The sequence below is a fragment of the Stenotrophomonas maltophilia genome (assembly GCF_001676385.1).
In the GTDB taxonomy this organism is placed as follows: domain Bacteria; phylum Pseudomonadota; class Gammaproteobacteria; order Xanthomonadales; family Xanthomonadaceae; genus Stenotrophomonas; species Stenotrophomonas maltophilia_J.
In genome coordinates, this window is the sequence record NZ_LYVJ01000004.1 from 57231 (window position 1) to 113722 (window position 56492).

Consider the following 56492-nt stretch of genomic DNA (forward strand, 5'->3'; position numbering starts at 1 on the left):
GAAAATTGCCTCGCACCAGGCGCATGTGGCCGAGGTCTTCGGCCTGCCGGCGGACAAGGCGCGCTGGTTGCTGGCGACGATCGCGTTCTACTGCATCGCGGGTGCGGACACGATCTACGCGATTGCGGACGACGAAGAAGGGCAGGTGATCACCGAGTTCAAACAGGGCATGCGGGCGCTGGTGATCGGTTCGTTGCAGATGTTGGATGCGGACGACGCGGACGGATTGCCGTGACCCCATCCACGCATGGCGTGGCTCTACAATGCGGCCATGCCTGCCACGCCAACCCTTGAAGATCTGCGCCGCTACGCGGTGGCGCGCACCCTGTTCAAACCGACTACGTTGATGTCCGCGATCCGGCGGCTGGGCTTCGTGCAGGCCGACCCGATCCGCGCGCCGGCACGGGCGCAGGACCTGACCCTGCGGCACCGGGTAAAGGACTACCGCGCAGGCGATCTTGAGCGCCGCTACGCGCGCCTGCCGGTGGAAGAAGATTGCCTGGTGAACTACGGCTTCCTGCCACGCGAGCATCTGTCACTGATGCACCCGCGGGTGGCCAAGCGCGTATGGGACGCCGAGACCCATCGCCGCGCCGCCGACGTGCTGGCCTTCGTGCGCGAGCGCGGCAGCGTGCACCCGCGCGAGGTTGACCAGGCCTTCGCGCATGGGCGGGTGACCAACTACTGGGGCGGCACCAGCAGCGCCAGCACGCATCTACTGGATGGCATGCACTACCGCGGCATGCTGCGCGTGGCGCGGCGTGACAACGGCACGCGCATCTACGCCGTGGCCGAGCATGCCGAGGCGGATGCCAGCGAGCAGGCGCAGGTTGAACGCGCGGCCGCCCTGATCGATCTGGTGGTGCGCAAGTACGCGCCGCTGCCGTCGGCCAGCCTGACCTACCTGGTGCGGCTGCTGGGCTACGGCGCACCGCATCTGGCCGAGCAGACCCGCAAGGCATTGGCACTGGCCAAGCAGCAGCTGGCCAGCTGCACCCTGGACGGCACCCGCTGGTACTGGCCAGCCGAAGAGAACCCGCGCTCGCGCCGGCATGCACCGGACGAGCAGGTGCGCCTGCTGGCGCCCTTCGACCCGATGGTGTGGGACCGCCGCCGCTTCGAACTACTGTGGGGCTGGGTCTACAAGTTCGAGGCGTATACGCCTGCGCCGAAGCGCCAGTACGGGTACTACGCATTGCCGGTGCTGTGGCATGACCAGGTGGTGGGCTGGGCCAATCTGAGCGTGCGCGATGGCGAACTGGCGTCGAACGTGGGCTATGCCGGCAGGTCACTGGCCCGCGACAAGGTGTTTCGTGGTGCATTGGACGATGAGCTGCAGCGCATGGCCGCGTTCCTGTAGCGCCAAGCGGCGCATGGGTACCTATCCGGTGCTGGCCGCGTTGGTGTGTTCGTCTGTGATCGCGCTGGGCTTCGGCTGCTTCCCGGCACACAGTGCTGCACAGCTGGACCCTACCCAGGCATTGACGGCGGAATAGGGCCGCTCGCTATGGCACCTGTAGAGCCGAGCCCGCGCTCGGCTGCACTCCGTTCAGGTCGCGCTGCAAGCCGAGCATGGGCTCGGCTCTACAGCTGCTCAGCGCACCTTGCCTTTGCTTGGCACGCTTCCCGGCAGCTGGGAGTTCCCGCCGTCACCCCAGTGGCGGGTGATGCGCTGGAAGAACAGCGAGTTGGGCACGCGCAGCAGGCAGCCGCGGGCACCTTCGCCGCGGTCACTGAGCGTGGTGTAGATCAGGTTGATGTCTACCACCCGGCCACACAGGCCTGGCTTGTCGACGCTTTCCAGCACCTCGATGGTGTCGTTGATGCGGAACGGGCGCGTGGCCACGATCAGGAACGAACAGAACAGGTTGGACAGCACGCTCCAGGCTGCAAAGAACGCCACCGCACCGACGGCCATGAACCCGGTCAGCGCGGTCCACAGCACCGAGCGCGAAACGCCCAGCCGCTCCAGTATCAGCAACGCGGCCGCCAGATACAGCAACAGTGCGCCGCCCCGGCGCAGGCCCGCGTGCAGCTCGGGCGCCAGCCGGCCACGCTGCCGCGCCTGCACCAGCAGCCATGCCAGTGCGCGAACCATCACCCATGCGACGCCGAGGATGGCCAGCACCTCGGCCACCGGCACAACCACGGTCAGCCAGTCCTCGATCCAGGCAGGCAATCCGGTCATGGAGGCTACAGCGTCGCCGCGCCGCCCGAGATGGTCAGCAGTGCACCGGACGTATAGCTGGCGCTGTCCGAGGCGAGCATCACGTAGGCCGAGGCCAGTTCGGCCGGTTGCCCGGGGCGGCCGAACGGCGTCTGCGCGCCGAACTGCTCGACCTCTTCGGCGGCCATGCCTGCGGGAATGAAGGGCGTCCAGATCGGGCCGGGCAGCACGGCGTTGACGCGGATCTGGTGCTCGGCCAGCAGGCCGGCCAGGCCCAGTGTCAGGTTGGCGACGGCGCCCTTGGTCGCAGAGTAGGGCAGGATGTTCGGCGTCGGCCGCTTCGAATTGACCGACGCGGTATTGATGATCGCGCCACCCCCGCGCAGGTGCGGTACGCACAGGCGGGTCAGGTTGAACACCGCATGCACGTTGGTATCGAAGGTGCGCTTCCAGTCATCCAGGGTGATGTCGTCAAAGCTGTCGTAGTAGCGCTGGTAAGCTGCGTTGTTGACCAGGATATCGAGGCCGTCCAGCTCGCTGGCGACGCGGTCCACGAGCGAGCGCGCCTGTGCCGGGTCGCTGATGTCGCACGCCACCAGCACGGCCTTGCGCCCGGCCTGTTCGATCTGTTGCTGGACGTGGCGGGCATCCTCCTGTTCGCCGTCGAGGAAGGCGATGGCCACATCCGCACCTTCGCGCGCGAAGGCAATGGCCACGGCCGCACCGATGCCGCTGTCGCCGCCGGTGATCAGCGCTTTCCTGCCCTGCAGCAGGCCATGGCCGCGGTAGCTGTCTTCGCCGTGGTCCGGGCGGGGCTGCATCGGCGCGGTCTTGCCGGGAAACGACTGCTGCTGGGCCGGGAACGGCGGGCGTGGATAATCGGCGACGGCCATCGGGGCTCTCCTGCGGGAAACAGGCATCCAGTCTGTGCGGTGGTGGGTAAACGAGCCGGCGGTGCGACGTGGTGATGGTGTGCACGGTCCCGCAGCAGGCTTCACAGCGGATGGGCGATGGTGGTCATGATGCTGTTGGCCGGTTGCCGCGAATCCAGCCGCGTGTGCTGCACGATGACCGGCTGGTCGGATTCGATGAGGGTGGCAAAACCGGTGCCGCGCGGCACGGGTTCGGGATCGTCCAGATCGTTGAAGCGCAGGTGCCGCGTGCGCCGGGCGCGCACTGTGATCCGGTAGGGGCCGACCGGATCGCGATCCTCGAAATACAGCGTGAGCGTGACTTGCGCGTCGGTGCTGCCGGCGTTGAGCACGCAGCAGGTTTCGTGACTCTGCATTTCCGGCGAAGGGCCGTTGCTCCATGCCGGAATGTAGCCCTCGGCGATGGCCCAGCGTCGATGCCCGATGCAGGAAGTGTTCGTTTCCATGACATGGTTTTAGCTGGCGGGGTGTTGCCATCGTGTCCAGTTCCTGCCCGGAAACCGTGATGACCATTGGATACCATGCCTCGCATGAGCAGTTTCCCCCGGCAACGCTGCTGGGCCTGGCGCTGCGCGCCGAACAGGCCGGGTTCGAGGCGCTGATGTGCTCGGACCACTTCCATCCCTGGACGACGGCGCAGGGGCAGTCCGGCCATAGCTGGGTGTGGGCCGGCGCGCTGGCCGTGCAGAGTGCGCTGACGCTGGGCATGGTGACCTGCCCGATGCTGCGCCAGCACCCCGCATTGGTGGCACAGGCGGCCGCGACGCTGGAGCAGTTGGCGCCAGGCCGCATCTGGCTGGCCTTGGGCACGGGCGAGGCCTTGAACGAGCGCGTTACCGGGCAGGACTGGCCGCCGAAGCCGGAACGGCAGAAGGCGTTGCGCGAGGCGGCGGAAGTGATGCGGCGGCTATGGAGCGGCGAACAGGTGGACCACCGCGGCGCCTTCGCGGTCCGGCAGGCGCGCCTGTACAGCCGCCCGGCGCTGCCACTGCCGTTGCTGGGTGCGGCCGTGACCGAGGACACAGCGCGCTGGATGGGCAGTTGGGCCGATGGCCTGATCACCATCAGCCAGCCACTGGCGCAGCTGCGCCGCGTGGTCTCCGCGTTCGAAGCGGGCGGCGGCAGGGGCAAGCCGATGTACCTGCAGGCCAAGCTGTCCTATGCGCGCGCCGAACAGGCGGCGCTGGAGGGCGCACTGGAGCAATGGAATGCCAATGTGCTGCCGCCGGCGCTGGCCGAAGGCCTGGACCAGCCCGAACAGTTCGAGGCCCAGGCGCGATCCATCGGCGCCGACGTGCTGCGCCGGCACGTGCATGTCTCGGCCGACCTCGGCCGGCATCGCGGCTGGCTGCAGGAGCTCCAGGCGCTGGGCTTCGATCGCATCTACCTGCACAACGTGAACCGCGAGCAGGACCGTTTCATCGATGACTTTGCCGAGCACGTGTTGCCGGCACTGCGTACTCAGGCGCCTTCGGCGGCCAGCCACGCGTAGCCATGCCCCTGCAGGTGGCAGCTGTTGCGATCCAGCCGCGCACGGTGCGCCACCAGCACGCGCCGTGCCGGCAGCGGCAGGGGAACATCGACCGGGGCGGTGCCGAAGTTGACCAGCGCCAGTGCCTGCGCGGGTGATTGCCCATAGCGCAGCAGCAGGACCGCAGGCGAGGGCGGGTCGAGCGTGTGCGGCCCCTGCTGCATGACCGGGTGCGCATTGCGTTGCTGCAGCAGTTCGCGCACGCGTTGCAGCAGCGAGTCCGGCTTCGCGCGTTGCGCCTCGACATTCACCCTGCGGTAGCCGTAGGGGCCGTCTGCCGGTGGCGCGCGCCAGGCATGCCGCGGTTGATCCGTGAATCCTGCCCCTGGGCGGTCGTGCCACTGCATGGGCATCCGAACGGCGTTGCGCTCGGGCAGCTCCAGGCAGTCGCCCAGGCCGATTTCCTCGCCATAGCGGATCACCGGTACCTGTCCCAGCGACAGCAGTGCGGCCCAGGCCATCGCCTGCCAATCGGCGTCACCCGACAGCATCGGTGCCAGCCGGCGACGGATGCCGCGGCCATAGATGCGCATGCCGGGCTCGGGTGCGAAGCGCTGCATGACCTCATCGCGTTCACCGGGCTCCAGTTGTTCCAGGTCCAGTTCATCGTTGTTGCGCAACCAGGCGATGCGGGTGTGTGGCGGTGCGTGCGGGCCGTACTCGGCCATGACCCGGGCCACTTCGCTGGCATCGCCACGTGCCAGTGCAAGGAAGAAGTGATTGTTGAGATGGAAGTCGAGCAGGTGCGACAGGCGCCGGCCCTGGCAGAGGAAGTCGCCATACCGCGCGGCACTGACATCGGCCTCGCCGATGAGTGGCAGGCCCGGCTGCTGCGCGTCGGCGGCGGCGCGCATCACCTCCAGCAGCCACAGGCCGTCGTCGCGCGGATCGGCGTGGCGGGCGCGCTCGGCCATGTAGGGCACGGCATCGACGCGGAACCCGGCCACGCCACGCTGCAACCAATGCGCCATCACCCGCAGCAGTTCGTCGCGTACCGGTGCATGGGCCAGCTCCAGGTCCGGCTCGTGCCGGTAGAACATGTGGCGATTGAAGGCGGCGGCCTCGGCGTCCCAGGTCCAGGTGGCGGCCTCGATCGGTGGAAACATCGGTTGCAGGCCATCGTCGGGCACGTGGTCACACCACAGGTACCACGGCCGCCACTGCGGGTCGCCCCGTTGCGCCGCGACGAACCAGGGGTGCGCGCTGGCGGTGTGCTGCATCACCAGTTCGACGATGATGCCGATGCCACGCGCGTCGGCGGCGGCCACCAGCCGCCGGAACGCGGCGTCATCGCCCAGCCGTGGGTCGATGCGGTAGTGGTCGGTGACGTCATAACCGCCATCGCGGCCGGCGTTGCAGTAGAACGGCAACAGCCAGATGTGGCTGATACCGAGCCAGTGCAGGTAGTCGAGCTTCTCGGTGACACCGTCCAGGGTGCCCCAGCCGCGACCGTTGCTGTCCCGGAACAGGTGAGGGTCGACCTGGTAGATCGCGCGCAGCGGACGCACGGTCATGGGCATGGCCTCCGCAATCGTTCGTCGGCATCCAGACTGCGGCGTGCCCCGGCAGGGGACCGTGAACCGCGTGCATGTGCACGATGACGGCGCCTGCACGGATCATGCATGGAGGGGGGCGCACAGTGGAGCGCCCGCCGGCCGGCTACCGGAGCTCGCGCATGACCCGCCGCAGGACGCTTCGCATCGCTACGTTCAATGTCAACGGCATCGGCACGCGCCTGCCCCATCTGCTGGACTGGCTGGGCAGGGAGGCGCCGGACGTGGTGGCCCTGCAGGAGCTGAAGGCCACCGATGCTGCCTTTCCCGCTGCCGCCCTGGAGGCGGCGGGCTACGGCGCACTGTGGCAGGGCGAGGCGCGCTGGAACGGCGTGGCCATACTGGCGCGCGGCACGCTGCCCGTGGAGAGCCGGCGGCGGCTGCCGGGCGAGCCGGAGGATACGCAGAGCCGCTACCTGGAGGCCGCAGTGCATGGCGTCGTGGTGGGCGCGCTGTACCTGCCCAATGGCAACCCGCAGCCCGGCCCGAAGTTCGACTACAAGCGGCGCTGGATGGAGCGCCTGATCCGGCACGCGCACAGCCTGGTCGAGCTGCCGCATCCGGCGCTGCTGCTGGGCGATTTCAACGTGATCCCCACCGAGGCCGACGTGTACGACCCGAAGGCCTGGCGCCGCGATGCGCTGTTCCAGCCGGAGATCCGCGACGCCTTCGAACGCCTGCTGGCGCAGGGCTGGACCGATGCACTGCGAACGGTGCATGGCGACGCGACGATCTACACCTTCTGGGATTACTTCCGCCAGCATGCCGAGCGCGACCGCGGGCTGCGCATCGATCATCTTCTGCTGAATCCGGTATTGGCCAAGCGCCTGCAGGATGCGGGGGTCGACCGTTGGGTGCGCCTGCAGGAGAAGGCCAGCGACCATGCGCCGGCCTGGGTGACGGTGCGGGCGTGATCAATGGCTGCTGGGGTCCGCGCGTGGTTCGCGGCGTACCCGCGCGCGGGTGCGGTACAGGCGGCTGTCCGCCTTCTGGATGGTATCGGCGACCGGCTCGCCGGGAATGTTGATGGCCGTGCCCATCGAGAACACGACCGGCGACAACGCGGCCTGGTCGTGGTACCAGTGTTCCAGTTCGCTCAGGCGGCCCTGCGCGGGCGAGATCAGCACCACCATGAACTCGTCACCGCCCAGGCGCACGACGGTCTCGTCCTGGCCAAGCGGTGAACGCAGGAAGGCGGCGAATTCCACCAGCACCGCATCGCCACGGCGATGGCCCTGGGTATCGTTGATCTGCTTGAAGTGGTCCAGGTCGAACATCATGCAGGCCCAGTGCTCGTTGGCCAGCTCATCCAGCCGGTTGAGGTAGCGGCGGTTGTAGCACTGGGTGAGCGGGTCCTTGAAGGACATCTCGCGCAGTTGCTGTTCCTGCAGCCGCAGCGCGGTGACGTCCTGCGCATGGCCCAGCACGTAGGCCGGGCTGGCCTCGCTGTCGAGTACGTTGTGGTAGGCCCAGTAGTGGCGGCTGCCATCGGCCGCGATCAGCTCGATCACGCCCGCATCGGTGTGGTTGGCTTCGATCCGCTTCAGGTAGGCCTTGAATCCCTCCCGCCTTTCCGGCGGCATCAGGTCGCTCAGGCTGCGGCCGACCATCTGGCTCTCGTCATAGCCCAGCGAGTGCACCGCCGCCGGATTCACCGAGGTCAACACACCCTCCAGCGTATGCGTGCAGATCAGCCCGAGGCTGTAGTGGAACAGCCGGCGGTAACGTGTTTCGCTTGCTTCCAGCGCATCCAGTGCGGCGCGCTCTTCGGTGATGTCCTGGATGGCCCCGACCAGCCGCGGATGGCCATCGACCTGCTGGCGTCCGCCGACCACCCGGGTCCAGACGTCGCGCCCGTCCGCAGTGACCATCGGCAGCTGCATGTCCCAGGGCGTGCCTTCGTCGATGCAGCGCTGAACCGCCATGCGAACGATGTTGCGGCAGTCTTCCCGGTAAAACGACAGGGCCGCCTCCAGGGTGGGCCGGTAGTTGCCGCGCACGCCATGGATCTGCTTGGTTTCGCGGGTCCAGCGCACTTCCTGGGTGACCAGGTCCATCTCCCACCCGCCGACCCGCGCGGCGCGGTTGGTGCGCTCCAGGAAATCCTCGCTGCGCTTCAGTTCGCGGTGCAGTGCCCTGGCCTGGCCGACCTGCGCCATCAGCGCGCTGCGCTGTTCCAGCACCTGGGTGGTGACCCGCGCCAGGTGCACCATCAGCTCCCGCTGCGATGAGGACAGTACCCCCGGCATCGGATCGAGCAGGCACAGCGTGCCGATGCGTGCACCGTGCGCCGAGCCAAGGGCAACGCCGGCATAGTGGCGGATGCGCGGCCCGCCGGTCACCACGGGATTGGTGGCGAAGCGTGGATCCTGGCGTGCGTCGGGAACCTCGAACAGCCCGTCCTTCTGGATGGCGTGGGTGCAGAAGGAAATGTCGCGCGAGGTTTCGCTGACGCCTTCGAGCCCGATGTTGGCCTTGAACCACTGCCGCTGCTCGGCCACCACCGAGATCAGCCCCATGGTCATGCCGGTGGCGGCGCGTGCGGCGGCGACGATGGCGTCGAACACCGGCTCAGGGGGCGTGTCAAGCAGCTGCAGGCGATCGATTTCGAGCAGTCGTTCGGCTTCGTCCATGGCGCTTTCGAGGCTGGGTGACGAGGACGGTTGCGGCGGTAGCCAAGCGTTACGCTAGAGCGCGCGGTGTTATGTAACGCCACGACCGGGTGACGCCGACGTGAGGCGGACGGCCAGGTCAGCGGTCCTGCAGCGAGGCCTGCAGCGCCGTGGCGAGGGCCGCATCACCGGATACCAGCTCGCTCCAGCGCAGCGTGATGCCTTTGCGCCGGCCCTTCTCGGCCAGCTTCAGTCCCTGCCGGTCGACGGTCAGGGTGTAGGGCCGTCCGTCGATGTCCAGTTCGCGGCGCAGCGGCTTGTCGAGAGGCGTCATCAGCCTTTCCTCGCGGGAGAAGCAGGGCGGCGTGGCCGCACCGAGACGTGACGGTGGTCACGTACGTGCCAACGCCAGGGAAAATCGACGGCGCGCGTGATGCCGATGCGTGGACCCACCACTGGATCGGGCGGGGGCGGGGTGCCATCGCTGGCGATCACGATGCCATGGCTGCCGGTCACCAGGTCGGCGCCGTCGAAGCTGCGATCCAGGCTGAAGGCCTGCGAGAGCCTGCCGGGCCCGCTGGCGAGGTCGTGATCGCGACGGGCCGCCGGGCGCAGCCGCCGCATCTGCTCCAGGCCCGCCAGTGGCTCGGCGGCGCGCAGCAGCACGGCCACGCCTTCACCGGTCTCGCCGCAGACCACGTTGCTGCCCCAATGCATGCCGTAGCTGAAGTACACGTACAGGTGGCCGGCTTCGCCGAACATGCTGGCGGTACGCGGGGTCGGTCCCCGGTAGGAGTGCGCCGCAGGATCCGCGCTGCCGGCATAGGCCTCGACTTCGATGATGCGCGCCACGCGGCCGTCGCTGCGCACCAGCAGCTTGTTCAACAGTTCGGGCGCGACCTCGGTGGGCGGGCGCTGGTAGAAACTGCGCGCAAGGATCCGCAGGGAGGCGGGCAACCAGTCCGGCACGGCAGTGAGAGGCTCCAGCGAGAGACCCAGGCACTGTGGCACCCGGCAGGTGAAACGGACGCACACGCAGCGTCATTCCGGCGCAGGCGGCGCGGCCAGTGCCGCGCGCCGGGTGGCGTAGACCTCGGGCGTCTGCGGCTTGATGAACAGCGCGACCAGTTCCGGATACTCGCGCTTCACCGCCGTCTCGATGCGGGTGATGCAGGCTTCGATCTGCGGGGTGTGCCGATCATCCTCGAACTCGGCGCTGAGCATGGCCACGACCTGTTCCGGGCCCATCTGCATGGTGGTCACGCCATTGGCGCGGCGCAGGTCCGGATCGGTTTCGGCCACTCCCATGATCCGCTCGGCCACTGCGGGATGGGCAGGCTCTCCAACCAGCAGGCCCTTGGTCTCACGGGCCAGAAGGAAGGCGGTTGCGGCCAGCACTGCGGCGATGCACAGGGATGCCACGCCGTCGAGTACCGGCATCTGCAGCCACTGCGCGGCCAGCAGCCCGGCCAGGGCGAAGCCAAGGCCGAGCAGGGCGGCGCTGTCTTCCAGCAGCACCGTGAAGGTGGAAGGATCCTTGCTGCGCCGGAATGCTTCGAAGTAGCCCATCTTTCCCTTGCTGCGTCGGAACTCGCGCAGCGCCACCCACCATGAAGCTCCCTCGAACAGGATGGAAATGCCCAGCACGCTGTAGCTCAACGCGTGGTTGCTGGCCGGTTCCGGCCGGCGGATGTGCTGGATGCCTTCGTAGGCGGAGACGCCGGCACCTGCGGCGAACACCAGCAGCGCGACGATGAAGCTCCAGAAGTACAGTTCGCGGCCATAGCCGAAGGGATGCACCGGGTCCGGCGCCTTGGCGGCCCGTCGCAGGCCGTACAGCAGTAGCAGCTCATTCAACGTGTCGACCAGCGAATGCACGCCTTCGCTGAGCATGGCCGAGCTGCCGGAGACGCCGGCGGCGATGAACTTGGCGATTGCGATGGCCAGGTTGCCGGCGAGTGCGGCATGGATGACGAGACGGGAACCGGTGGGGGCGGACATGTCAGCTGCGGGGCACGGTGGACGGCTGATCTTCGCGGTCGGCCCGTGCCCATCGCGTGCACGTCGCGGTCAACGCCCCCTGGGATTGAGATACAGCCGCGCCCCATCCGGCTCGCGGAACCCCGACCAGCGCCCGCCGCCCGACGCGCGGAAACGCCCGAAGACGGTATTGCTGGTATCGGTCAGCAGCAGCTGGTTGCCCGACAGGACCCAGCGGTTGGCCGAGAAGAACCCGTCCGGGCAGCCGGCAGGCACGTAGGCACTGTAGCCACCGAACCACTCGCTGTTCTTCAGCTCGATGGTGCAGGTGCTGCCGTTTTCCTGGCCCAGCGTCCAGCTGCCGAACAGATCGCTGTCGCGCACATCGCGGTCGCCGCGGTGGCGGTCATGGCTCCAGTCGTCGTTGTTGTCGTGGAAACCGAAGCCCATGTCGATCTCCTTGCTTTCGGTGCGCGACTCGGACTGGGAGCTGCCGCTGGTGGTGGTCTGGGTGGTCATCGAACCACTGTTCTGGGTCTCGGTGCTGCTGGATTGCGTGGTCTGCTCGGTGCGGGTGGCCTGTTCGCCGAAGCCGAACGAGGCGTCCTGGGCCAGGACGGGCAGGGCAACGCAGCACAGCGCAGACAGGCAGGTGTGGGCAAGAACGGCGGCCATGGCAGGATCCTCGGCAGGCGGGAGTGGCCGAGTATCCAGCCGCACGGGTGGGAGGGCGCGTGATGAGACACGGCGGCCAGCCGGCACGGGCCGGCGCCGGCCAGGACGCAGCGCTCACCCCGCCAGCCAGGCACGGCCTGGCTCTACGATCCGGGCTTCACCCGGGCTACCCGCTTGCGGTATTCGTACACGTTGTCACCGCGGATGCGCTTCTCCTCGGTGCCGGTGACCCGGCCTACCTGCTGGTCCGAGCCGGTGACCGGCTTGGCCTGGATCTCGGTCTCGTGCTCGAAGGCGTGCGATTTGTCGGTGTTGCGGTAATAGCGGTACAGGGCCCAGTACAGCGCGGTTGCGCCGGCTGGACCTGCCGCCAACAGCCAGAGGCCACTGTCGTCGCTCATGTCGATGCCACCAGGAAGGCAATTGCGAGGGCTTCAATGATGGTGCCGGTGGCCAGGGCTGCCAGCAGCATCTTCCATTGCTGGACGGGCACGCTGCCCATGGTTTCGCCGGTTCGGCCGTTCACCGCGATGTAGTGCAGCATGCCGCCGTTCTTGCCGGGCTGGTGGTACGAATACAACCACACCGGCAGGTACATCGACACCCAGCGCGTGCCATGCACCTCAAGCTGCTCCTGTTCCCAGCGCACGCCACGGTTGTAGCGCTTCACCGAGCCCTCCACCTGCGCGCGGGCGATCGACAGCAGCTGGTCTTCCAGCCGTGGCCGCAGCTTCTCAACGTCCAGGTTGCGCTTCTCCGAGCTGAATCCGGCCAGGTACGAGGCGTTCCACTTCACCGCGTTCTTGGTGTCGAACGGCAGGATGGTGTTGATGATGTTGTTGGTGTTGGCGCGGGTATCGAGATTGCCGCGCTCGGCCGAGGATTCCAGGGGCAGGTCATCGACAGTGAAGTCGACCTGGCGTTCGACCTGGTAGACATCGGCGTCATACAGGGTGCGCTTGTTCTTCTCGGTGCCGACGGTGTACTGGCGGGTCTGGATCTCGCCCTTGCCGGCCACGGCCGCACTGACGTTGCTGTCGACGATCATGTAGGGCAGGAACACGCCCACCACGTTCTCCGGGGTGAACTGGTCCTTGAATGCCTTCAGCGCGAACATGCGGCGCTTGTCGACGAACTGGCGGATGCGTGCGACCGCATCGTCCTTCTTGATATGGAAGGGCAGCACCGCATCAGGCACCGCGCCATTGCTGATCTGCTCGTTGACGCCGAAGACGTGCCGGCACCAGTGGCAGCGCGCCGTCATCGTGCTTTCGGTATTGACCGTGACTTCGGCGCCGCAGCCGGTGCACTTGAAGGTCATCAACGCCGAGGTGTCGGCATCGATGTCACGTGCACCGGAGGCGATGACGGTGCCGCGCAGCTGGTCGATCGCCTCACCCAGGCCGAACTCCTCCTCGACCCGCGCGCCATGCCATTCGTGACGGCAGTACAGGCAGACCAGGATATCGGTCCCGGCCTTGGGCCGGATGTCGGTGGCGCCGCACTTCGGGCAGCGGTTGAGGCCGTCCTTCAGCTCGCGGGCCGAGGTATCGATGGCGGCCGGGTCAGGTGCTTCCACCTCATCGCGGATGGCCTGTGGCAGCGTCGAGGTGTCCAGCGGGAAGCTGCCGGGCAGGGGAGGAACATCCTGCGGCGAACCGGGCCCATCCAACGACGCCGCCGGCGAGGGCGGCGGCGTCGCGGGCGCGGATCCGGGCAGCGGCGGTGGGCCGTTTCGGGGATCGGACATGTGCGTTGTGCGTCCTGCTCTTACAGGCCCAGTGCCTTGGCCTTCAGGGCGTCATAGTCGCTCTGGGTGATCAGGCCCAGGTCCAGCATCTCCTTGGCCTTCTTCAGCTTGGCCACCGGATCGTCGGCAGCCGGGGTGACCGGCTGCTGCATGCCGCCGACACCGAACATGCCCGAGGCCATGCCGACACCGACCAGGCCGGCCGCACCGCCGTTTTCGCCGGCCGACTGGATGCCCTGGGCGACGCTGGCCTGCAGGTTGGAATTGCCGCGCGAACCCGACAGCGCATCGGCGCGCTGCACGGTCTTCAACAGTTCGCGGGTGTTGGCGTCGTACTCGATCGAGACGATGGCGGTCTTGACGATGGCCAGGCCACGATCACTCTGCCACTGGTAGGCCTGCTCGACCGCCGCCGACAGGCTCTGCGCGAAGCCGATCGAATCCTGCTGCAGCTTGGTGATGCGATTGCCCTTGCCCGGATCGTTGGTATACAGGCTGAAGGCCGGGGCCAGCGAGCCGACCACTTCATTGAACAGCTGGCCGGCAGCGGCGTTGTCCAGGTCGGTGAAGTCGAACACCTGGCCCGGCTGCAGGTAGCTGGCCGGCACGAAGTTCTTCACGAACAGGATCGGGTCGACGATCTTCAGCGTGTACGAGCCGCGCGTGATCGCGCCGACCTGGGTGTTGAGGAAGCCGTCGTCCCAGTAGATTTCCGACTGGGTACCGAAGCGGTTGTCCGGAAGTTCCTTCAGCGACACGAAATAGGCGGCCTGCTGCGAGCCCGGCTGGCCGCCGAACTTGAAGCGCTCCCAGCTCTGCTTGATGAACGTGCTGACCAGGCCATCGCCGGCGAAGATCGACTGCGAGTTCAGATCGTCCGAACGCCACTCGTAGCCGCCCGGTTCGGCGACGAACGCGGTGATCGCCCCGTCCTGGAACAGCAGCAGGCCGTAGCCTTCGGGCACGACGATCTTCGAACCGTTGCTGATGATGTTGGAAGAGCCGCTGGTGTTGGAGCCGCGGCCGGCGTTGGTGCCGCGCGGCACCGCCGCAAACAGCGCTGCAGTGGCCGGCAGGCCCGTCGGCACGGTATAGAAGTCCTTCCACTGGTCGGCAAGCACACCACCAACCGCACCCTTCACCGCCTGCACCAGACCCATGTCCAACTCCCTGTGATTCGAGGGCAGGCACCATGCCTGCCGAGCGGGACTGAATATACCAGCGGGCGGGGGCGGCGGTGGCACCACAACATGAATCCACGCCACCTGGCCCGCCGGCGCTGGCAGCGCAGCCCCCTCTGGCGCTGCCGCTACAGCATGTACGGAATCTTGAAGGCCAGAGTGAAGTCGGGAGCGTCGGGGGTCAGGCCGATGCCGAGCAGGGTGACCAGCGTGGCGTGCGGGTTCAGGGCGTAGGTCACGCCGAGATTCAGTGACGCCGCATTGGCATCGCTGCCGATCACCTTCACCCATTGCCCGCCCTGGAAGCGGGTGGAGGCACGGGCGCTGATTCGATCGCTGAAGGACAGGCTGAGGCTGGTGCGCTCATTGAATGCGAAGGCCACCCCGGCGCCGAAGTACACCGAGCCGCCCAGCTTCACGTGGCCGGGATTGACCGTATCCGGGTTGCTGTCGATGTCGCTGAAGCCACGGGGGAACGAATGCACGTAGCCCAGGTTGGCGAACAGGATCGCCGGGTCGGCGGTCTTGACCATCGACAGGCCGACATTGGCCTGCCAGACACCGTTGCCGGTGGGCTGTTCGCGTGGCACGGCGAAGCGGATGTAGTCGTCGTCATCGCGCTCGATCACTTTCCAGTCCAGGCCGTACGGCGCGCGGCCGGTCGGCGCGGTCACGCCAGCGGTCAACACCGTCTCCGGGCGCCAGCCGCGCTCGCCGAAGAGTCGATAGTTCGCGCTCAGGCCAATGTCGCCCAGCCCGTTTCCATGAGTTTCTTCCTGCGCGATGGCCGCAGCGGCGCCGCCTGCGCCCCCCTTCTGGTAGACAGTGCGCCGCGCCAGGTAGGGCACGTCCAGGTTGAGCGTCAGGTTGGGACTGGCCCCCCAGCGTGCGGCCAGGTTGTAGGTGAGTGAATCGGATTCGACGTTCTCGATGGCGATGTTGCCGAGAAAGATCGCATCCAGTGCGAGGAAGCCGTTGAGGGTGAGCTGCTTGCGGTCGTAACGGGCGTAGGTGAGGCTGTTTTCCAGGGTGAAGCGGCGGGAGAACAGTGCCGATTGCTGCTGCTTCACGTCGTCCACGCTGCGGCGTGTTTCCTGCCGGGCCTGCTGCGCTTCGGCCGCGCTGCTGGCGTAGCCTTCGCTGCCCGGAGGAACCGACGAAGCGGCCACCTGGGCCAATGGCGCGCCCGGCGTGGAGGCCGCCGGCCCGGCACGCCCACTCAGGCGCGCCTGCATCGCCTGCACCTGCATGTCCAGTTCGCGCAGCCGCCGCACCTCTTGTGCGTAATTGGCCTTCAACTGCTCCAGCTGGTTGGCCAGGGCCTGCATGTCCGCGTGGTCGTCGGCTGCCGGTGGCGCGGCGAAGGCGGTGCCCGCCAGCGCCGCCAGCGCCAACGGGGTGATCCTCGGAAGGGTGTGCATGTTCGTATCCTGCGTTGTGGAACGCTTCCCCCAATGCCGGGCCGTGTTACTGGCCCGGCCCCATGCCGCGGTTCAGCGCGATGGCCTGGGCCACGTTCTGGCTCAAGGGCAGGCTGCTCCCCACGGTGCTGCGCACCAGTTCCAGCCGCAGCTGGTTGCTGGCGATCTGGCCGTCCCCAGCCAGGGCAATGCCCTGGCCGACGCTGCCACTGCGGATCCATTGCTGCACCAGGCCCTGGCCATCGATCTGCAGCAGCAGCCGCGCCTGGTTGCCATCGAACACGGCGGTCGCGCTGGCACCGGCCTGCCGGGTGGCGGCACTGTGCGGGCCACCGCTGCCCGCTCCCGGCACGTCGCCGTCGCGCACGGTCAGGGTGGTAACGTTGCGGGCGACATTGCCGTCGCCGGCCACCTGCACGCTCTGCACCAGGCCGCTGGCGTTGTCCAGGCCGCTGCTGTCGATGCTGCGGCCCGGGTTGCCGGGCAATGGCGCATCGGCGGCAGTGATATGCACGCTGGGCTGGAAGCTCAGCGTCGGCGCACCACCGCCACGGAAATCCATGCCGAGCGTCAAGGTGCCCTGCAGGGTGGTGCCATTGCTGGCCTGCCAGCGCGAAACCATGGTGACCCCGAACCAGGCGACGGTATTGCCGCCCACGGTGTAGCGGCCCCGCATCAGGCCGAGCTCGGGGTCCGGAATTTCCTTCAGGCCACGGCCCGGCGTACCCTCGGCGGCCGCCAGCGGCAGGGCAGGGACGACCAGCAGCAGGGCCATCAGTACGGAATGGCGGTACATGTTCGTGCCTCCTTCAGAACAGGTCGGCGTGGCTGAAGCCGAAGTCGACCAGCTCGGCATCGGTGATCGGCCCCTGTCGCGCGTAAAGCGCGCGGGCACTGGGCCGTTCGCTGGGTTGCAGCAGGACCGTGTTGCGATCGAAATCGCTGCCGATCACCACGAATACCGCGCGTGATGGCCAGGCCGCCAGGAATTCCGGCAACGCCAGGCTGCGGTTGCCCAGGATCGGATCAGCCACCTCGACCACGCCTTCGCGTACCTGCTTGAGCACCACGAAGTGGCGGAACCCGCGCACGTCCATCAGCACCAACCCGGGTACGCGCAGCGTGCGCAGGCGCGCTTCATCGATGCGATAGCCACGCCCGCGCATGCCCAGCGATTCCACGTAGCGCTTGATGTCGAGCAGCGAGAAGCCGCGCTCGGCCACCAGCGCCGGATCGGACACCCTCATCATGCCCTCGATCACCGTCGTCTCGTTGGTGTCCAGGTGATAGGCATGGCGCAGGATGGTGGCCAGTGCGGCGGCCCCACAGCTGTAGTCGGTGTGTTGCCGGACCACGTTGCGGTAGCGCCGCTCCTGCATGCTCTCCACGCTCCGCTGCAGCAGTGCGCCATTGGGCAGCACACCACTGAAGCGCACGTCGCCCGCCCACGCAGAAGCAGTGGCCAGCGACAGCAGGCAGGCCAGCAGGCGCATCGAAGGACGGCAACGGCTCATCACGGTCTCCGGCAGCAGGGGGGAGCCCCTGTTCCAAGGGGGAGGAGGAACAGGGGCTCCCGGGAACCCGGCCATTGGCGGACGGCCGGGGTGTTGCGCTTACTCGCCGGTGCCACCGCCACCGCCGCCGGTGCTGGGCTGGGCCACCGCCAGCGCCAGGCTGTTGGCCTGCAGGTTGCCGGTGCCGGCGGCCACGTTCACGCCGATGTTGCCGGAGGCGCCGGAGAAGGCGCTGCCCGACAATGCCGAGGTGTTGGTGGCGTTGACGTTGACCCAGCGCGTGGTGCTGACGGTTCCGCTGAGGCTGGCATACAGGTCGGCCACGCCCAGCTCCACGAACTGGCTGGTGCCGCTCTCACGCGTGTCGAAGCCCAGGCCGCCCACGCCCTGGCGATAGGGGTTCATCGTGGCGTTCTGGATCTGGTTGTCCAGGTCGATGTGACCGGTGCTGCTGCCGTTCGGATGCGGCAGGTCGCCATCCCAGGTATCCAGGTAGTAGTTGGCCATCTGGTAGGCGTTGCCGGAACCACGATAGGTGCCGGCGCCATAGGCCAGGGTCAGGCCACTGACGCCGCCGTGCATGCCGACCTGCACCGTATCGGTGTAGGACTGCACGAAGCCGGCATTGCTGACCGTGTTGCCGGTGGAGACCTGGTTGGAGCTGATGCTGGACTGGGCGACGGCACTGGTGGCCACCGAGGCGGCCAGCGCGTTCTTCTGCTCGTTGTTGTTGCCCGAGGCGATGTTCACCCCGATGTTGCCCGACGCGCCGCCAAAGGCATTGCCGCCCAGGCTGGCGGCGTTGGTGACGCCCGAGTTCAGGGTGGCGTTTCCATGCCCGGCCTGGCTGACGAACACCTCGGCATCGGCCATGCCGAAGCTGAAGGAGGCATCGGCCGCGGACAGCGAGGCCGCATTGTCCTGTGCGTTGTTGTCGCCGGCCACCACGTTGAAACCGAGGTTGCCCGAGGCCCCCGCACCGACGTCATCGGCGATCGAGGCGCTGTTGGTGACCAGGCTGTTGGCGGCGGTGTTGTTGCTGATCGACTGCCGGTTGTCGATCACGGCAATCGCCGCGGAGTCCAGGTCGATGTCGCCGGTGATGTTGGGGTCGCCGGAGAAGGTGATGTCCGTCGCCAGGCGCAGGTCCTTCTCAAGGTTCACGTCGACGCCGTGGTTGTTCTTTTCCTTGCGCTCGTCGGCCTGGATGTTGCTGTTCTTCTGCACGCTGACATTGACGGTGCGGTTGCGCACGTCGTTGTCGGTGTGGTTGTGCGTTTCGTTGCGGGTTTCGTTGACGGTGTGGTTGTGGACGATGTTCGCATTGGCGTTCTGGTTGTCCCAGCCATTGGCCGCAGTGGCGGTCGAGGCAGTGGCAATCGCCATGGCGAGCATGGTCCGTTTGACGGTCGCTTTCATGGTGCCCTCTCTCTCATCAGTGATGCTTCGGTTGGGTGGTTGTCACGGGCGGTCCTGCACGACTACGCCCAGTACGTTGGCCGTGTCGTTGCCGCTGCCCGCGATCTGATTGAGTTGCAGGACACCGTCGAATCCCCGCAGTGCGGTGCTGGCTACACCGGCGCTGCGGGTGCCCGTCGTCACGCCGTGACCGGCGTCGTCCCGCCCCCCTGCGAACGCGGAACCTTCGGCGGCCAGGGCCGGATCGTCGGTTTCGCGTATGCCCTGTCGGGCCAGCGCCGCGCTGACGACGTTGAGCGTCGTGTTGGCGCTGCCGCTGGCCTGGTTGATGGAGGCGATGCCGCTGGCACCTGCCAGCGCGTCGCCGCCGATGAACGCAGCGGCCTGCAGCGGCCCGGACAGCACGCGGTTGCCCTGCTGCAGTTGCCGGGCATCGATCACCACGTCGGCGCGCTCGCCGTTGGCGATGCCCCGCAGGTTGGCCTGTACATTGAGGTCCCCGGCGGCCTGGTTCACGGCGATGGCGCCGTTCGCCCCGGCCAGTGCGCGGCCGTCGATGCGGGCCAGATCGAGGTAGGCGAGCATGCCGCTGTAGTCGTCGGCCCGGGTCGCCCAGGGGGCGGCGACGAGCAGCAGAAGCACCCCCCGCAGCGCCTTCATTTCCCACCTGCCGGGGCCGTGCCCTGCAGGGGGAACTGGGCCAATGCGCCGCGCACCGTATCGGCGATGCCGCGGGTACTGCTGCCGACTGCGCCGAGCGGCGCGCTCATGGCGCCGCCCAGGCTGCTGCCGACCACGCCATCACCACTGCGGCCAAGCGTGCCGCCCAGAGCCTGCTGGGTGACCCGTTCAACGGTGGTGCTGCCCGGCGCCGCGACGGACACGGCCTGGCCGGCACCCATGCCCGCATAGTCCTCATCGCTCAGCTCGTCCATCCCTCTTGCCGCGGCATCCGGACCGAGGGCCGCCGCGATCTCGCGCTGTGGCTTCGGGTCGGCGATCAGCGCCATGCCGGGCGGCGCCATGCGATAGGCCGGCCGCGCGGACACATCCCGCAACAGGACGATTTCGCCCGGTTGGGCCTTCACGCCCTGGCGGGCACCCGATGCGTAGGCGCCAGCGCCAACCGACAGCATGACCACGGCCAGCGATGCCGACAGGCCGCGAACGAGGGAGGTGCCGTCCATGCCGATCTCCGGTGATGGGTGCGGCGGAACCACGCATCAAGCGTGCCAATCCTGGAAGCCTTGGCCGCCATGGCGGCAGGAACCGCTGGAGGTGGAGCGCTGCTGCCGGGCTGTTACAGCGGCGTGGGAAAAATGTTGGGAAAGCGCAGCGCCAAGCGCCGCAGGCCAAGGCGGTGTCCCGGCTGTCGCATCGGTGTTACAGGGGGCGCCGCAGTCTGTAACGGTGCCGCTTCAGCCGGGCGTTCCTTGACGCACCGCGCATTGCGCCGCCATTTGGGGAGGCGCTAGCATCCGCCCAACAAAGGCCGCCCCGGTGGCCGTAGAGGTCCCGGCGGGGGGCGGCACGCCGGTGATTGGCTGACAGTCCGCCGACGGTGTCCGGATGCTGGGGGAAGCATGGCAGCGGTCCCGGAGGCTTCAACGTCACGATGCGTGCTCTGGTTTGGCGAGCCGTTGGCGAACGAGCGCAGTGCGCTGGCGGCGGCGGGCTGGCATGTGCGCAGCATCCATCCCGATCCCGCCATGGCGATTGGCCTGCGCGGGCGCGATCGTTTGCTCGCCGTGCTCGATCTGCGCCATCTCGATGGGCTCGCGCTGCAGCTGCTGGCACCGTGGATCGAGCAACACCAGCATCTGCCGTGGCTGGCGGTACTGCCACCGGGTGCGGGGCTCACGCCACCGGCGTGGCGGCCGTTGCTGCAGCACTGCCGGGCGCGCTTCACGCTGCCGTTCGGCCTGCAGGACCTGGTCGTGGCGATGCGCCAGCAGTTCGACGCGGATGGCCCTGCCGCCGATGATGCCTGCAGCGGGCAGGGGCCGCGTGCATTGATCGGCGAGAGTCCTGCACTGCACGCGGTCCGCACGGTGCTGCACAAATTCGCGCCGGTCGACCTGCCAGTGCTGGTCACCGGCGAAACCGGAACCGGCAAGGAGTTGGCGGCACACGCCCTGCATGCGCTGTCCGGTCGCGCTGGCAAGCCGTTCATCGCGGTCAACTGCGGTGCCATTCCTGCCAGCCTGGTGCAATCGGAGCTGTTCGGCCACGAACGCGGTTCGTTCACCGGCGCCGACAAGCGCCAGATCGGCGTATTCGAAACCGCGCACGGCGGCACTGTATTCCTCGACGAGGTGGGCGACCTGCCACCCGAGGCACAGACCAGCCTGCTGCGCGTGCTGCAGGAGGGCACGTTCGAGCGCGTGGGCAGCAGCCAACCGCTGCGGGCGGACGTGCGCCTGCTCGCTGCCACCCACGTGGAACTGGAGCACGCGGTAGCACAGGGACGATTCCGCAGTGATCTCTACTACCGGCTCAACGTGCTGCGCCTGCTGATGCCGCCATTGCGCGAGCGCGGCGCCGATGTGCAGCTGCTGGCCGAACACTTCCTGCGCTGCTTCCGGCTGCGCCACAGCGTGCGTGCACGCGGCTTTGCACCGACCGCGCTACAGGCCATGCGGCGCTTCGACTGGCCGGGCAACGTGCGCGAACTGCTCAATCGCGTGCAGCGCGCGGCGATCATGGCCGAAGGCGAGCTGATCAATGAGCGCGATCTGGAGCTGGGCGCGCCGGTGCAGGGACTGCCCGGCGCGATGCTGCACGATGCGCGCGGCCAGGCCGAACGTGATGTGCTGCTGCAGACCCTGCGCCAGACCGGCTACAACGTCTCGGAGTGCGCGCGGCAGATGCAGATCTCGCGGGTGACCGTGTATCGATTGTGCCGCAAGCATCAGCTGGAGCTGCCCGCGCAGCGTTGAGTGCGGGTCATGGATCGCCCAGGCGGTAGCGGACGCGGTAGAGGTCCAGTCCCTGGCCGCCTGCGCGACGCGCGGAATAGGTCAGCGTGCCGGGCTGCGAGCCGTCCAGCATCGCACCGTAGCTGTCGCCACCGGGCTCGTTCAAGGGCGGAGGCAAGGCGTGACCCACGTTGTAGCGGCCGTCCTGTTCGTAGGCGATGAACTGGCGCACCGGTGCACTGCTGAAGTCCTGGGCGCGGGCAAAGACCACAGTGCGTCCATCGCCGAGGAAGGTGGCATCGAATTCCTGCGCGGCCGTATTGATGCCGCCGGCCAGCGGCCGCGCGTGCTGCGCCACGCCGCCGATGATCGCCGCGGTATAGAGGTCGTGGCCGCCGGCCCCGCCTGCACGATCGCTGGAGAACAACAGCGTACGACCGTCTGGCGAGAGCATCGGCGCGAACTCGTTGGCCACACTGTTCACCGCAGCTCCCAGGTTCTCCGGTTCCCCGAAGCGACCGTGGGTTCCCACGCTGACCCGGTACAGATCGTCACCGCCGAGCCCGCCTGCGCGGTCCGAACAGAAATAGACGACGCGCCCGTCTGCGGAAAACGCTGGATCGAAGTCGCGCCCCGGCGTGTTGAACGGGACCGGCTTTGCAGGCCGCCAGCGCTGCCCGTCGTGGCGCGACATCCAGATGTCATACCCGCCCGGCCCGCCGGGACGATTGCGGCTGAACCATAGCGCGGTCTTTCCGTCCGGACTCAAGGTCAGCCGGATCTCGTCATGGGGCGTGGACGCGATGCCGGGAGCAAAGCGCTCGGGTGGATCGAGGGTCTGCAGCACCCTGGGCGGGGAGGGTAGTGGCAACGCCGATGCCAGCAGCATCGCGCCCAGCAGCGCCTTCATGCCTGCCGCTCGAAGTCGCTGACCCAGTTGGTTTCCCAGCTGCGCCCACCGTCGATCGAAGCCGCCTGTTCCCAACGCGCCGAACGTGGGGTGATGCGTGACCAGATCGCCCGCGTCCGGATCGTTCGTCCGTCGTGCTGGTCTTCGCCGAAGAAACGGCCGACACCGGCCTCGAAACCACCGATCAAGGGCGTGCCGATCCGGGTGGGCTCCCGGCCATCCAGCCACCAGCTCAGCCAGCGCCGCTCGGTTGCGTTCCAGGCCCGGATTCCCATGCCACGCAGTGGCGCCCCAGGCACGTCCATCAGGTTGTCGCCCACGTTGCCGAATCCTCCCAGCACCGGCCAGTTGTGCAGGGTGCCGTTGAAGCTCTCCCAGGCGTCGCTGCCTGCAAGCCGTGCACGCAGGCGACGATGGCGTACGTTCCAACGGCCGACCAGGAAACCGAAGTCACCCGGGGCATCGGGCAGCACCGGAAGTGCGGAAGGCGCCGCAGCGGTGCGGCGGAACCAGTTTCGCCAGTTGACCTCCCAGTGCACGCCCCCATCGGCGGAGAACGCCTGTTCCCACCACGGTTCCTCGCCATGGATGTCATGCCAGCGGAACCATACGTCGATGGGGCGTCCCTTGAAGTGATCGCGACCGCGGAAGCTGCCGGCATTGCCCTCGAAGACGCCGCGCACGGGCGCTTCGATATGGGCAGGATTGCGGCCATCGATCCACCAGATCGACCACGTCGATGACACCGGATCGAACGCACGCACGCCCAGGCCCCTGTAGGGTCCCGACGGTAGCGCCATGACGTTGTCATCGATGGTGCCGAGACCGCCCAGGGTGAGCCAGACCGCGCTGGAGCCTGGGAAGGACTCCCAGCGGGTATCGCCCACCAGGCGCTCCTTCAGGCGTTGGTGCCGGACCTGCCAGTTGCCCTGCAACCATTTCCAGTCTTCGCTGTGGCTGGCCAGGGCCCTCCCCGAGCGCAGCGCGCTGGACGCTGTCGCGGCGGCCACGGTGGCCAGGAACTGCCGTCGATCCATGTGCATGATCCCCTGCCGAAGGTGCCTCCATCGTTGTGGATACCGGGGGGATTGACCACGCAGACATCGGGGCTCAGGCTAAGCCACACTTATGGTGACCCGACGCCAGCTGCCATCACTTGTGGCCATCCGTGCCTTCGAGGCGGCCGCGCGGCTGGGCAGCTTCGCGCGTGCTGCCGAGGAGCTCGACACCACTGCGGCATCGGTGAGCTACCACGTGCGGCGGCTGGAGGCGCAGACCGGCACCTGCCTGTTCCTGCGCCATGCACAACACGTGGAACTGACGGCCGCTGGTGCCAGCGTCGCAGTGGAGGCCACCCGCGCATTCGACGCGCTGCGCGCCAGCTTCATGCGCGCTGCTGACATGGACGCGACGCGGCTGCGCGTGTCCGTACTGCCAACGCTGGGCACCAGCTGGTTGACGCCGCGCCTGGGCAGCTTCCGCACACGCCATCGGCAGATCGTGCTGGAGCTGGATCTGTCTGCGGAGCCGCAGGACCTGGCCGCCGGGCGTTTCGATGCCGCCATCCGCAACGGCCACGGCCAGTGGCCCGGACTGCAGGCCACCCCCTTGTTTCCCAGCATTTTCACCCCGTTGTGCGCGCCGGCGCTGCTGCCGGCGGCGCACGGGCTCGGCCGTCAGGCGCTGGACGTGCCCCTGCTCGGGCGGCCGGACTGGTGGGCACTGTGGTTCTCCGCGCATGGTGCTGTTCCGCCGCCGGCCGCGGAGAGTTTCGTCACCTCGTTCGCCGTAGAGCACCTGGACGTCGGTGCTGCCATTGCCGGGCAGGGCATCGCGATCGGCTCGCCGATCCTGTTCCAGTCCGAACTGGACAGTGGGCGCCTGGTGCAGGCTCATCCTGGCGTGGCCAGCGACGGTCGCAGCTTCTGGTTCGTGGCACCCACCGCGCGGAGTGGCAGCGCCAAGGTCGTTGCATTCGGTGACTGGCTGGTCGAACAGGCTGCGCAGGCCAGGCATGCGGCGCGACATCACCTGTCCCGCACGGTGATGCCATGAACCTGAGCCCCGAGCTGCTGCGGCGCCTGCTGCGCGCCAAGGACCGGATGGACCACGCCAGTCACGAAGACTGGACGGTGGTCCGCCTGGCCGGGGTAAGTGCGGTCTCACCGGCGCATTTCGCGCGTGCGTTCAAGCAGGCGTTCGGCCTGCCACCGCATCGCTACCTGCTCAGCCGCCGCATTGAACGGGCCGTGGCGCTGTTACGGGACACCGACCTGCCGGTGACGGAGATTGCTGCGCAGACCGGCTGGGGCAGCCTGGGTACGTTCGGGCGCATCTTTCGCGACATCACCGGCGACAGCCCGGGCAATGTACGCGCACGCGAACGCCGGCAGCCACCGCTGCGCGGCGCCGTGCCCGAATGCCACGCGCGCGCCGCGCAGCGGCCCTGCCTGGACACGTCCGTGCTGGAACAGCGCCGCCGTGGCGCGCCGCCGGTGGTGCTCGCCGCGGAGCGTCAGGCCGGTACGGCAGGGGCGGCACGGAGACTGCCGGCATCGACCGCGGGATCGCTTCCGGCGAGCGCACCTTCAAGACCTGAAACATCGGTGTCCAGCAGGCAGGTCGCAAACATGAGGAAGCGGTAGGCGTCGGCAAAGTTCGACCCGAGCCCGAATGAAATCCTGACCGCGCCGCAATCTCCCTTGTCCAGGATCTTCTCATCGAAGGCGGTGCAGTCGAGGATCTTCCCGGTCTTGTCCAGTTCGCAGTGCTCGGCACCTGCGGTGGCATAGGTTGCCTGCTGGACGGCCCCGAGGTTGCAGAAACATCCATTGCGCAGGGTGATGCCGAAGCGGTCGGCCAGGCGCTTGATGCGGGCATGCGGCATGATCGAGCCATAGCAGTCGAAGAAGTTGAGCATCACCGTCGCTCCTTTGTGCTGTGCCGGCGGGCCGTACACGCGGCACAGCGGTGTGTCGCCGCGCACGGTATGGCGAAGCGCGGCAAGGCGCGCCTCGAGCCACCGGGCCAGTGCACCGGAACGCAGCGCCAGGGCCTCGACGCCGCCCATCCGCGCCACGAAGGCAAAGCCCCGGGCGATCGCCGGGAACGCGGCGTAATTGGGTGTTCCGATCTCAAAGCGTTGCCCGGCATCGCGATAGAGCAACCGCTCGGTGGGCGACCACGGGCCCGAGTAGTAGCAGACGCCGCCACCGGCAAAGGACGGTGGCCTGAGCAGTTGCAGTGACGAGCGGCGGGCAAGCAGGCAGCCCGCGCCGGTGGGGTAGCCGAAGATCTTGTAGAACGAGGCCACCACAAAGTCCGGTTGAAGGGTGCCGCAATCCAGCCGCGCCTGCGGAACCAGTGCGGCCGCGTCGCACAGCACCATCGCACCATGCGCCCGCGCGCGGGCGATCCAGGCCAGGTCATGCCGCGCACCGGTCGCGTTGGACTGGGCGGGAAAGGCGAGCAGATGCGGGGCGCCATCGCCCAGCCGCTGCAGCGCACGCTGCATCAGGTCCTCGTGCAGCAGCAGGTCGTCGTCCAAGGGGATGTACTTCACCAAGGCGCCCTTGGCCCTGGCGTATTCGCGCAGGCCATGCACCGATGTGTGATTGTCCTTGGTCAGCAGCAGCTGCGTGCCCGGCTGGAAGGGAAACGATTCCGCCACCAACCGGATCGCGCTGCTGGCGTTGGCAGTGAATATCACCTCGTACTCGTCCGGCGAACAGCCGAAAAAGGCGTAGATCGCGTCCCGCGCATCCTGGTAGGCCGCCTGCGAGGCTTTCGATCCGCTGTGCGGATTGCCCAGGATCGCGTGTTTCAACGCCTGCAGGTCCTGTTCGAGCAGGCTTTCGGGTGGCAGGGTTCCGCCCACATGATCCAGGTACGTCACGTGCTGCTCGTCCAGCCGTGCGTACTCCTCGTTGCGCATTTTCTCTACCGATGCGTCGGGGAAGCCCGGATGCTCGGCCAGGAACTGCGCCCTGGCCGCGGTGAATGCATCGAGCGCCTGCGCCTCGTGCGCAGGGACGGCGCGCTCGGCGCCCACGCAGGACGCGCGATGGGTCAGCTGCTGGCACCGCAGCAGCGGCGAGAAATCGGGTGGCGTGATGTCCAGCGTCGTGCCCGCATGGGCCGGATCAGCCTGGCCGCGCAGCAGCCACGCCTCCACCCGATAGCGCTGGTCAGGCACGTCCTTGCGGAACTGCGCCAGCATCAGGTCCAGGTAGTGCTCGCGGGTGCCGGTGTCGCACTGGTTGAACTCCTCGAGCAGGATGCAGGCGTTGAACAGGAACTCGCGCGCGCCGGCCGCATCCAGCGAGAACGACAGGGGATGCAGCCCGGCAGGCAGATCGTTGGCCCTGGACAGGCCTTCGATCGCGAAGGCCCGGGTGATCGGCGACGGGTCGGCCAGGCTCAGCGCAGCGTCCATCAGCCGCGAGGGCATGCCGAAATGCAGCTGCGATTGCTGGCGGGTGAGTTCGAAGAGCTGGTTGTAGTGGAACATCGTGGCATAGACACGCCCGCCCGGCCGCAGCACGCGGCGGAACTCCCTGGCCACGCGCGCCTTGTCCGGCGGGAACATCAGGCCGAAGCCACAGACAATCACATCGAAGCTGTTGTCCTCGAACGGAAGCTCTGCCATGTCCACGTCGGCCAACAGCGGAACGTGCTGCTGGATCTCCGGGCTCAGGACGCGCCGGGCCATGTTCACCGCGATCTGCGACAGATCGCTGGCCACCAGCCGCAGGCCCCGTGGACGCGCAAGATCCTCATACAGGCTTGCAGTGATCACCCCGGTGCCGCAGGCGACTTCCAGCACGTCCCTGACCACGAACCCGGCATCGATGTCGCTGGCGACTTCGCTGGCCAGCAGCTTCCCGTAAGGGTGGAAAATGCGAGGGCTCAATACCCGCTCATAGAATTCCATGAAGGTACTGAGCGACCACTGGCTGTCGGACACAACTTTGCATTGGCGTTGCGCTACGTCCTGCATGGTGCGCTCCCTGGCGGCGTAAGGGTGCCGATGGATCCGGTCTGCGCGGTTATCGCACGCGTTCCTGTGTGCGTGCGTGATTGGCATCACATTGAGTGGACTTAATCATCCGGTGGATTATCCGCTTTTGCCGATCTGCGTATTCATGCGCCCCGGGGGGCATTAACCCCCCCCCGGTTTCTCCACGCTGGGCGTCGTGGCCACTGGCGCAGTTTTGGAGAAGCGGCGCCGGGCCGGTGGGCGTAACGTAGCCGCACTCGTGAGGAGGTGTTGCATGTCTAATACGGTGGATACGATCGGCCTGTATGTGCGTGACCAGGATGAAGCGCTCGATTTCTATGTCGGCACGCTCGGCTTCGAGGTGCACACCGATGTGCGCAATGGCGGCTATCGCTGGCTGACAGTGCGCAACCGCGGCCAGCAGGGTTTCCAGCTGGGCCTGTTCGTGCCCGGCCCACCCACCCACGACGCCGCCACGGCGCAGGCGTTGCAGCAGTTGGTGGCCAAGGGCGCGATGCCGCCGCTGGTGCTGGCGGTGGACGATTGCAGGGCGCGCTATGTGGAATGGCAGGCCAAGGGCGTGGAATTCATCCAGGAACCCATCGAGCGTTATGGCGCGGTCGATGCCGGATTCCGTGACCCATCCGGCAACGGCTGGAAGATGATCGAAGCACGATCGGACGCGAGGCGCCGGCAATGAGCCGTGGCGGCTGGGCGCGGCCCGTGCATCGCTGGACGTCCATCGTGTTCACGCTGGCAGTGGTCGCCAATTTCGTGGCGCGCGGGCTGGGGCAGGGCGAGCCTTCGGCCTGGATCACCTATTCGCCGTTGCCGCCGTTGTTCCTGCAGCTTTTCACCGGCTTGTATCTGTTCGTCCTGCACTATGCAGGCAGGCGCGGCAGCGCCACGGCGGGCGCTGGGCGCTGAGGGCCATGCCGTCAGGCGACGGCGTCGGCCGCGAAGGCGGCGAGCAGGCCTGGCAGGTCTTCCATGCGCTGGAAGATCACGCGGGCGCCGACCGCACGCAGGGCCTCCGGCGTGCTGTGGTGCGGGCCGCCTTCGCTGAAGCCGAACACGGTGGCGCCGGCGGCCACGCCCGCAGTCGCGCCGGTGACGGTGTCCTCGATCACCGCGCAGCGTGTGGGGTCCACGCCCAGCGCCGCAGCGGCCGCCAGATACACATCCGGATGTGGCTTGGTGCGGGGCAGGTCCTGGCCACTGAACACATTGGCCCCGAACACATCGAGCAGCCCGACCTTGTCCAACTGCAGTTTCACCTTGTGCAGGTCTGCTCCGGAGGCGCAGGCGATGCGGCCGCCGCTGGCCGTCGCGATGGCGCGCACGGCTTGCGGCGCGCCCTGGATCGCCTGCAGGTCCTGCTCCAGCGCCCGGTTGCGCTGCTGGCGGAATGCCTCCAGCCATTCCTGGGTGAACGGCTTGCCGGTCCGTTCTTCGATCAGGCCGGCCAGATGCGCGACCGATTGGCCGAGGAAGACTTCACCGGCCTGTGCCGGGGTCAGCGGCCAACCGCGTTCGGTCAGCATTTCCGACAACACGCGGGCCACCAGTGGCTCGGAATCGACCAGTACGCCATCACAGTCGAACAGCACGGCGTCGAACGGGAAACGGGACATTACAGCTCCTGGGGCAATGCAGCGGGGTAATCGCCTGCCATTTTCCCACAGCCGCCGGGGCGGGGCACCCGCTCGCAGCCGGTGCCCGGCCAGGCTCATCAGCCCAGATCACACCCGGCCGGCTGCGGCCAGGTGGTGGCCGGCAGCATGTTCTTCAGCGATGCCGGTGCATTGATCGCCACATAGCTGGCACCCAGCAGCTCCTCCAGATCGGCAATCGTGACCAGGTAGTTGTCCAGGCTGCCGAGGTTGGCTTCATTGGGAATGATCCAGCTGATCGCCTTGGCGGTACCGGTCTGGGGATCACGGGTAATGATCGTCTTCCAGAAGAACTCGGGCGTCGGGATGCCGTGGCTGGCCAGGAAGTAGTCATTGGATGCGTCGCCGTAGACCACGCCGCCGTACACATCCACCGGAGCGATGTCGCGGTAGCACTCCGCGACGTTCTCGGCCTTTACCCAGATGCCCTGGTTGAAGCTGGATACCTGCGGGACGATGTTGGTCATGTAGTTGGCGCGGCGGATGTAGGTCGTGCTGTAGTCCATGTGGTTGGAGGTCACCAGATGGCCGCGGTCGTAGCCGGTCCTGACGCTGGCGTAGGAGGTGGTGCTGGCCTGGCCGAGGCAGCCGGCCGGCAGATCCGGATCGTTGTAGAAGCTGGATGGCCGCGCGGCGGAACCGGTGTCGGCAGTGAGCGTGTATTCGTAGCGGGTGGCACTGTGGAGGCTGCAATCGTAGGTCAGCACGAAGCCCCCCTTGTTGAGGGTCACGACCTGGGCGTGGGCGGCACCGGCGAAGGCACTGATGACGAAGGCAAAGACGAGGCTTGCAAGGCGCATGGCGATTCTCCAGCAAAGGGTTCGGGACGCAGCGGCCCGTCACGGCCAGGCCGGGCCTGTGCCATGTGGAGGCGTTGCGGATATGGGTGACGCGGAATGCGATGGAACGGAGCCGCAATGAGGGGGCCAGCAGGGCCGTGCGGTGTCGCAAGCGTCACAAGCTGTCGCATTCTGGTCAATGACGAGAAGGCCAAGCTGTGACCACGCGCAAGCACTGGCAATGTGCCAGCCCATGCGGTCGGTGGCTGACATGCGGGCGTGCTAAGCGTCGGACAGGCCTGAAGCGCAGGGCAGGCCGCGCATCGTGCGTGGCCTGAACCTGCCGCGGCGGGCTCTACAAGGAAGCTTGCTGCGCCGCATCCGGCGCCAGGCATGCGGTCCTGCCTTGCTCGATCGAGTCCGCAATGACCGCTTCGTCGAAACCGCTTTGGCTCAAGTACAGGCGATACCACCGGACCAGGGCATCGCCGTCGCGCGCCCAGCAGGCAACGTGGACGGTGGCCCTCAGCTTGTCGCGGGTCGGGTGACGCTGCGCGATCTCGTCCAGGCCCTGGCGCATCAGCGGCCAGTCAGGCGTTGCCTGGCCGAAAGCATCGGCTGCGTGCCCGGTGGCCGACCAGTACAGCCGTGCATGGCGCGTGGCCCGCTTCTTCTTCGGCGCACTGGCCATCGAGTGCCGCGCGAAGGCTTCCATCTTCTGCGCGCTGTCGCCCCAGGCCGGGCTGAAGTGCTCCATGGCAATCAGGCGCAGACGGTCGTAGTCCGCGGGAGGCGCCCCTCCTGATCAGCGCAGGTCCGGCGGATTCATCGAAAAGTCCCGGGCGTAGATGTCGCCGGGATCAGGCTGCAGGCGAGCCTCGATTTCCGGTGGAAACACCGGCACCCTGCTGGTCTTCATCACCACCCAGCGCATCACCGCGTGCAGGTAGTTGAGCGGCAGCATGGTCAGCCACATCAATCCCGGGAGCCGGGCATCCTCGGCGAAAATACGCGCCATGCCGGCTGCAAAGCGCTCACGCCTGCCATCCACCGGCATGCAGTAATGCACTGCATCCAGCACGGCGGCAGGCCCTTCTTCCATGTAGCGCCGCAGGAACTCCCAGTGCGCATGCGCGTGCTCGATGCGCGAGGTCGTGATGCAGAACGCGAACGTCTCCCGGACCGTCACGCCATCCGCGTCCAGGATCAGTCCGCGGACATCCCAGTTGTACCAGCCGAAGGTTCCGGTTCCCCTGCCAAGGGTGAAATACACCTGGTCCCAGGGGACGCTCAGGATCGTGCCATCCAGCCGGAATACGTGGACCTGCCGGTGCGTGCGGTCGAGCACGATCGGATAGTACGTCCAGCGGAACAGCTCGCGGCAGGCCACCCAGATGCTTGCTGCAGTGAAGGACGCCAACATCGCCATGCCGATGAATATCGCCTCCCAGAGGCCGTTCTCGTTGGGCAGCTTGTTCACCACCAGCGACCAGAGCAGCATCAGCATGCCGCCCAGTCCGAACACGATGCCGATCGCGCCGAGCAGGGCGGCAACGCCGCGTGCAACGTACCAGCGGTCCACCGACACCAGGCATTTCGAGTTGATCTTCACCACGCACAGCTGCGCCAGCAGCGGGACATCCAGCCGCTTCTTCTGCAGCAGGTGGTGCTCGCGATCGAACGCGTTCAATGGGCGGTTGTCGGGGAACTTGCGGGTGAAACCGGTGTAATCCATGGGCGATGCCTGCGCTATCCTGACGCTCGCTGGATTCTAGCCGGATCCTCCCGCGCGCCGTGATCAGCGCCGTACGTCAGAGGACGCGTTGTCGATCAACGCCCACACATCGGTTTCGCGCAAGGGGCTGACGTCCCCCGGAAGGGAGTGCTTCAATGCGCCCGCCGCCAGACCGAAGCGCACGATGCGATCCGCATCGAATCCGCACAGCAATCCGTGCAGGATGCCGGCCGCGAACGCGTCGCCGGCGCCGATCCGGTCGACGATGCCGGGCAAGGAGCGCGGGGGCGCCTGGGCCCGGGTGCCATCGCGCCCCAGCAGAAGCGCGCCCAGCCTGTGGTGGTCCGCGCTCAGCACCTCGCGCTGGGTGCAGGCCACCCACTGCAGCTGCGGGAAGGCGGCGAATGCGGCCGTCGCGGCTGCCTCGACGCGGGCGATGGTGTCGTCCTGTACAAAGTGCAGCCCCAGCACTCGTTCAATGTCGCGGTGATCGGCAAAGGCGATATCCGCCCCACTGAACAGCTCGCGCAGGATCGCCTGCGCGTCGCCTTGCCAGCGCTGCCACAGCGAAGGCCGGTAATTGGCATCGAACGAGACGCGCACCCCCGCCTTGCGCGCGGCACGCACGGCGCCCAGCACCGACTCGGCCACGTTGGCACCGAGCGCCGGGCTCACGCCCGAGACGTGCAGCCACTGCGCGCCGTCCAGCAGGGAAGGCCAGTCACGTTCGTCGGCATCGCAGGTGGCGAACGCAGACCCGGCCCGGTCATAGACCACTTCGCTGGCCCGCTGCACTGCGCCGGTGGCCAGGAAGTAAAGGCCCATGCGTCCGTGCTCGATCTGCTGCACGCCGTCGGTGCCCACCCCGTGCCGACGCAGTTCCGCCACGGCGTGCCGCCCGAGCGCATTGCCGGGCACGGTGCTGACCATCCGTGCATCATGGCCCAGGCATGACAGGGACACGGCCACGTTGGCCTCGGCACCGCCGACATGGACCTGCAGCTGCGGTGACTGCAGCAGCAGCTCGCGGCCGGGCGCGCCCAACCGCAGCAGCAGCTCACCGAAACACACGATGCGGCTCATCGCTGCCCCTTCGCTGCGGCAGTGCAGCCCAGCATGGCCAGGTCGATGGCGTCGGCCATGCGCCGGTAGCCTTCGTCGTTGGGGTGGAGGTGGTCGCGGGTGATGCCGGCTGGCAGGGATTCCGGCGCCTCCGGGTCGCGCAACGCAGCATCGAAATCGATGATGCCGTCGAATCCGGTGCCGCCGCCGCGCGCCCATTGGTTGATCGTCGTGCGCGTCGCGGCGGAGGCGGGCTCGTAGCGTTCGGAGCCACCGAAAGGCGTCAGCGTGCCCAGCCACGCGCGGATGCCATGCGCATGCAGCCGTTCGGCAACCTGCCGGTAACCCAGCAGCATGTCCGCCGCATCACGGCCGGGCAGTGGCTGCGCGCCACCGCCGTGGCGGATGTCATTGATGCCCTCGAACAGGATCACCTGGTCGGCACCGGCCACTGCGATCACGTCGCGATCCAGGCGTGACAGGGCGCTGTGGCTGCGGCCGTGGTCAAGCAGCTTGTTGCCGCTGATCCCCTGGTTGAGCACCACGAAGCGCTCGGGACATGCCTGCTGCAGGCGCTGCGCCAACCGTTCCGGCCATTGGTTGTGGGTGCCACGGCGCGCGGTGGCGCCTTCGGTGATGGAATCACCGAGGGCCACGATCACCTGCGGGCGGTCTGCACGCTGCACGAGCACCGCCGAGAACACGTTCTGCCGGTACTCCAGCGGCACGCTGTCGGCCACGGTGTCCTGCCGTCCTTCCACGACCCGTACTTCGGTGCGACGCACGGCAGGGCGGGTCGGCCGCGGGAAGTAGGCGGTGACACTGATCTGCTGCAGGGCCGCCACGGGCAGGGGCACCGGGTCGCTCAACAGCGCGGCACCGACCGGTACCTCGATCACGGTACGGCCATCCACGGTCACTGGCTGCGCGGCGGCGTTGCCGTCGGCCAATCGCACGCGAATGCCCTCCACGCGCAGCGGCGAGGTACCGAGTTCGTTGCTGATGCGCAGCCGCACGGCATCACCGCGGCTGCCCAGGCGCATGTCCTGGCGCACCGTCTGTGCGGCGAACTGTACCGGTGCGTCGGCGTCACCATCCTTGCGGTCCGGTGCCGGGGCGGCGGTCCAGGCGGTGACCCAGGCCGGTACCGCCAGCGCGGTCGGCGCGGCCAGGGTGGAGCAGAGTGCCAGGGAAAGCAGAAGCGTCCAGCGCTGCATGGGCAGGGGTCCAGTCAGGTGTCAGGAGAAGTAGGTGCCGCCGTTGACGTCCAGGTTTGCACCGGTGATGAACGCGGCCGCATCCGAGGCCAGGAACACGGCTGCATCGGCCGCTTCTTCCGGCATCCCCTGGCGGCGCAGCGGGGTGGCGCCGGCGACGGCGGTGCGCACTTCCGGCCGGGTGAATTCGTCGTGGAAGCGGGTGGCGATCATTCCGCAGCACAGGGCATTCACCCGGATGCCCCTGGGGCCCAGTTCCTTGGCCATGGCGCGTGTAAACGTCATCACTGCCGCCTTGGCGGTAGCGTAGATCGAGGCGCCCGGGCCACCTCCATCGCGGCCGGCCTGCGAGGCGAAGTTGACGATGGCAGCGCCTTCGCCCATGTGCGGCACTACGGCGTGCGTGGTCAGGTAGGTGGAGGTCAGGTTCAGATCCATCACCGCGTGGAAGAACGCTGGGTCGATCTCGGCCAGTGGACGACGCTGCACCATGCCACCGGCCACGTTCACCAGCAGGTCGATGCGCTCACCGAACGCGGCCTGTGCGGCAGCGACCAGGCCGGCGACCGCGGCGGCATCGGTGACGTCGGCACGGTGCACGATGGCCTGGCCGCCCGCAGCCTGGACCTGCGCGAGCGTGTCCCGGGCACTGGCTTCATCGTTGGCGTAGTTGATGCAGACGCGTGCGCCGGCGGCAGCCAGCTTGATCGAGACGGCGCGGCCGATATCACGGCCGCCGCCGGTGACAATGGCCACCTTGCCCTGGAACGACATGCGGGAAACTCCTTGGTTTGCGGGGGGAATGAAATTCTTGAAATGCTGGAAGGGCCTGGCTCAGCCGCCACGGCGGTCGAGCTTGTGGATCGGGCCCGTCCACCACCACAGCGCGGCCAGCGACAGCGGCACCAGGGCGGCGACGAGGATGAAGATCGGGGCGTAGGAATGCCGGGTCAGCACGGGCACCAGCCAGGTGGTGATGAGCGTGCCGGCAACGGCGGCCAGGCCGCCGAGCCCGGCCAGCGTGCCGACGGACGGCCCCTCGAAAAGGTCGCCAGGCAACGTCTGGATGTTGCCGATGGCCACCTGGAAGCCGAACAGCACGGCGGCGATGGCCAGCACGGCCAGCAACGGCTCGCTGGCCATTACCGCACCCAGCAGGGCAGGGGCCATGATCGCGCAGCCCAGGGTGATGGCCAGTTTGCGGGCGCGGTCGACGCTGTGCCCCGCCTGGATCAATTTCCCTGACAGCCAGCCGCCGCTGAGGCTGCCCAGCATCGCACCGACAAAGGGCACCCAGGCGAACAGGCCGATCTGCTTGATATCAAAACCGAAGGTTTCCGCCAGATAGATCGGCAGCCAGGACACGAACAGCCACCAGATCGGATCCAGCAGGAAGCGGCAGGCGAGCATGCCCCAGCTCTGGCGGTGGGCCAGCAGCTCGCGAAGGCTGGCCTGGGGCGCGGTCGCCGCCGAACGGCCGGCCTGGTCCTCCAGGATCAGGCGGCGCTCCGCATCGCTCACCCAGGGGTGCTTGTCGGGACCTGCCCGATACACGAACAGCCATGGCAGCAACCACAGGAAGCCGATCACACCGACCAGGACGAAGGTGCCGCGCCAGCCCAGCCACAGATACAGGCCGGCAATGGCTGGCGCCGATACGATGGCGCCGATCGAAGCGCCCGCGTTGAATACACCCTGCGCCAGGGCCCGCTCACGCGCGGGGAACCACTCGGCATTGGCCTTCACCGCGCCTGGCCACGCGCCCGCCTCGCTGATGCCGAGCATCGCCCGCACCAGGCTGAAGGACAGGATGGAGTGGGTAGCGGCGTGCAACGCGATGGAGATCGACCACACGCTGATCGACAGTGCAAAACCCAGCCGCGTGCCGATCATGTCGAACAGGCGGCCGAACAGGAACTGGCCCGCCGCATAGAACAGCATGAACACGGTTACCAGCAGTGCGTAGTCGTCCTTGGTCGCGCCTACTTCCCGGGCGATCTCCGGCCACATCACCGCCAGTGCATTGCGGTCGATGTAATTGATGACCGTAGCCACGGCGATCAGGCCGACAATCAACCAGCGTACCGCCGAACGCACCGGCATGCTGCGCAGCGTGGTATCGGGCAGGGGGCCGTTCATTGCGCGTTGTCCCCGCTGCGATCCATGCGCGCATGGCTGCCGCGCCAGCGGTAGGCATGGCCGCCGACGGTCACGCTGTGCTCGCCGGTGGCGCTGCTGTCATCGGCCACGCCCAGGGCGATGCGTGCGCCGCTGGCCAGCCGCAGTTCGATCACCTCGGCGTCGCTGCCCCGGGCACGCACGATGTCCCGGATGCGGCTGTCGGCGCCGTGCACGTACTCGGCGGTGCCGTTGTACTCGCCATGCGGTTCCAGCACGCTGAAGAAGGTCACGTCCTTCTGGCCATCCACGCGCTGCAGCAGGGCCGGCTCGCGACGCAGGTTGAACTCCGGATCGTTCGCACCGCTTTCCACCAGCAGCGCCTGCGCGGGTGCACTGCTGCCGAAGCGGTAGGTGTAGAAGCGCCCATCCAGCAGCCAGCCCAGCGTGCGCGGCTCGTTGCCAGGCTTGCTGCGCGCATCCAGCCACAGGTGCTGGTAGCCGTTGTCCTTGCCCAGCACCGGGCGCTGCGCGGTGAAGCGTTCGGCCTCGAACCCGGTGGTGACGATGTGGCCGTTGAAATGCAGCGGCAGGTCGTAGCGCGCGGCCTTCTCGCCGTGCACCTGCAGCAGGTCCACTACTACCGGCAACCCGAGATCAGGGTGGCGCAGCAGCGCCTGGGTGCGGGTGAACACCACGCCGGGGTAGGCATCCCGCATGGTCGCCGAGGCGACCTGGGTATCGGCATCGGCCTGGAAGAACCGCACCTGCGGCGCATGTTCCTCGCCACGCTTCCAGTCACCGTTGAAGTGGCTCTGTTCGTCGACCACCACGGTGTTGTGGGCCACGGTCTGCTTGGCCCAGCTGCGGTTCTCGGCCAGGTAGATGCCACCGCGCTTGGCTTCCACGTTGAGGAAACGGGCCGCGCCGTAATCGGTGACCACCGCATTGCCGTTGTCGTAGAACAGCCAGTTGAGCTTGTCGAAGTGGCCGTGGCCCATGCCCTGCATGGTGTCCTTCTGCACCAGTGCCTGGCCGCGCTCGCCACCCATGCGCAGGATTGCCAGCCCGCCGCGGTCGCCCTCGGGGCCATCACGCAGCAGCATCGGGCGATACTCGAAGGGTTTGGCCTTGTTGGCCGCCAGCGCCTGCGCCACCAGCAGGCCCTCCGGGGACAGCAGCAGGCGCTTCTGCTCCTGCGCGATCGACAGCAGGCGATCATCGCCGGTGCGCGCGTAGGCAATGCCGATGCCGGCCACCAGTTCCTCGGTATCGATGCCCTTGTCGAGGATCGCGTCGTTGATCGGGAAGAACAGGCCGTTGTAGCTGGTCTGCACCAGCACATCCACCGCCTTCAGCAGCACCCCGTCGCGGCGCTGGAAGATCTTCCGTTGCGGTTCGTTGCACTCGATCGCATTGGCAAGCAGCAGGAACGGGGCCAGGGCATAGCGCTGGTAGTACGGGCCTTCCTCGTAATAGCCATCGGGCGAGAACAGCAGGTCGATCTGGCGCAGGAAGCCGAACTGGTCATCCTTCCGGCTGCCCCGCAGCGACTTCTCCACCAGCTCCGGATCGCGCAGCACGTACCCGGTCAGGCCGGTGGCGGCTACCGCCCAGGTCGCGTGGTTGTGGATCTGGTCGTAGTTCTTCGGCTCGCTCACGAGGAACTCGGCCATCGGCCGGAACACCTTCGACTCGATGGTGTTCCGGTCCTCGCTGGGCAGCGCGTCGCGGATCGCGTCGTAGCCCTGGATCGCATTGACCAGCCATACCGAATCGTTCAGCACCTGCCAGAACACGCGACCGGGAATCTGCCCGCGCCCTTCCGGGTGCGGGCCCAGCGTGGGATAGAGCCGGGCGTACTGCAGCAGCATGCCGCGCGCGTAATCCACGTATGCCGTGTCGCCGGTCAACCGGTACAGGGTCCCGGCGGCCAGCAGGGCCTGGTAGTTGCGCTTGTGCTGCTCATGGGTGCGGCCGCCGCCTTTGTCCTTCGGCACGGGCACATTGATTCCAGCCCTCATCATCTTTCGCAACGCGGCCTCCGTGCGCGCCTGCTCCGCGGCAAACCATGGGTATCGGCCGCCCTCGCGGGCCATCTGCCGCCACTGCGTGGCAGTGACCAGCACCGGCGCCGCGTCTGGCTGGCGCGCGGCGGCTGCCGGCGCGGCCATCAGGGGCGCGGCGGGCAACAAGGCGAACGGAGCGGCCAGGGCCATGGCCAGGGAAACGGACCAGCGCCGCAGCCTCATCGATCCACTCCGCTGCGCGTGGACGATGCGGAAACCTCGCCCACTTTCGGATACCAGTCCACGCCGGTCGCCTCGCGTGCCGTCATCGCCAGTGCCGGATCCGCGCCGATGGCGACCAGCGCGGGCGAGGGCACCCACAGGCCACTCCCCGCCTGCTGCAACGTGATGTTCCTGCTGTCCACGCCACCCGGGAACACGCTGCTGGCCTGCGGCGACTGCACATTGCCGCTGAAGCTGATGCCGGCCAGCGAACTGCCCGCGCTGGCAGGATCGGTGCTGGTGCGGTTGGCGATCAGGTTGGAGGTGAAGTGGCTGTTGCTGGCGGCCACCACCATGCCCTTGGCCTCGTCATGGCCGACCCCGAAGCTGATCTTCGCCACATCCACGAACGTGTTGCGGCTGATCGTGGCATTCACCACCGGCGCGTAGCCGGACAGCGGCGGATCGAGCTGCCCGTCCATCACCGCCAGGGCCGAGCGATTGCTGGATCCGGCCAGCCGCTCGAAGTAATTGTTGCTGACGACCTGGTCGGCGTTGATGATGCGCACGCCGCCGGTGCCGGCCTTGCCGTCGCCGAGAAACACGTTGTCGATCACACGGTTGCCGTTGCCATGGCGCAGGGTCAATGCGCCGGCTGACCGGTAGAACACGTTGCCGCGGTAGGTGTTGCCACCGGACTTGTTGCTGACGATCTCGGTTTCGCCATCGCAGCCCTCGAACCAGTTGTTCTCCACGGTGCTGTTGGAATCGCTCAGCGAGGTATCGCTGGTGCCGACGCGGATCGTCTCGCCACCGTTGACGCCCAGCGCTGGGCGCGGGCCGAACCAGTTGTGGTCGATGCGGTGCTGGTTGTCCAGGCCCTGGGTGGCATCGCGCACCACCACCACCGTGGGCCCGGCGTTGGTCTTGCCGCGCAGCTGGCTATGATCCAACCGGTTGTGGCTGCCATACAGCGACACCCAGTAGTCCTGGTCGCTGGCATCGGGGTTGGTGTAGCCGTCGATCACCAGGCCGGTCACCCGGCTGTGATGGGCCACCGCTTTGCTGGATTCGCGGAATGCCACGACCGCATCGCCCGGTGTGTAGCCGTTGCGGAACACCAGGTTGGACACCTGCAGGTAGCTCCCTGCCAGGCGCAGGTCCGAGCGCCCGCTGAGGACCACCTTGCCGGCAGTCTGCGCGCGCAGCACGATCGGCGCTGCTGCCGTGCCTTCGGCCTTCAGCAGCAGTCGGGCGTCGGTCCAGGTGCCGTCCGCCATCACGATTTCATCGCCGGGCTGCAGCGCGGAGGCGGCGGTAGCGAACTCAGCGGCATCGTGGACGAGCCAGCTCGCGGCGATTGCTGGCGAGGTGGCCAGGCAAAAGGCCAGTCCAGTGGTCAGGCAAAGGAATGGCGGGTGGTCGAGTAGGGAACCCATGCGCATTGTGTCCTTCCGGAGACGGCTATGCCGTCGTTTCAGAGGTGTGTGCAGACCAGTTGCGGGACCTTTGTAAGCCAGTGTTCGCGCAAAGTCATGCTGCGTTAGCACATTAAATTGCCGCAGATTGGTATGAAACAAAGGCATTCGATAGAGAACATACCAATTGGTTGACATTTTGATGTTGCCATGCCGAAGCTGCGTCCACGCCTGGCATGCAGGCGATCCTTTGGGAGGAGGAAACCATGCGGCGACCCGCCGGAGCAGTGCACAGCATCTCGTTGTCCCCCACACCCTTGGTCGTAGCGTTGCTCGCCGTGCTGGCGGGCCTGCCCACGGCCCAGGCGCAATCCAGCACGGAAGCGGCAGGGCAGGATCCCACCACGCTGGACCAGGTGCAGGTCACGGGCATCCGCGAATCGATGCAGAGTTCCATCAACAAGAAGCGCGACGACACCGTCATCGCCGACGTGCTCTCGGCCGATGACATCGGCGACCTGCCCGCGCCCTCGCTGGCCGATGCGATCGAGACCTTGACCGGTGCCGCCTCGACCCGCGACAAGACCGGCGCCTCGGAAATCTCGATCCGTGGCCTGGGCGCCTTCCTCAGCAGTACCCACTTCAATGGCCGCGAAATCACCAATGGCAGCGGCGACCGCTCGGTCAACTTCAACATGTTCCCCGCCGAGCTGATCAACACGGTGGCCATCTACAAGACCCAGCGCGCCGACATCATCGAAGGCGGCGTGGCTGGCACCATCGGCTTGGAAACAGTGCGCCCACTGGAGTACGGCAAGCGCTCGGCGCAGATCGATCTGCGTGGCAGCTGGGCCGAGTATGACAAGAAGTACCGCGACGACGACGGCATCGGCTACCGTGGCACCGCCAGCTACATCGACCAGTTCGAGTTCGGCAACGGTCAGAAGCTGGGCATCTCGCTGGGCTTCCAGCGCCTGGACGGTACCGATCCGGAAGAGAGCATCACCAGCGGTTCCACCTGGTATGCCTGCGATGGTACGCAGAACGTGGGCAATGCCAACTGCAATGAAGTGTCCGCGCAGGCCATCGCCAACGGCGCGCCGTACTACCTGGTGCCAAGCAGCCGCATCTACCGCCTCAAGCAGGAGCGCAACGACCGGCAGAGCGAGTTCGCCGCACTGCAGTGGCGGCCCAATGACGTGGTCGAGCTGAATGTCGATTTCGAGCATACCCAGCGCAACTGGTACGAGAACCGCAGCGATCTGAGCCTGTCCAACGCTCGTCGCGGCATCACCCGGCGCGAGGTTGACGAGGACGGTATCGTACGCCACCTGCATGGCAGCACCTCGATCGACTCCACTTCCAACCGCTACTGGCGCGGCGAGGAATACACCGGTGGAGGCTTGAACCTGATTCTGCGCCCGACCCCGGCGTGGGAGCTCTCTACCGATCTCTCGTACTCGCACACCAATCGCCTCGACAGCGAGCGGATGACCCGCCTGCGCGCCAACCAGCGCGACGTCAACAATGTCATCGTGCCGGGCATCAGCAGTGGTGCCACCGGCTACGTGGACTATGACTGGGACTGGCACGGCGAAGTGCCCAGTGTTGCCCTGGCGCCGAACTTCGACCCCAACAACTGGGACGCCTATACCGGCGCGGCGCGCGTCACCTCAAGCGCAACGGAGAACGACCACAGGATCAAGGCCGGCCGCTTCGATGCCAGCTTCATGCCCGAGTCCGGTTTCTTCACCCGCATCAAGGGCGGCGTGCGCGCCAGCCAGGCTGACTATCGCCTGCGCGACAACACCCGGGTAACCGACTACGACCAGCGCGTGGCGGCCGACAAGGCGAAGATCATCGCCGCCAACCAGGCCTGCCGCGCGCCGTTCCCGCAGGATGACTTCATGGATGCCGCCAGCGGCAACACGATCTCCTCGTGGGCGTACTTCGATCCGAACTGCCTGTACCAGTCGTTCCGTGGCAGCCTCGACAGCGGGTTGGATCCGGGTTTTCAGGATCCGAACAATGTCGATATCACCGAGAAGACGCGCGCCCTCTATCTGATGGGTGAGTTCAGCAGCAGCCTGTTCGGCTTGCCGGTGACCGGCAACCTCGGCCTGCGCTGGGTCAAGACCGATGTGCGTTCTGAGGGCGTGCGTACCGGGCTGCGTATCCAGGACAACGGTGACGGCACGATCCGCCTGCAACCCACCGGCGAGTACACCACGCAGGTGTTCAAGGCGGGCAACGACAAGCTGCTGCCCAGCCTCAACGCGGCCTTCGAACTGCGCCCGGACGTGTTGCTGCGGGTCGGTGCATACCGCGCGATGTCACGGCCGGACATCGCTGCGCTGGGCGCCGGGCGTACCATCAACGTGAGCAGCGATGCCACCTACGGCAATCTGGCCGACGCGCTGGATGACATCAGCGCCAGCGGCAACCCCGCTGCGCAACCACTGATGTCCTGGAACGGCGACCTTTCCCTGGAGTGGTACCCGAACCCGGACACGATGCTGGCCGGCGCGGTGTACTGGAAGCAGTTCAACGGCGGCACCGCCACCGCGCTGGTGCCGGAGACCTACACCATCGACGGCCAGAGCGTGACCGTGCCAGTGCGCCAGCAGGTAACCACCGACGAGGACAGCACGCTGACCGGCTTCGAGCTGACCGCCACCCATCGACTGTCGTACCTGCCCAAGCCGTTCGACGGTCTGGGCTTCAAGGTCAGTTACAACTACGCCGATGCCGACTATCAGACCCAGGACTCACGACTGGGCGAGCAGCTGGCCAGTGATGGCACGATCATTCCGGCGATCGTGCCGCCGGCGGGCCTCAGCGGCTTCTCGCGGCACGTCCTGTCCGGCTCGATCTACTGGGACGTCGGGCGCTTCAACATCCAGGCCATCGGCAAGTTCCGCTCGCACTACTACCAGGACTTCACCGGCAACACCGCGCAGCAGAACCGCTACTACGATGACAACACCAGCGTGGACCTGCGCCTGCGCTACCGGGTGAACAAGCAGTTGTCCCTGTCGCTGGAGATGATGAACCTGACCAACGAGCCGCGCGTGGCCTACCAGCCGCTTTATGGGAACTTCCGCGAAGTGGTGACCTACGGGCGGCGTGCGTATTTCGGTGTACGATACACGTTCTGAACAGGGCGGCGCGGCCAGTGGTCGCGCCGTCGCTCCAACCGGACCCTTGCCGGCCGCGGTGGCAGGGCAGGGACCCGGAAGGAATCGCCAAGGGTCAGCCGCATGTCCGCCAACCGCCTTTACCAGACCATCGCTGCCAAGCTCCGCAAGCTGATCGAGGACGGCGAATTTCCGCCAGGCTCGCGGCTGCCGGGCGAGCGTGAACTGGCCGAACGGTTCGGGGTCAGCCGGGTGACCATCCGCGAAGCCGAGATCGCGCTGGAGGCACAAGGCTGGATTGCCATCCGCATCGGTTCGGGCGTGCATGTGAAGCCGCGCCCGGCGCAGGCGTCCGGCGGGCTGCCGGATGTCAGCGCCTTCGACCTGACTGCCGCCCGTGCGGTGTTCGAGGCCGAGGCCGCGGCGCTGGCTGCCAGCAACCTGGATGATGCCGGCATTGCCGAGCTGCAGGTGCTGGCCGAAGCGCTGTGCCGTCGCGACCTGAGCGACGCGGAAGCCGGCGAGTACGATCGCCGCTTCCACCTGACCATCGCGCGGCTGTCCGGCAACCCGGTGGTGGAGTATTTCGTGCAGCAGATCTGGCGCATGCGCAGCGAATTGCCGCGGGTGACCGAAGTCTACGCGCGGGTCTGCCACGACGACGGTGCCAGCCGCGCCGATGAGCACATGGCGATCTTCGAGGCGCTGCGCGCCCGCGATCCGGTGGCGGCACGCAATGCCATGCGCCATCACTTCCAGCGCCTGTTCGAAGCCATGCTGCAGGCTACCGAAAGCCAGGCATTGGAAGAGATCCGCCGGCGCACGCAGCAGGACCGCGAACGGTTCCTGGCGACGACGCGGATCTGAAGGGCGCTTTGCTTCGTCAGAAACGCTTGTATCCGCGCGCTCGCAGCAGGAGCATCGACTTCCTTCTGCCCGTGCCTGCTTGATTTCAACTCTACGGTGCCGAACTGCACCGCCCTGCCGCGTGCTGACGCGCACGATGCGCAGCCTCGCGTCATTCCATCAAGGCGCTCATCCCTGGCCTGCTGCATGGCCGTGCGCACCGGCATGCCAGTGCTTCCACACCCACGTGAGGTGATAGGGACTCCGGGCGGATGTCCCGTGGCGACTCGTTTCTCATCTCCTGAGACAGGACCTTGCCAATCTGCAGCGACACTTGGAGCACTGTTGAGTCGAGGAGCATGTACATTGGATGCCGTTGAAATAGCCAAGGTGATGCAGAGTGGGGACCTCATTGCCGTCACGATCGTTGCCGGACTGGGGGCAGTACCCCTGATCAAGGGCCTTCATGCATTGGTGCACGGTCGACACCAGCGGCGAAGGGAGTTTCTTGAGATATGGAAGGAGGGCAGCCTCAACAGGGATGATCTGTGGCTGGAGGAAGCCATTCGGCATCTATCTGGAACATCCATGTCAGCGAAGCTGATCCGCCACCTCGCGCAACTGGAGTGGCCATCGGTGAAGTTGCGCAAGCTTGCCATGAATTCCAGGTTCTTCGAATTCGACGAAGAACGGAAAAGGGTAGCCTGGAGAGCCCGTTGGCGCGAACGAGGCGCTCTGCTTCAGCTCGAAATGGCTGGCTGCCTAGTTGGCTATGTAGTGTTTTCAATCCTCGGCTTTGGTCTGACCCTGACTGATGGCCCTCAGGGACTCTTCGACGGCGCATCGCCAGTCGTCGTCGGCGTCTTGTCCATCGCGGTGGCATTCTCGAGTTTTTGGCACTTCATCTCTCTTGTCGAATCCCGTTCGGCGTTTCTGCTCGTCAACGGCCTGACCCGTGCAGGACTATGGGCTTCACTGCGAAAGAAGTGGGTCACCAGGCGCGCAGGGAATGCCGTTGTATGCCAACGGCCCTTTGTGGAAGATGGCCAGCACGGCCGGGGGGCGCCTTTGAAGACGGCAGGCGGAGTCGCGTGCGCGGACGCAGCACCCTGATACTCCTGGCTTGGCCCGGGTGGCGCGATGCAAGAGCTGCCTGGTCGCATTCCAGGCCGGTGTCTGGCCCGCGCTGCCTTCAGAGCAGCAGCAGCGCTCCGATCAGCGCGGGCGGCATCACCAGCGCGCCGACGCGCAGGAAGTCGAGCGCGCTGACATGCTCGCCCTCGCGGCGCAGCGCCACCAGCCACAGCAGGGTTGCCAGCGAACCGGTGACCGACAGGTTCGGCCCCAGGTCCACGCCGATCAGCAACGCCGCGCGGGTCTGCGCAGGAAGGTCGGCCATCTGCCCCAGCGAACCGGCGGCCAGGCCAACCGGCAGGTTGTTGGCCAGATTGCTCAACAACGCGGCGGCGCCGCCGGCCAGCCAGCCGGCCTGGTGTGGCGAGGTGCGCGCCAGCGACTCCAATGCGTTGGCCGCCGCCTGGATCGCGCCACTCTGTGCCACGCCTTCCACCAGCACGAACAGGCCCGCCACCAGCGGCAGCACGCCCCAGGAAACGTGACGCAGCAACGGCAACGGGCTGCGCCGCTGGCGCATGGCAACGACGGCGACGCTCAGCGAGCTGGCGCAGAAGGTCACCAGGCCCAGTGGGCCGTTCAGCGCCGAGGTGACCAGCAGCATCGTGCCGGTGAACAGCACGCCCAGCGCACTCAGGCGGCCACCGTCGGACAGTGGCCGGTACCCGGGAGCGGCCGCCAGCGGCTGCGCGATCTCACGACGGTGGACCCAGCGCAGCACCAGGTAGGTCGCGCCGATCGCAGCAAGCGAGGGCAGCGTGAACTGCGCCAGCCACTGCAGCAGCGGAGGCATGTGCTTGCCGAACACCACCAGGTTGGCCGGGTTGGAAATGGGCAGCACGAAACTGGCCGCATTGGCGATGAACGCGCAGACGAACAGATAGGGCAGGGGATTTGCGCGCGCCGCCCGGCATGCGGCATACACCGCGGGGGTCAACACCACTGCGGTGGCGTCGTTGGACAGGAATATCGTCACCAGCGTCCCGACCAGGAACACCAGGTCGAACAGGCGCCGGCCCGATCCGCCGGCATGCCGCACCGCGTACAGGGCCAGCCAGTCGAACAGGCCTTCGCGGCGCGCGAGCTCGGCCAGTACCATCATGCCAACCAGGAACAGATAGACGTCACCGCCTTCGGCCACGGCAGCCAGCGTGGCATTCGTCGATAGCGCACCGGTCAACGGCAGCAGCGCGGCGGTGGCCAACGCCCACACGTATTCGGGCAGGCGGAAGGGCCGGAACAGCAGGCCTACCGTGGCCACAGCCACGGCCGCCCAGATGATGGCGGGTGAGTAGGTCGAGAACATCGGGTGGGGGTGCATCGACCGTGCCGCCTGGTGCCGGCGGCGCCCGGTTGTGGAACGCGCGGGGCCAGCAGGTGGGTGGCCGCTGCAATCATCGCAGATACCGGGGAGGCGGCATCATACCGTGTCGACTGCCCGGCATCGGAGAGGTCGCGGGGCGGATCGCCCCGCCGGCGTTCCCAGCGCCTGCCGTGTTGATTTGTTGCGCTGCATGGTGACAAGCGGGAACGCGGATGATTAGTCTGCGTTCCGACGCGATGGTAGCGCTACCACCTGATTGGGGTTCGAGGTCCCGGGGCTGCCTTCTTTACCGCGTGTTCGTCCTGTCAGGCTTGAAAGCAAGTGTGAGTCGCGGTGCGCTCCGGCGACCGCGCTGTTCGGTTTGGAATGCGGGCCACGCCCGTACGTGCCCCTGGGAGGGGCGGTGCATCCATTCGATCGTACGTCAGAGGGGACTTTCATGAGCGCTTGCAGTTTCCGTGGTACCCCGGTCTCGAGGATTGGTTCATGAGCCGCACGTTGGCGACGTTCCGGTCCCGGGCCATGTTCACCTTCGTCGGTGGCGCCCTGGTCATCAATCCCGCGTTCGCGCAGGAGGCACCGGCAGCCGCTGCCACGCAGCCGCCGGCCCAGTCGCAGCCGACCCAGCTCGATGCGGTGCAGGTCACGGGCATACGCAACAGCCTGAGCCAGGCCATGGACATCAAGCGCGATTCGGCGGGCGTGGTGGATGCCATCAGTGCCGAGGACATCGGCAAATTCCCCGACACGAACCTTGCCGAATCCCTGCAGCGCATCACCGGCATCTCCATCGAACGCCGCGACGGCGAGGGCGCCCAGGTCACCGCGCGCGGCTTTGGCCCGCAGTTCAACATGGTGACGCTCAATGGCCGCCAGATGCCGGGCGCTGATGCGTTCGGTGCAGCAGGGCAGGTGGCGATCGGCGGTGTCGACGGCGGTACGCGTGCCTTCAACTTCGCGCAGCTGGCTGCCGAAGCCATCAACGGCATCGAGGTCTACAAGACCAGCCAGGCCCAGGTGCCCAGCGGCGGCATCGGCGCCACCATCAATATCCTGACCTCGCGCCCGTTCGACCACGAAGGAATCGTTGCCAACGCAGGCGTAAAGGTGGTGTCCGACCAGAGCCAGCCGTTCGACAACGACCTGACGCCGGAACTGTCCGGCATCTTCAGCTACAGCAACCCGGACAAGACCTTCGGCGTGAGCCTCAGCGCCAGCCAGCAGAAGCGCAAGGGCGGATCGGTACAGGCCACCGAGAACTACTGGAACGTGCAGCCGTGGACCGGTTCGATGCCCGGCAACCCCAGCGTGGTCAATGCGCCGGCCATTGGCCAGCTGTATGCACGCCCGAATGATCTGCGCTACGCGTTCTCCGAGTTCGAGCGCGAGCGCGTGAATGGCCAGGCCGTGCTGCAGTTCGCGCCCACCGACAGCCTGACCCTGACCCTGGATTACACCTACTCGACCAACGAGATCACCGAGAATCGTGGCGAGCAGGGCATGTGGCTGCAGAACAGCAATTACACCAACGTCGAGTTCGATACCAGTGGCGCGGTGGCCACGCCGGTCTACATCCGCGAGATTGCCGGCACAAAGGATTTCGGGCTCGAGCAGCAGCGCAGCATGCAGGAGTACAAGCTCGGTTCGCTGGGCCTGAACGCGGTGTGGAATGTCAGTGATCGCTTCAAGCTCAGCTTCGACGCGCACAACTCGAAGAACGAAAGCCGGCCCAACGATCCGCTCACCGGCGGCGGTTCGATCTTCATGAGCATCGCCGGCACCAACAACTGCACCAGCGGCCCCCACTGCGGCGGTTCCTGGGTGCAGGAACTGGCGTTCAACAACGGCCTGCCGGTCGGCACCCAGACCTGGTACCCCAGCACGGCCGACGCCATCGCCGGAACCAACGGGGTGGTCAACCCCGGCTTCCAGGAAGGCGAGATCGGCACCCAGGTGCTGCGTGTCAACTCGCAGACGCAGATCAGCGAGATCAAGCAGGCACGCGTCGACGGCGAATGGAACTTCGACCAGGGCCGTTTCCAGTTCGGCGTGGACACCAACAAGTCGACCACGCACCGCATCCAGGCAGCCGAGGCCTATTCCACCCTGGGTGACTGGGGCGTAGCCAATGTTGACCGTGACACCGCCGGCGGGCTCATGGACCTGCTGCAGCCGGTCAACATCGTGGGCCTGTTTGACGACTACAGCGCCAACAGCTGGCCCGCCTGGCGCGGCAATGCGGGGCAACTGGCGCAGTGGGCGGCCGGCCAGTACGGAGTCGGGCTGGGCGTGAGCCCGCAGCGTGCGGCGGACAACTTCGTGGAGGAGAAGACCAAGGCGGCCTACTTCCAGGTGGAACTGGACGGCCAGCTGGGTGGCATGCGCACGAGTACCCGGCTGGGCGTGCGCTATGAAACCACCGACGTGGTCTCGACCTCGACCATTGCGGTCCCGGAAGCCATCGAGTGGCAGGCCAACAATGACTTCCGCGTGGTGCTGTCCGACCAGCAGCAGCCGTTCACCGAGAAGGCCAGCTACAGCTACATCCTGCCCAACCTCGATTTCAGTATCGATTTCACCGACGAACTGAAGGGCCGTGTCTCGTTCGGCAAGAGCATTGCCCGCGCGCCCTACGGCAACCTCTACGCTGGGCCCGGCGCACAGCAGCCGTTCGGGTCGGTACTGATCGATCCGTCCTCGCGGGCCAGCGGCAATGCGCAGAACCCCAGCCTGAAGCCCCTGGAATCGGACAACCTGGATCTGGGGCTGGAGTGGTACTTCGCCGATGCCAGCTATGTTTCGTTGACCTACTGGAACAAGTCGGTCGACAACTTCATCGGCAATACCATCGTGCAGGAGAGCCTGTACGGCCTGACCGATCCGACCTCCGGCCCGGACGCGCGCGCCGCCCTGGATTTCCTGACCAGCGCTGCCTGCGTGTCCCAGGTGGGTGCGGCCAACGCAGCGGCCTGCTCGGCCAACGATACCTCGCTGTTCACGGCGCTGGCCCTGCTGCGCAACAACCCCGCCGGGTTGGCGGCCTACAACGGCACCGACGCGCAGGTCCTGGCGACCGAAGCGGCCTACGACCTGTACGGTGAAGCGGATGATCCGCTGTACCAGTTCAACGTCAACCGCCCAATCAACCAGAACAAGTCGAAGCTGCACGGCTGGGAGCTGGGAGGGCAGTATTTCTTCGGTGAAACCGGGTTCGGCGTGCTGGCCAACTACACCGTGGTGAAAGGTGATGTCGGCTACAACAACGGTGGTGACCCGGGAATCGACCAGTTCTCGCTCACCGGCCTGAGCGATACCGCCAATGCCATGCTCATGTACGAGAAGTACGGCTGGTCGGTGCGCCTGGCGTGGAACTGGCGCGACCAGTACCTGATCCTGGCCAACCAAGGGTCCAGCCGCAACCCGTACTACGTGGAGCCGTACGAACAATGGGATCTCAGCGTGAACTACACGCTGGACGATCACTGGTCGTTCGGCCTGGAGGCGATCAACCTGACCGGCGAGGACGTCCGCTGGCGCTCGCGCACGTCGCAGATGATCGTGAAGCTGGCTGACCAGAGCCCCCGCTACATGCTGGGTGTCCGCTACAAGTTCTGAACCGGGCATCGGGCACGCCCTGCCCGTGCGTTGGCCGTACCGCTGCCCGGGCAGCGGTACTTTTTTGCTGCACGATGGCCCGCCCCTGCACGCATCGCATGGGTGGGCGCTAACATGCAGTGAATGGTTCTGCATTGGACTGGACAGCCCCATGGCCCGCTACGAAATGCTCAACAACATCGCCCACCGGGACCTGCGGGTGGCCACCGGCTTCGGCCCCGAGTTCGGTGACGCGGTGGGCATGGTGCCGGCCTACCCCAGCGAGTTCGCCGAGCTGCAGCGGGAGTATCCGATCTTCCTCCGCAGGGAGGTGGCTTCAGGGGCGTGGCAGTCTGTTGCCCTGCTGGGTTTCGAGCAGCACGAGAACCTGTTCCTGCAGGATGGCCGCTGGAATGCCTCCTATCTGCCGGGCGCCGCCGCGAAAGGGCCGTTTCTCATCGGGTTCCAGGAGCATCGGGTCGACGGCGCGCTCACCCGGGAAGCCGTGATGCACGTGGATCTCGATCATCCGCGCGTCAACGCGGTGGCCGGTGAGCCGGTGTTCCTGCCCCAGGGTGGGAACACGCCTTACCTGGACCACATCGCGGGCGTTCTACGTGGCATCCACGAGGGCAGCACCTTTGCGGAAGAAATGTTCGCGATGCTCGACGCGAAGGGGTTGATCCAGCCGATCACGCTCGACGTGCAGGTCGAACCGCAGCACCGCGTATGCGTGAACGGGTTGCACGCGATCGATCGGGATCGCCTGGCTCGGCTGGATGGCTCGGCCCTGGCCGAACTGAACCGCGCCGGTTATCTGGAAGGGGCGTATCTGATGCTGGCATCGCTGCACAACATGCGGCGCCTGATCGCCGAGAAGCAGCGGCGCCTGCGCGCGCAGGACGCTGCCGCTGCAGCGGGCAGGAACTGACCCATGGTGGCCGGCGCTGCGGTGCGGACGCTGGAGGGTGCCGGGCGCGATGCACTGCCACTGGCCGCGCTGGTGGCGGCGGGCGAGCCGGTGGTGTTGCGGGGCATCGCGCAGGACTGGGCGCTGGTGCAGGCCGGCCTGCGTTCCACCCTGGAGGCATTCGCGTACCTGCGCGGTGTCGATGCCGGCATACCCGTGCCGTACTCGTTCGGCACGCCGGAGATCGAAGGGCGGCCGTTCTACAATGCGGACTTCACCCAGCTGAATTTTGAAGTCCGGCGGGCACCGCTCGCGCAGGTCCTGGATGAAATCGCCACGGTTCTGGAGGACCCGAGGCCGCCGACTTACTACGTGGCTTCGCTGCCCGTCGAGCGGGCATTGCTGCCGGCATTCGCGCAGGCCAATGACGCGGGGCTGGCGGGGCAGGGTATCGATGCGCCAGCCAGCATCTGGATTGGCAATCGGGTGACTGCCTCATGCCATTACGATATCCCGGACAACCTGGCCTGCTGCGCGGTAGGGCGGCGCCAGTTCACGCTGTTCCCGCCCGAGCAGATCGACAATCTCTATCCGGGTCCGCTGGATCCGACGCCGGGCGGGCAGGCTGTCAGCGTGGTCGACTTCGACCGCCCCGACTTCGCACGGTACCCGCGTTTCCGGGAGGCGCTGGCGAGCGCGCGGAGCGCCGTGCTGGGGCCGGGTGACGCGCTCTTCATTCCCGGCATGTGGTGGCACCACGTGCGCAGCCTGGAACCGTTCAACGTGCTGGTGAATTACTGGTGGCGCAGTTCACCCGCCTACCTGGCCTCGCCGTTACCGGCGCTGCATCATGCCATGTGGGCCCTACGCGATCTGCCGGCACGCGAGAAGCAGGCATGGGAAGCACTTTTCCGCTATTACGTGTTCGGCCCGGGCGAGCGCGCGGGGCAGCACCTGCCGCAGGCCGCGCGGGGCGAACTGGCGCCGTTCGACGAACTGCGTGCACGCCGCATGCGTGCGATGCTGCTGGGCAGGCTCAACCGCTGAGGTCACGCATTTGGACACCGCGAGCGCAACAGAAGGTCGGGTTCGCAAGGTCGTCATCGCCGGCGGTGGCACCGCAGGCTGGCTGGCCGGATGCGCATTGTCACATCAGTTCCGCGACCAGCTCGACATCACCCTGGTCGAGTCCGAGCAGATCGGTACCGTCGGCGTCGGCGAGTCCACCGTGCCGCCGATCCGCACCTTCCACCGCTTCCTGCAGATCGACGAGCAGGAGTTCCTGCGCGCGGTGGCCGGCACCTTCAAGTTGTCGATCTCGTTCGAGAACTGGCGCGTGCCGGGCGATCGCTTCTTCCATCCGTTCGGCACCATCGGCCAGGGCACCTGGGCGGCCCCGTTCCACCACTACTGGCTGGACAGCCTGCGTCGCGGCATGGCATCGGACCTGGGTGACTTCAGCGTGGAGAGCGTCGCATCGCGTGGCGACCGGTTTTCCCTGCAGACCCAGCCCCAGGCCAGCTATGCGTATCACTTCGACGCCGGGCTCTACGCCAGGTTCCTGCGTGGCAAGGCCGAAGGCCATGGCCTGCGCCGGGTGGAAGGCAGGATCGCTGAGGTCAGGCAGCATGCGCATGATGGCTCGGTGCAATCGCTGGTGCTGGAAGATGGGCAGGTCATCGAAGGCGACCTGTTCATCGACTGCACCGGGTTCCGCGGCGTATTGACCGAGCAGGCCCTGCACACCGGTTATGAGGACTGGCACGAATGGCTGCCGTGCGATCGTGCGGTCGCGGTACAGACCGAATCGATCGAGCCTCCGGTGCCCTATACCCGTGCGATTGCCCACGAAGCCGGGTGGCGTTGGCACATCGCACTGCAGCACCGGGTCGGCTGCGGGCTGGTGTATGCCAGCCGCCACATGTCCGACGATGAGGCCCAGGCCCGGCTGCTTCGCGATGTCGGTGCGCCGCCGCTGCGCGAGCCCTGGAGGGTGCCTTTCCGCAGCGGGCGGCGCCTGAAGGCCTGGAACAGGAACGTGGTGGCACTGGGGTTGGCCAGTGGCTTCATCGAACCGCTGGAATCCACCAGCATCCACCTGACCATCAGTGCGGTGGTGCGCTTGATCCAGCTGTTCCCGTTCGATGGCATCCGCGATTCGCTGGTGGAGCTCTACAACGATGTGAGCCGGCAGGAGATGGAGCACGTGCGTGATTTCATCATCCTGCACTACCACGCCACGCAGCGCGACGAGCCGATGTGGAAGGCGTGCCGCGAGATGGCGGTGCCTGCTTCGTTGCAGAACCGGCTGCGCGCGTGGCGTGACCGGGCGCATGCCTGGCAGGACCCCGGCGAGCTGTTCCGGGTGGAGTCGTGGGCCAGCGTACTGCTGGGCCAGGGCATCCAGCCGGGGAGCCCGCATCCGCTTGCGCGTGCGCTCAGCGACGCAGACCTGCGCACGCTGTTGAAGGGTATCCAGCGGCCCGTCCAGCAGGCGGTAGCGCAGATGCCGTCGCAGGCAGCGTTCATCGATGGCTATTGCAGGTCGGCGCCGCAGGTGTGGCGAACGGGCATGGCAATGGCATAGCGGGAACCGCTGCATGTACAGGCGTGCCGCGTTGCCGCCGCCTTTTGCGTTGCAGCACGCTTTTTTCGCGGCAGCTGGTTACAGTGCGGCATCACGGCGAGCGGCGACGACCGTCGTGGGGAAAAGGGGACCTGGAGGGGGACCCTTTTTTAACCCAGCAGAATGTTAGCGCTACCTTTTGGGGTTCGGAGGCGGTTTCGATGGGTCTGGTTGCCGGTATCGATGCAGGAACGCAGAGTCTGAAAGTGCTGGTGTATGACCCGGAAGCGCGCGCGCCCGTCGCCAGCGCCAGTGCGCCGCTGGGGATGGCCAGCGGCGCCGACGGCAGCCGCGAGCAGCTGCCTGCCGACTGGATATCGGCGTTGCAGGCCTGCTTTGCCGGGATCGATGCTTCAATCCGCTCGCGCATCGTCGCGCTGGCCGTCTCCGGCCAGCAGCACGGTTTCGTTCCGGTGGACGCGGCAGGTGATGTGCTTGCACCGGCGAAGCTGTGGTGCGATACCAGCACCGCGGCCGAATGCACGCAGATCATGGATGCCACTGGTGGCGCGGCCGCTACCATCGCGCTCGCGGGCAACCCCATTCTTGCCGGCTATACCGCCTCGAAGCTGCCGTGGACCAGGACGCACCGCCCGGGCGCCTACGCGCGGCTGGCGACGATCCTGTTGCCGCATGACTACGTGAATTTCGTGCTGACCGGCCAGCGATTCTGCGAGTACGGCGATGCTTCGGGCACCGGCTGGCTGGATGTACGCACGCGCACGTGGTCCAGCGAACTGCTGCGCGCCACCGACCCGGAGCGTGATCTTGCGGCGTGCCTGCCCCCCATTGCCGCGCCCGATGCGCTGTTCGATATCGCGCCTGCAGCCGCCGCAGCGCTGGGGCTGCCGGCAACCGTGAGGGTGGCCGTAGGCGGTGGCGACAACATGATGGCGGCCATCGGTACCGGCTGCGTCACGGAAGGCCGCCTGGCCATGAGCCTGGGCACGTCGGGCACGCTGTTCGCCTATTCGGATTCACCTGTGATCGATCCGCAGGGCGCCTGGGCCGCCTTCTGCTCCTCCACCGGCGGCTGGCTGCCACTGATCTGCACGATGAACTGCACGGTGGTGACCGAGCAGGTGGCCACCGCCTTCGGTTTCAGCACGCGCGATGGCGACGCCCACCTGCGGGCCACCCCGCCGGGCGCCGATGGCCTGGTGATGCTGCCGTTCCTCAATGGCGAACGCACGCCCGACCTGCCCGCCGGCAAGGGTGTCCTGGCCGGCCTGGACACGACCAACATGACACCCGCGCACATCTACCGCGCTGCCATGGAGGGCGCGACCTACAGCCTGAAGTATGGCTACGACGCTTTCGTCCGCGCCGGGATGCGGTTCGACCGGATCGTGCTTACCGGGGGCGGTAGCAACAGCGCTGCATGGCGGCAGCTGGTGGCCGATGTCTTCGGCCTGCGGGTCGATGTGCCGATGCAGCCGGAAGGCGCGGCCTTCGGTGCGGCGCTGCAGGCGCTGTGGGCCATGGGGCGTTCGCGCGGTGATGTGGCGTCGATCGGTGAGATCACCACGCAGCACGTCGTCGCCGACCCTGCGCTGTCGGTACAGCCGGATCCAGGCCGGACCGTGGCGTATGCCCGGGCGTATTCCCGCTTCCTCAGGCATCTCGATGCCGTCACGCCGCTGCAGCGCGGCTGAAGCCCTTCTTCGCGACACCCCTTTCAACGACAGGAGCACGCAGCATGACCACGCAGCCTTTCATTGGCGCCAAGGAGTACTTCCCAGGCGTCGGCCGCATTCCGTTCGAGGGCCGCGGCTCGGACAATCCACTCGCGTTCAAGGTCTACGACGCCGGCAGGGTCATCGGTGGCAAGACCATGCAGGAGCATCTGCGCTTCGCCGTCTGTTACTGGCACACCTTCTGCAATGCGGGGCACGACCCCTTCGGGCCAGGTACCCGCCATTTCCCGTGGGAAGCAGGCTCGCCGCTGGCGACCGCCGAGGCGAAGGTCGATGCTGCCTTCGAGTTCTTCACCAAGCTGGGCGTGCCGTACTGGTGCTTCCACGATATCGACCTGGCGCCGGACGCCGACGACATCGGCCAGTACCAGAAGAACCTCACGCATATGGTCAGGCTGGCCAAGGCCCGCCAGGATGCCACCGGGATGAAGCTGCTGTGGGGCACCGCCAACCTCTTCTCGCATCCACGCTACATGAACGGCGCATCGACCAACCCTGATTTTGCCGTGGTCGCGCGCGCCGCGGTGCAGGTGAAGGCGGCACTGGAGGCGACCGTAGAACTGGGTGGCGAGCACTATGTGTTCTGGGGTGGCCGCGAAGGCTACGCCTCGCTGGCCAATACGCAGATGAAGCGCGAAATCGATCACTTCGCGCGCTTCCTGACGATGGCCCGCGACTACGGTCGCAGCATCGGGTTGAAGGGCAATTTCCTGATCGAGCCCAAGCCGATGGAGCCGATGAAGCACCAGTATGACTTCGATAGTGCCACGGTCGTGGGCTTCCTGAAGGAGCATGGCCTGGAGAAAGACTTCAAGCTCAACATCGAAGCAAACCACGCCACGCTCTCCGGGCATACGTTCGAGCACGATCTGCAGGTGGCCTCGGACCATGGACTGCTGGGCAGCATCGATGCCAACCGCGGCAATGCGCAGAACGGTTGGGACACCGATCAGTTCCCGAGCGATCTGTACGATACGGTTGGCGCGATGCTGGTGGTGCTGCGGCAGGGCGGGTTGGAAGGTGGCCTGAACTTCGATGCCAAAGTGCGGCGCGAATCGACCGACCTGGAGGACCTGTTCATTGCCCATATCGGTGGCATGGATGCCTTTGCCCGGGGACTGGAGGTCGCCCATGCGCTGCTGACCGAGTCACCGTGGGAGCAGTGGCGGCGCGAGCGCTACGCCAGCTTCGACAGCGGCGCCGGGAAGGAATTCGAGCGCGGGGCGCTCAGCCTTCCGCAGCTGGCGGCGCTGGCTGCAGGCGGCGAGCCGCAGCAGATCAGCGGAAAGCAGGAGCGCTATGAGAACCTGCTCAACCAATACCTGCTGCGCTGAGCGCGGCAGGTTCGACGCGGCATGGCCGCAACCGAGGGGGCATGAATGAAGCAGGCAGCGGGCAGCGGCGAGAACACCTGGCTGATCGTGTTGAT

General features: G+C 67.0%; 51 protein-coding genes and 1 pseudogene (2 of these 52 cut by a window edge). 20 read left to right on the forward strand and 32 right to left on the reverse strand.

The annotated features are described in order from the left end of the window. The 3 genes in view from A9K58_RS06055 to A9K58_RS20030 are tightly spaced (at most 13 nt apart) and all read left to right on the forward strand, a layout consistent with a single transcriptional unit that may run on beyond the window. Nucleotides 1-235, forward strand: partial view of a TetR/AcrR family transcriptional regulator gene (locus A9K58_RS06055; RefSeq protein WP_065198503.1) — the 3' end only. 368 nt of this gene lie to the left of the window's left edge; 235 of the gene's 603 nt are visible here — the last part of the coding sequence; its start codon lies off the left edge, out of view; its stop codon occupies nucleotides 233-235. A gap of 12 nt (nucleotides 236-247) precedes the next feature. Further along, complete coding sequence (locus tag A9K58_RS06060) at nucleotides 248-1360, forward strand: DNA glycosylase AlkZ-like family protein (protein ID WP_231109258.1); 1113 nt, start codon at nucleotides 248-250, stop codon at nucleotides 1358-1360. Nucleotides 1361-1373: 13 nt separating this feature from the next. Continuing rightward, entirely contained in the window at nucleotides 1374-1496 is a 123-nt protein-coding gene (locus A9K58_RS20030; RefSeq protein WP_269194760.1) for a hypothetical protein, read from the forward strand. Between the two features lie 98 nt (nucleotides 1497-1594). On the opposite strand, the gene A9K58_RS06065 is transcribed toward A9K58_RS20030, so the two are convergent. The 3 genes from A9K58_RS06065 to A9K58_RS06075 form a co-directional block, all read right to left on the reverse strand. Beyond that, complete coding sequence (locus tag A9K58_RS06065) at nucleotides 1595-2188, reverse strand: mechanosensitive ion channel family protein (RefSeq protein ID WP_065198504.1); 594 nt, start codon at nucleotides 2186-2188, stop codon at nucleotides 1595-1597. A gap of 5 nt (nucleotides 2189-2193) precedes the next feature. Then, complete coding sequence (locus A9K58_RS06070; RefSeq protein ID WP_065198505.1) at nucleotides 2194-3060, reverse strand: glucose 1-dehydrogenase; 867 nt, start codon at nucleotides 3058-3060, stop codon at nucleotides 2194-2196. A 101-nt stretch (nucleotides 3061-3161) separates the two neighbouring features. Beyond that, nucleotides 3162-3545, reverse strand: coding sequence for a sensory rhodopsin transducer (locus A9K58_RS06075; RefSeq protein WP_065198506.1), 384 nt, complete (start codon nucleotides 3543-3545; stop codon nucleotides 3162-3164). Between the two features lie 59 nt (nucleotides 3546-3604). Between A9K58_RS06075 and A9K58_RS06080 the strand changes: the two genes are divergently transcribed. Further along, nucleotides 3605-4591 carry a TIGR03885 family FMN-dependent LLM class oxidoreductase gene (locus A9K58_RS06080; RefSeq protein ID WP_065198507.1) on the forward strand — a complete coding sequence of 329 codons (987 nt, stop codon included), beginning with the start codon at nucleotides 3605-3607 and terminating at the stop codon, nucleotides 4589-4591. On the opposite strand, the gene A9K58_RS06085 is transcribed toward A9K58_RS06080, so the two are convergent. Then, complete coding sequence (locus A9K58_RS06085) at nucleotides 4561-6144, reverse strand: alpha-amylase family glycosyl hydrolase (RefSeq protein ID WP_065198508.1); 1584 nt, start codon at nucleotides 6142-6144, stop codon at nucleotides 4561-4563. The two genes, A9K58_RS06080 and A9K58_RS06085, sit on opposite strands and share 31 nt — an antisense overlap. A gap of 161 nt (nucleotides 6145-6305) precedes the next feature. On the opposite strand from A9K58_RS06085, the gene xth reads away from it, so the two are divergent. Next, on the forward strand, nucleotides 6306-7097 hold the full coding sequence (gene xth / locus A9K58_RS06090) for an exodeoxyribonuclease III (RefSeq protein ID WP_065198509.1): 792 nt from the start codon (nucleotides 6306-6308) through the stop codon (nucleotides 7095-7097). On the opposite strand, the gene A9K58_RS06095 is transcribed toward xth, so the two are convergent. The 14 genes from A9K58_RS06095 to A9K58_RS06160 all read right to left on the reverse strand — a co-directional run bounded on the left by A9K58_RS06095 (nucleotide 7098) and on the right by A9K58_RS06160 (nucleotide 19922). Next, nucleotides 7098-8816 carry a sensor domain-containing diguanylate cyclase gene (locus A9K58_RS06095; protein WP_065198510.1) on the reverse strand — a complete coding sequence of 573 codons (1719 nt, stop codon included), beginning with the start codon at nucleotides 8814-8816 and terminating at the stop codon, nucleotides 7098-7100. A 118-nt stretch (nucleotides 8817-8934) separates the two neighbouring features. Next, nucleotides 8935-9129 (reverse strand): hypothetical protein, encoded by a 195-nt coding sequence (locus tag A9K58_RS06100; RefSeq protein ID WP_065198511.1) that lies wholly within the window; start codon nucleotides 9127-9129, stop codon nucleotides 8935-8937. Beyond that, a complete protein-coding gene (locus tag A9K58_RS06105) occupies nucleotides 9129-9764 on the reverse strand; it encodes a DNA-3-methyladenine glycosylase (RefSeq protein WP_065198512.1) in 636 nt (211 codons plus the stop codon). The genes A9K58_RS06100 and A9K58_RS06105 overlap by 1 nt, the downstream gene beginning before the upstream one ends. A 72-nt stretch (nucleotides 9765-9836) precedes the next feature. Continuing rightward, the gene (locus A9K58_RS06110) at nucleotides 9837-10796 is read right to left on the reverse strand and encodes a cation diffusion facilitator family transporter (RefSeq protein WP_065198513.1); all 960 of its coding nucleotides are present in this window, start codon (nucleotides 10794-10796) and stop codon (nucleotides 9837-9839) included. Between the two features lie 69 nt (nucleotides 10797-10865). Further along, nucleotides 10866-11450: an AprI/Inh family metalloprotease inhibitor gene (locus A9K58_RS06115; protein ID WP_065198514.1), complete on the reverse strand. Its 585-nt coding sequence runs from the start codon at nucleotides 11448-11450 to the stop codon at nucleotides 10866-10868. 143 nt (nucleotides 11451-11593) lie between these two features. Next, the gene (locus A9K58_RS06120; RefSeq protein WP_065198515.1) at nucleotides 11594-11851 is read right to left on the reverse strand and encodes a hypothetical protein; all 258 of its coding nucleotides are present in this window, start codon (nucleotides 11849-11851) and stop codon (nucleotides 11594-11596) included. Continuing rightward, entirely contained in the window at nucleotides 11848-13200 is a 1353-nt protein-coding gene (locus A9K58_RS06125) for a hypothetical protein (protein WP_065198516.1), read from the reverse strand. The genes A9K58_RS06120 and A9K58_RS06125 overlap by 4 nt, the downstream gene beginning before the upstream one ends. 20 nt (nucleotides 13201-13220) lie before the next feature. Further along, complete coding sequence (locus A9K58_RS06130) at nucleotides 13221-14360, reverse strand: SPFH domain-containing protein (RefSeq protein WP_065198517.1); 1140 nt, start codon at nucleotides 14358-14360, stop codon at nucleotides 13221-13223. Nucleotides 14361-14509: 149 nt separating this feature from the next. Further along, nucleotides 14510-15802 (reverse strand): transporter, encoded by a 1293-nt coding sequence (locus A9K58_RS06135; protein ID WP_065198518.1) that lies wholly within the window; start codon nucleotides 15800-15802, stop codon nucleotides 14510-14512. A 46-nt stretch (nucleotides 15803-15848) separates the two neighbouring features. Then, complete coding sequence (locus tag A9K58_RS06140) at nucleotides 15849-16598, reverse strand: hypothetical protein (protein ID WP_065198519.1); 750 nt, start codon at nucleotides 16596-16598, stop codon at nucleotides 15849-15851. Nucleotides 16599-16611: 13 nt separating this feature from the next. Further along, nucleotides 16612-17316 carry a C39 family peptidase gene (locus A9K58_RS06145; RefSeq protein WP_065198520.1) on the reverse strand — a complete coding sequence of 235 codons (705 nt, stop codon included), beginning with the start codon at nucleotides 17314-17316 and terminating at the stop codon, nucleotides 16612-16614. A 99-nt stretch (nucleotides 17317-17415) separates the two neighbouring features. Then, entirely contained in the window at nucleotides 17416-18735 is a 1320-nt protein-coding gene (locus A9K58_RS06150) for an adhesin (RefSeq protein WP_065198521.1), read from the reverse strand. Nucleotides 18736-18777: 42 nt separating this feature from the next. After that, the gene (locus A9K58_RS06155; protein ID WP_065198522.1) at nucleotides 18778-19395 is read right to left on the reverse strand and encodes a hypothetical protein; all 618 of its coding nucleotides are present in this window, start codon (nucleotides 19393-19395) and stop codon (nucleotides 18778-18780) included. After that, a complete protein-coding gene (locus A9K58_RS06160; protein ID WP_065198523.1) occupies nucleotides 19392-19922 on the reverse strand; it encodes a hypothetical protein in 531 nt (176 codons plus the stop codon). Before A9K58_RS06160 ends, A9K58_RS06155 begins: the two co-directional genes overlap by 4 nt. Before the next feature lie 396 nt (nucleotides 19923-20318). Here A9K58_RS06160 and A9K58_RS06165 point away from each other — a divergent pair, with 396 nt between their 5' ends. After that, complete coding sequence (locus A9K58_RS06165) at nucleotides 20319-21674, forward strand: sigma-54 dependent transcriptional regulator (protein WP_065198524.1); 1356 nt, start codon at nucleotides 20319-20321, stop codon at nucleotides 21672-21674. A gap of 7 nt (nucleotides 21675-21681) precedes the next feature. Here A9K58_RS06165 and A9K58_RS06170 read toward each other — a convergent pair whose 3' ends face one another. Together A9K58_RS06170 and A9K58_RS06175 are read right to left on the reverse strand one after the other, a co-directional pair. Continuing rightward, on the reverse strand, nucleotides 21682-22563 hold the full coding sequence (locus A9K58_RS06170) for a TolB family protein (protein WP_065198525.1): 882 nt from the start codon (nucleotides 22561-22563) through the stop codon (nucleotides 21682-21684). Then, nucleotides 22560-23600 carry a hypothetical protein gene (locus tag A9K58_RS06175; protein WP_065198526.1) on the reverse strand — a complete coding sequence of 347 codons (1041 nt, stop codon included), beginning with the start codon at nucleotides 23598-23600 and terminating at the stop codon, nucleotides 22560-22562. The genes A9K58_RS06170 and A9K58_RS06175 overlap by 4 nt, the downstream gene beginning before the upstream one ends. Before the next feature lie 91 nt (nucleotides 23601-23691). Here A9K58_RS06175 and A9K58_RS06180 point away from each other — a divergent pair, with 91 nt between their 5' ends. Continuing rightward, a complete protein-coding gene (locus A9K58_RS06180) occupies nucleotides 23692-24618 on the forward strand; it encodes a LysR substrate-binding domain-containing protein (RefSeq protein ID WP_065198527.1) in 927 nt (308 codons plus the stop codon). After that, nucleotides 24615-25052 (forward strand): annotated as a pseudogene (locus tag A9K58_RS20115) (helix-turn-helix transcriptional regulator); the annotation flags it as partial. The gene A9K58_RS06180 and the pseudogene A9K58_RS20115, both read left to right, overlap by 4 nt. A 26-nt stretch (nucleotides 25053-25078) precedes the next feature. Here A9K58_RS20115 and A9K58_RS06185 read toward each other — a convergent pair. After that, the gene (locus A9K58_RS06185) at nucleotides 25079-27475 is read right to left on the reverse strand and encodes an aminotransferase class V-fold PLP-dependent enzyme (protein WP_231109259.1); all 2397 of its coding nucleotides are present in this window, start codon (nucleotides 27473-27475) and stop codon (nucleotides 25079-25081) included. A 361-nt stretch (nucleotides 27476-27836) separates the two neighbouring features. Here A9K58_RS06185 and A9K58_RS06190 point away from each other — a divergent pair, with 361 nt between their 5' ends. After that, a complete protein-coding gene (locus A9K58_RS06190) occupies nucleotides 27837-28262 on the forward strand; it encodes a VOC family protein (protein ID WP_065198529.1) in 426 nt (141 codons plus the stop codon). Next, a complete protein-coding gene (locus A9K58_RS06195; RefSeq protein WP_065198530.1) occupies nucleotides 28259-28489 on the forward strand; it encodes a hypothetical protein in 231 nt (76 codons plus the stop codon). Before A9K58_RS06190 ends, A9K58_RS06195 begins: the two co-directional genes overlap by 4 nt. A gap of 11 nt (nucleotides 28490-28500) precedes the next feature. On the opposite strand, the gene A9K58_RS06200 is transcribed toward A9K58_RS06195, so the two are convergent. From A9K58_RS06200 to A9K58_RS06245, 10 genes are all read right to left on the reverse strand, one after another. Next, a complete protein-coding gene (locus A9K58_RS06200) occupies nucleotides 28501-29196 on the reverse strand; it encodes an HAD family hydrolase (RefSeq protein WP_065198531.1) in 696 nt (231 codons plus the stop codon). 98 nt (nucleotides 29197-29294) lie between these two features. Beyond that, the gene (locus A9K58_RS06205; RefSeq protein ID WP_065198532.1) at nucleotides 29295-30035 is read right to left on the reverse strand and encodes a DNA/RNA non-specific endonuclease; all 741 of its coding nucleotides are present in this window, start codon (nucleotides 30033-30035) and stop codon (nucleotides 29295-29297) included. Nucleotides 30036-30369: 334 nt separating this feature from the next. Then, a complete protein-coding gene (locus A9K58_RS06210) occupies nucleotides 30370-30771 on the reverse strand; it encodes a hypothetical protein (protein WP_231109260.1) in 402 nt (133 codons plus the stop codon). Nucleotides 30772-30819: 48 nt separating this feature from the next. Then, nucleotides 30820-31749 carry a DUF6708 domain-containing protein gene (locus A9K58_RS06215; protein ID WP_065198533.1) on the reverse strand — a complete coding sequence of 310 codons (930 nt, stop codon included), beginning with the start codon at nucleotides 31747-31749 and terminating at the stop codon, nucleotides 30820-30822. Between the two features lie 63 nt (nucleotides 31750-31812). Next, the gene (locus tag A9K58_RS06220) at nucleotides 31813-32832 is read right to left on the reverse strand and encodes a sugar kinase (RefSeq protein WP_065198534.1); all 1020 of its coding nucleotides are present in this window, start codon (nucleotides 32830-32832) and stop codon (nucleotides 31813-31815) included. Next, complete coding sequence (locus A9K58_RS06225; RefSeq protein WP_065198535.1) at nucleotides 32829-34028, reverse strand: SGNH/GDSL hydrolase family protein; 1200 nt, start codon at nucleotides 34026-34028, stop codon at nucleotides 32829-32831. Before A9K58_RS06225 ends, A9K58_RS06220 begins: the two co-directional genes overlap by 4 nt. Nucleotides 34029-34049: 21 nt before the next feature. Continuing rightward, entirely contained in the window at nucleotides 34050-34802 is a 753-nt protein-coding gene (locus A9K58_RS06230; protein WP_065198536.1) for an SDR family NAD(P)-dependent oxidoreductase, read from the reverse strand. A gap of 60 nt (nucleotides 34803-34862) precedes the next feature. Next, complete coding sequence (locus tag A9K58_RS06235; RefSeq protein ID WP_065198537.1) at nucleotides 34863-36167, reverse strand: MFS transporter; 1305 nt, start codon at nucleotides 36165-36167, stop codon at nucleotides 34863-34865. Continuing rightward, a complete protein-coding gene (locus tag A9K58_RS06240) occupies nucleotides 36164-38398 on the reverse strand; it encodes an oligoalginate lyase (RefSeq protein WP_065198538.1) in 2235 nt (744 codons plus the stop codon). Before A9K58_RS06240 ends, A9K58_RS06235 begins: the two co-directional genes overlap by 4 nt. Continuing rightward, on the reverse strand, nucleotides 38395-39816 hold the full coding sequence (locus A9K58_RS06245; protein ID WP_231109261.1) for a polysaccharide lyase 6 family protein: 1422 nt from the start codon (nucleotides 39814-39816) through the stop codon (nucleotides 38395-38397). The genes A9K58_RS06240 and A9K58_RS06245 overlap by 4 nt, the downstream gene beginning before the upstream one ends. A gap of 245 nt (nucleotides 39817-40061) precedes the next feature. Here A9K58_RS06245 and A9K58_RS06250 point away from each other — a divergent pair, with 245 nt between their 5' ends. The 3 genes from A9K58_RS06250 to A9K58_RS06260 all read left to right on the forward strand — a co-directional run bounded on the left by A9K58_RS06250 (nucleotide 40062) and on the right by A9K58_RS06260 (nucleotide 44891). Further along, the gene (locus A9K58_RS06250) at nucleotides 40062-42953 is read left to right on the forward strand and encodes a TonB-dependent receptor (protein WP_065198736.1); all 2892 of its coding nucleotides are present in this window, start codon (nucleotides 40062-40064) and stop codon (nucleotides 42951-42953) included. Nucleotides 42954-43055: 102 nt separating this feature from the next. Beyond that, nucleotides 43056-43799: a FadR/GntR family transcriptional regulator gene (locus tag A9K58_RS06255; RefSeq protein ID WP_065198540.1), complete on the forward strand. Its 744-nt coding sequence runs from the start codon at nucleotides 43056-43058 to the stop codon at nucleotides 43797-43799. Nucleotides 43800-44144: 345 nt separating this feature from the next. Further along, on the forward strand, nucleotides 44145-44891 hold the full coding sequence (locus tag A9K58_RS06260) for a hypothetical protein (protein WP_065198541.1): 747 nt from the start codon (nucleotides 44145-44147) through the stop codon (nucleotides 44889-44891). 79 nt (nucleotides 44892-44970) lie between these two features. On the opposite strand, the gene A9K58_RS06265 is transcribed toward A9K58_RS06260, so the two are convergent. After that, complete coding sequence (locus tag A9K58_RS06265; protein ID WP_407070822.1) at nucleotides 44971-46233, reverse strand: arsenic transporter; 1263 nt, start codon at nucleotides 46231-46233, stop codon at nucleotides 44971-44973. A gap of 489 nt (nucleotides 46234-46722) precedes the next feature. Between A9K58_RS06265 and A9K58_RS06270 the strand changes: the two genes are divergently transcribed. The 7 genes from A9K58_RS06270 to A9K58_RS06300 form a co-directional block, all read left to right on the forward strand. Then, the gene (locus tag A9K58_RS06270) at nucleotides 46723-49851 is read left to right on the forward strand and encodes a TonB-dependent receptor (protein ID WP_065198543.1); all 3129 of its coding nucleotides are present in this window, start codon (nucleotides 46723-46725) and stop codon (nucleotides 49849-49851) included. Nucleotides 49852-50002: 151 nt separating this feature from the next. Beyond that, a complete protein-coding gene (locus A9K58_RS06275) occupies nucleotides 50003-50761 on the forward strand; it encodes a SapC family protein (protein ID WP_065198544.1) in 759 nt (252 codons plus the stop codon). Nucleotides 50762-50764: 3 nt separating this feature from the next. Further along, complete coding sequence (locus A9K58_RS06280) at nucleotides 50765-51787, forward strand: cupin-like domain-containing protein (RefSeq protein ID WP_065198545.1); 1023 nt, start codon at nucleotides 50765-50767, stop codon at nucleotides 51785-51787. Nucleotides 51788-51797: 10 nt separating this feature from the next. After that, nucleotides 51798-53327, forward strand: a complete 1530-nt coding sequence (locus A9K58_RS06285; protein WP_065198546.1) for a tryptophan halogenase family protein — start codon at nucleotides 51798-51800, stop codon at nucleotides 53325-53327. Between the two features lie 200 nt (nucleotides 53328-53527). Further along, nucleotides 53528-55021 carry a xylulokinase gene (xylB, locus tag A9K58_RS06290; RefSeq protein WP_065198547.1) on the forward strand — a complete coding sequence of 498 codons (1494 nt, stop codon included), beginning with the start codon at nucleotides 53528-53530 and terminating at the stop codon, nucleotides 55019-55021. 44 nt (nucleotides 55022-55065) lie between these two features. Further along, nucleotides 55066-56397: a xylose isomerase gene (xylA, locus tag A9K58_RS06295; RefSeq protein ID WP_065198548.1), complete on the forward strand. Its 1332-nt coding sequence runs from the start codon at nucleotides 55066-55068 to the stop codon at nucleotides 56395-56397. A gap of 45 nt (nucleotides 56398-56442) precedes the next feature. Beyond that, a protein-coding gene (locus tag A9K58_RS06300) for a sugar porter family MFS transporter (protein ID WP_065198549.1) crosses the window boundary here: on the forward strand, nucleotides 56443-56492 show its start. Its footprint extends 1360 nt past the window's final position; only the first 50 of its 1410 coding nucleotides appear in the window; the start codon lies at nucleotides 56443-56445; the stop codon falls past the right edge of the window.

Bases quoted from the DNA above. Each gene is read 5' to 3' on its own strand.
- A9K58_RS06060 (WP_231109258.1), top strand. From the start codon at position 248: ATGGCGTGGCTCTACAATGCGGCCATGCCTGCCACGCCAACCCTTGAA.
- A9K58_RS20030 (WP_269194760.1), top strand. From the start codon at position 1,374: ATGGGTACCTATCCGGTGCTGGCCGCGTTGGTGTGTTCGTCTGTGATC.
- A9K58_RS06065 (WP_065198504.1), bottom strand. From the start codon at position 2,188: ATGACCGGATTGCCTGCCTGGATCGAGGACTGGCTGACCGTGGTTGTG.
- A9K58_RS06070 (WP_065198505.1), bottom strand. From the start codon at position 3,060: ATGGCCGTCGCCGATTATCCACGCCCGCCGTTCCCGGCCCAGCAGCAG.
- A9K58_RS06075 (WP_065198506.1), bottom strand. From the start codon at position 3,545: ATGGAAACGAACACTTCCTGCATCGGGCATCGACGCTGGGCCATCGCC.
- A9K58_RS06080 (WP_065198507.1), top strand. From the start codon at position 3,605: ATGACCATTGGATACCATGCCTCGCATGAGCAGTTTCCCCCGGCAACG.
- A9K58_RS06085 (WP_065198508.1), bottom strand. From the start codon at position 6,144: ATGACCGTGCGTCCGCTGCGCGCGATCTACCAGGTCGACCCTCACCTG.
- xth (WP_065198509.1), top strand. From the start codon at position 6,306: ATGACCCGCCGCAGGACGCTTCGCATCGCTACGTTCAATGTCAACGGC.
- A9K58_RS06095 (WP_065198510.1), bottom strand. From the start codon at position 8,816: ATGGACGAAGCCGAACGACTGCTCGAAATCGATCGCCTGCAGCTGCTT.
- A9K58_RS06100 (WP_065198511.1), bottom strand. From the start codon at position 9,129: ATGACGCCTCTCGACAAGCCGCTGCGCCGCGAACTGGACATCGACGGA.
- A9K58_RS06110 (WP_065198513.1), bottom strand. From the start codon at position 10,796: ATGTCCGCCCCCACCGGTTCCCGTCTCGTCATCCATGCCGCACTCGCC.
- A9K58_RS06115 (WP_065198514.1), bottom strand. From the start codon at position 11,450: ATGGCCGCCGTTCTTGCCCACACCTGCCTGTCTGCGCTGTGCTGCGTT.
- A9K58_RS06120 (WP_065198515.1), bottom strand. From the start codon at position 11,851: ATGAGCGACGACAGTGGCCTCTGGCTGTTGGCGGCAGGTCCAGCCGGC.
- A9K58_RS06125 (WP_065198516.1), bottom strand. From the start codon at position 13,200: ATGTCCGATCCCCGAAACGGCCCACCGCCGCTGCCCGGATCCGCGCCC.
- A9K58_RS06130 (WP_065198517.1), bottom strand. From the start codon at position 14,360: ATGGGTCTGGTGCAGGCGGTGAAGGGTGCGGTTGGTGGTGTGCTTGCC.
- A9K58_RS06135 (WP_065198518.1), bottom strand. From the start codon at position 15,802: ATGCACACCCTTCCGAGGATCACCCCGTTGGCGCTGGCGGCGCTGGCG.
- A9K58_RS06140 (WP_065198519.1), bottom strand. From the start codon at position 16,598: ATGTACCGCCATTCCGTACTGATGGCCCTGCTGCTGGTCGTCCCTGCC.
- A9K58_RS06145 (WP_065198520.1), bottom strand. From the start codon at position 17,316: ATGAGCCGTTGCCGTCCTTCGATGCGCCTGCTGGCCTGCCTGCTGTCG.
- A9K58_RS06150 (WP_065198521.1), bottom strand. From the start codon at position 18,735: ATGAAAGCGACCGTCAAACGGACCATGCTCGCCATGGCGATTGCCACT.
- A9K58_RS06155 (WP_065198522.1), bottom strand. From the start codon at position 19,395: ATGAAGGCGCTGCGGGGGGTGCTTCTGCTGCTCGTCGCCGCCCCCTGG.
- A9K58_RS06160 (WP_065198523.1), bottom strand. From the start codon at position 19,922: ATGGACGGCACCTCCCTCGTTCGCGGCCTGTCGGCATCGCTGGCCGTG.
- A9K58_RS06165 (WP_065198524.1), top strand. From the start codon at position 20,319: ATGGCAGCGGTCCCGGAGGCTTCAACGTCACGATGCGTGCTCTGGTTT.
- A9K58_RS06170 (WP_065198525.1), bottom strand. From the start codon at position 22,563: ATGAAGGCGCTGCTGGGCGCGATGCTGCTGGCATCGGCGTTGCCACTA.
- A9K58_RS06175 (WP_065198526.1), bottom strand. From the start codon at position 23,600: ATGGATCGACGGCAGTTCCTGGCCACCGTGGCCGCCGCGACAGCGTCC.
- A9K58_RS06180 (WP_065198527.1), top strand. From the start codon at position 23,692: ATGGTGACCCGACGCCAGCTGCCATCACTTGTGGCCATCCGTGCCTTC.
- A9K58_RS06190 (WP_065198529.1), top strand. From the start codon at position 27,837: ATGTCTAATACGGTGGATACGATCGGCCTGTATGTGCGTGACCAGGAT.
- A9K58_RS06195 (WP_065198530.1), top strand. From the start codon at position 28,259: ATGAGCCGTGGCGGCTGGGCGCGGCCCGTGCATCGCTGGACGTCCATC.
- A9K58_RS06200 (WP_065198531.1), bottom strand. From the start codon at position 29,196: ATGTCCCGTTTCCCGTTCGACGCCGTGCTGTTCGACTGTGATGGCGTA.
- A9K58_RS06205 (WP_065198532.1), bottom strand. From the start codon at position 30,035: ATGCGCCTTGCAAGCCTCGTCTTTGCCTTCGTCATCAGTGCCTTCGCC.
- A9K58_RS06210 (WP_231109260.1), bottom strand. From the start codon at position 30,771: ATGGAGCACTTCAGCCCGGCCTGGGGCGACAGCGCGCAGAAGATGGAA.
- A9K58_RS06215 (WP_065198533.1), bottom strand. From the start codon at position 31,749: ATGGATTACACCGGTTTCACCCGCAAGTTCCCCGACAACCGCCCATTG.
- A9K58_RS06220 (WP_065198534.1), bottom strand. From the start codon at position 32,832: ATGAGCCGCATCGTGTGTTTCGGTGAGCTGCTGCTGCGGTTGGGCGCG.
- A9K58_RS06225 (WP_065198535.1), bottom strand. From the start codon at position 34,028: ATGCAGCGCTGGACGCTTCTGCTTTCCCTGGCACTCTGCTCCACCCTG.
- A9K58_RS06230 (WP_065198536.1), bottom strand. From the start codon at position 34,802: ATGTCGTTCCAGGGCAAGGTGGCCATTGTCACCGGCGGCGGCCGTGAT.
- A9K58_RS06235 (WP_065198537.1), bottom strand. From the start codon at position 36,167: ATGAACGGCCCCCTGCCCGATACCACGCTGCGCAGCATGCCGGTGCGT.
- A9K58_RS06240 (WP_065198538.1), bottom strand. From the start codon at position 38,398: ATGAGGCTGCGGCGCTGGTCCGTTTCCCTGGCCATGGCCCTGGCCGCT.
- A9K58_RS06245 (WP_231109261.1), bottom strand. From the start codon at position 39,816: ATGGGTTCCCTACTCGACCACCCGCCATTCCTTTGCCTGACCACTGGA.
- A9K58_RS06250 (WP_065198736.1), top strand. From the start codon at position 40,062: ATGCGGCGACCCGCCGGAGCAGTGCACAGCATCTCGTTGTCCCCCACA.
- A9K58_RS06255 (WP_065198540.1), top strand. From the start codon at position 43,056: ATGTCCGCCAACCGCCTTTACCAGACCATCGCTGCCAAGCTCCGCAAG.
- A9K58_RS06265 (WP_407070822.1), bottom strand. From the start codon at position 46,233: ATGCACCCCCACCCGATGTTCTCGACCTACTCACCCGCCATCATCTGG.
- A9K58_RS06270 (WP_065198543.1), top strand. From the start codon at position 46,723: ATGAGCCGCACGTTGGCGACGTTCCGGTCCCGGGCCATGTTCACCTTC.
- A9K58_RS06275 (WP_065198544.1), top strand. From the start codon at position 50,003: ATGGCCCGCTACGAAATGCTCAACAACATCGCCCACCGGGACCTGCGG.
- A9K58_RS06280 (WP_065198545.1), top strand. From the start codon at position 50,765: ATGGTGGCCGGCGCTGCGGTGCGGACGCTGGAGGGTGCCGGGCGCGAT.
- xylB (WP_065198547.1), top strand. From the start codon at position 53,528: ATGGGTCTGGTTGCCGGTATCGATGCAGGAACGCAGAGTCTGAAAGTG.
- xylA (WP_065198548.1), top strand. From the start codon at position 55,066: ATGACCACGCAGCCTTTCATTGGCGCCAAGGAGTACTTCCCAGGCGTC.